This window comes from Kitasatospora sp. NPDC054939 (assembly GCF_053610105.1).
On sequence record NZ_JBSGXP010000030.1, the window covers coordinates 1 to 56382 of the forward strand.

Below are 56382 nucleotides of genomic sequence, written 5' to 3' on the forward strand. Positions count from 1 at the left end.
GCGCTGGGAACGGTCGGTGCGGGCCCCGCGGTGCCCCAAGGATCGGGCAGCCGCCGCGCCCGCGGAACCTCGTAGGTACGAGGGTCAGCAGGCGGGGACCCAGGTGTGCGAGCGCGGGTGCTCCTGCGGGGGGAGGTTGCGGCGCTCGCCGATCCTGACGCAGCCGAGCAGCCCCTGCCGTCCGGCCCCGGCGTAGTAGAGGACGTCCACCGAGAGGGCGCCCTCGGCGCGGGTCTGGCCGTTGTTGCGGACGGAACGGGCCCGCTGCCCGGCCGCCCAGCCGCAGGGGATCGTGTCGTCGGCCCAGTCGGTGTCGCCGTCGACCCACGCGCAGACCTCGCCCTGGCCGTCCTCCTCGCTGAAGAAGCAGACGGCGCCGCGGGCGCAGCGGTCGTAGCCGCGGGCCTCGGCGGTGCCGGCTCGGCCCGGTTCGAACAGGCCGATGCCCCCGATGCCGAGGCCCGCGGCGAACGCGGCGGCGGCGCCGGCGGCGATCAGGGAGCGGCGCCGGCGGCGGAGGGCGGGCAGCAGTTGCCAGGGCGCGCGGCGGCCAGCCGCGGCGGCGCGCACCCGGCGGAGCAGGGCGGCGGCGGTGTGCGGGGCGCGGTCCTCGTGCCGGCGGGCGAGGCAGTCGGCGACGATGCCGCGCCAGGGTTCGGCGAGGTCGGGCGAGAGGCGCAGTCCCTCCTCGCCGCGGGCGTAGCGCAGGGCGGCGTCGCGGCGGGCGGCGGGGGTGCCGCCGGGCAGCGGCAGGGCGCCGGTGAGGACGACGTGGACGAGGACGCCGAAGGCCCAGATGTCGGCGGTGGGGCGGATCTTCATGCCGCGTTCGCCGACCTCGCACCAGAGCAGGTCGGGCGGGGTGTAGTCGGGGGTCGCGAAGGCCGGGGAGTAGGCGTGGGTGCCTTCGAGTTCGGCGGCCATGTTGAAGTCGGCGAGCCGGGCCGTGCCGTCGGGCATGAGCAGGATGTTGCCGGGCTTGAGGTCGCCGTGCACCCAGCCGGCCCGGTGGAGTTGGGCGAGTCCTTCGCAGACCTGGGCGAGCAGGCGGGGGCCGGCCGGGAGGGTCCGGCCGCCGGCGAGCACCGTGTCGAGCGAGCCCTCGGCCTCCTCCAGGACGAGGACGGTGGCGCCGTCGAGTTCGGGGCGCTCCGGGTCGTCCACGGTCAGGACCTCGTACATCCGGATCAGCCTGGGTGCGCGGACCCGGCGCAGCACCTCGGCCTCGCGGTCGGCGAGTTCGCGCAGGTGGCGCAGTTGGCGCGGGGTGCTGGTGCCGGTGGGGAGGACCTTGAGCGCGGCCCGGCTGGGGAGTCCGGCCTCGGGTGCGGCCCGCCGGGCGGCATAGACGCTGCCGAAGGCGCCGCTGCCGAGGGGGCGGTCCACCAGCCAGGGACCGATCCGGTAGCCGGGCGGCACCGGGAGGGTGGCGGGGCGTGCCGTCCGGCCGCTCACCGGGCGGCCCCGGGCGGGACGGTCGGGGAGGCCGGGGCGATGGAGGTGGCCGGGGCGATCGGCGCGGCGAAGGCGGCCGGGGACGCGAGGGCGGTCAGGGCGGTGAGGTCCTCCTCGCGGACCAGGTCGAAGCGCAGGGCGAGGGAGACCAGCGTCTCCTTCTTGCCGACCAGCCGGGGGCCGGTGTCGGCGGTCTCCGGTCCGGGCTTGAGGCGGAGTTTGACCGCCAGGTAGTCGATGTTCCACTGCACGGAGGCCCGGTTGGCGGCGGGCCAGAGCGGGCGCAGCCGTTCGACGAGCTGTTCGACGGTGGGCAGCGGGGCGTGCGGCCGGCCGCGCAGGCGGGGCTCGCAGAGGGCGGTGAGGACGAGGAAGTAGCGCTTGCCGCGGTCCAGCGGGAAGGCGAGGAGGGTGGGTTCGCCGCCCGTCGGCCCGCTGCCGGGGGCGCCGTCCGGGAGGAGGTCCTGGTCGGCGTAGTCGTGGCGGGGGGCCCAGACGTCCAGGCCGATCAGCTCGGAGCCGGCGGGCAGGACGATCCGGGAGAACTCGAACGGGACGGGGGCGCCGAGCCGTCCCGGGGCGATCTTGATGTGTTCGCCGGCGCCCTCGGGGTTCTCCACCACGTAGGTGGAGGAGCGGCTGAGGTTGCTGAGCGTCCAGTAGGTGCCGGTGGCGGTGATCTCCCCGGCGGTGCGTGACACCCCGCTGTGCGGGACGTTGAGCTGACCGTCGCCGCCGGCGGCGCAGCCGCGCCCGAACCGGAGGCTCTGGCCGGGTGCCAGGCGGATCTGCGCGGCCGGGGCCATGGTCGGCCCTGGGACCACGATGATGCTGTACACGCTGCGTTCCTTCCCCCGAGGTGGCAAGGGGGAAGGGTAGCCAGCGGAACGCAACATTCAGGCAACGAATGTCATGCGCCGGACATCCGTTCGGGCACTCCGGCGGGCAGTCCGGTGGACGGCACCCGCCGGACCCGCCGGCCCCGCCGCACTGCCGCCCGGCTACGGCGTCCCGCACTCGCCGCGCCATTCGAAGCGGTCGACCGTCCGCCCGCCGTCCGGCAGGTTGCCGCGCCCCTCGTCCCAGCCGCGGTGCAGGCACAGGCTGCCGCCCTCCCGGAAGTACACCTGGACGTGGTCCCAACCGGGCTGCGGGGTACCGTTGTTGAAGTACGAGCGGCGCAGTCCGCAGCCGGCGTTCGGCTGGTCGACGGCGGAGCGGCAGACCGTGCCGGTGCCGTCGGCACCCGAGTAGAAGCAGACGTCCCCGGGCGGGCAGTCCTGCCAGGCGGGCGGCGCACCCGTGCAGTTGCGGCTGGTGACGGCCGGCCAGTCCTTGTTCGTGCCCGCATACTCGACGCCGTCGAAGTGCACGGGCACCCGGTGCGACTCGTCGGTGAAGTCGCCGGTCGCCGAGTACCGCTGCTCGTAGTGGAGATGGGCCCACCGGGTGGCGGTGCGCCCGATCCGGCCGATCTGCGTGGACGGGAGGACGGCGTCGCCCTTCTTCACGTACGCGGCCGGATCGTCCTGGAGGTGGTAGTAGGCGGTGAACCAGCCGTTGCCGTGGCTGATCTGGAGGGTGTTGCCGGAGCCGTTGTCCCAGTAGGCGGCGGAGACCGTGCCCGCGGCCGAGGCCAGCACCGGGCGGCCGTCGGAGCCGGTGTTGCCCTCCACCATGATGTCCAGCGCGGGGTTGTGGCCGTAGGTGTGCAGCTCCCAGGTCGTCCCGCAGGGGAAGGGCAGCTGGAACGCCGGCTTGCCCGCCGCCCCCGCCGTGACCTGCGCCGTGACCTGCGCCCCCGCCGCCTCCCCCTGGACGGCCGCCGCGGGCCCGTTCGCCAGCAGCAGCACGGCGACGGAGACCAGCACCGCCGCCCTCAACCGCCGCAGCCTCTCCCGGTACCGCATCTGGCGTCCCCCTTCACAGCGTCCTTCGCGGCGTCCTTCACCGCGTCCGCGGACGGCACCCGTCCGGCACCCCGCGGGGGCCATGCTCGCCCGCCCCGCCGACCGGGACCACCTCGCACGTACGAGGGTCGCCCCCCGGCCGCGCCCGGCCGAACCGCGGTGGGGCCTCAGTCCGCGTGCAGCGCCCCGGCGAGCCGGGCGGCGAAGGCCGCGGGGTGGGTGGTCAGGCCGGTGTGCCCGCCGGGGAAGTGCAGCAGCTCGGTGCCGAACCGCCGGGCGAGGAACTCGGCCGGACGGTAGGGCAGTTCGCCCCGCGACTCCTCGCCTCCGGCGAGCACCAGCCGGTCGGACAGCTCCGCCAGCCGCCGCACGTCCGGCCGGTGGGCCATGAACGCCGGGACGATCCGCCCCAGGAAGTACGGCAGGTTCGCCATCGTCCGCTCGGCGCGGGCCGCCGCCTGCGGCGGGAGCTCGATCCGCGACGGGGCGGCAGCGGCGGCGACCGCCGGCTCCCCCGGCCGGCGCAGGCCCGCGGCGAACACCGCCACCGCGGGCAGCAACCCCTCGGCCCGGAGGGTCTCCTGGACGCGCGCGAGCAGTGCCCGGTGCTCGGCGGCATCGGGCAGCACCTCCACCACCGGCGGCTCGTGCGCCACCAGCCGCCGGACCCGCTCGGGGCGGGCGGCCAGCAGGTGCAGCGCGACGATCGCCCCCGAGCTGGAACCGAACACGCGGGCGGGCTCGCCGGGTGACAGCAGTTCCAGCAGCCGGTACGCGTCGTCGGCGTGCTCGGCCACCCGCTGCTCGGCCGCGGGGTCGTCGAGGGTGCTGCCGCTGATCCCGCGCGGGTCGTACGTCGCGACGGTCCAGTGCGCGGCGAGGTCGTCGGCGACGCCGTCGAAGGAGGCCGCACCACCGGCCCCGCCCGGGATCAGCAGCAGGAGCGGACCGCGGCCCCGCACCTCGTAGTGCAGGGTCGCGCCGGCCACCCGCAGGGTGCCGGTGGTGGGTGCGGTCGGGTCGGCCGGGGCGGTCATGCGGGGTCTCCTCCGTGGGATGCGGGCCAGTGCTGCAGAAGGGTGTGCAGGGCGTCCAGGGCACGGTTCCACGACTCCTGCGGCGGGCGGGCGTGCCCGAACCCGCCCGTCGCCTCCAGGGCGACGAACCCGTGGAAGGTGCTGCGCAGCAGGCGGACGGCGTCGGTCAGGTCGGGCTCGGCCAGTCCGTAGCCGCGCAGCATGCCGTAGGTCAGCTCGACCGCCCGGCGCGGTCCCGGTGCCTGCGCGAGGAGTTCGGGGTCGATCTCCAGCCCCGCCTGGGTCGCGGCGTAGCGGCCGGGGTGCCGGTGGGCGTACGTGCGCCAGGCGTTCGCGAAGGCGGTCAGTGCGTCGCGGCCCGCCAGTCCGGCGGTCGCCTCGGCGATCAGGACGGTCTTCTCGTCCGCCGCGAGCAGGGCGATCCGCCCCCGCAGGTCGTCCAGGTTGCGGACGTGCCCGTAGAGGCTGGCGTCCTTCACCCCGAGCCGCCGCGCCACCTGGGACATCGTGATCCGGTCGAAGCCGACCTCGTCCGCCAGTTCGGCCCCGGCGACCGTCACCCGCTCCGCCGTCAGTCCGGCCCGCGCCATGTGCCCTCCACGCTTTCCTAGGGGTTCTAGTTTTAACCTAGGACCCCTAGGATCGGCAAGCGCAATCGGCGGACCGGACCGAGCGGCCGACCCTCCCCCCGTAGGCCGGTGGGCCCGGCAGGGGGCGGGCGCCCACCGGCCGGGCCGTCACATCGGCAGCGAGCAGAGCCGTACCGGACCCGCCGGCCAGGCCGCGCCCTCGTGCAGCGGGAACCACAGGGCGGCCAGTGGCATCGTCACCACGCGACCGCCGGGCTGCTCCACCTCCATCGCGTGCGACACCTCACGCCAGCCGAGCCGGCCGTAGAGCGCGACCAGCGGGGGCCGGCAGAACAGCAGGCCGACGGCCGGGCCCAGGGTGCGGGCGTGGTCGACGGCCGCGCCGACCACCACCCGGGCCAGGCCGAGACCGCGCAGGTCGGGGGCGACGGCCACGCCGCCGACGCCGACCGCCGCGAGGTCCGCGCCGCCGACGGTCAGCCGCAGCGGCAGCAGACCGGTGTGCGCGGCCAGGCGCCCGTCCCGGCGGCGGATGCCGAAATGGATGTCCTTGGGCAGGAAGGTCAGCCCCGTGTACGCGACACCGAAGGGGTCGTCGCCGGCGCCGAGGATCTCGGCGACCTCGGCGGGGGTGTAGTGGTCGAGCCGCTCCACGGCGGGCGGCAGGGAGTCGAAGTGATCACTCATCAGGTCATCATCCCCCGGGCCGTTCGCCCACGGCCGACCGGGTCCGACCGCACCCCGGGCGACGGCTCAGGCGGCTCAGACGGCTCAGACGGACTCCTCCGCCGGATCCGCCGCCCTCCGGCTGCGCGCCCGCGCCAGGGCCCACGCAGCCCCGCCGGTCAGCGCGGCCGTCCCCAGCGCGTACACCGGGAGCCAGCGGGTGGTGGTCGACGCGAGGCAGACGTCGACCGCCCGGGCACTCTGCGCCTGCTGCACGAACACCAGGGCGTCGCCCGCGTCGCCGGCCAGGCCGCCCAGTGCGGCCTGCGCCTGCAGACTCGCGTAGCTGCCCGCCTGCCCGCACTCCTGACGGGTGCCCGGCATCGGGAACAGCCAGTCCCAGCGCTGGAGCGCCGGAGCCAGGGCGAGCGCCACGCAGAGTCCGACCACCAGCGAGTAGGCGGTCAGCCCGGCCGCGTACGAGGCCCGCCGCCCGGGCGAGGGCACCGGCACCCGGCCGAAGGAGAACACCACCGCCAGCAGCGTCGCGCCGAGGTAGGTGGAGAACCACTCCCACGAGCCCTCCGCGAGCGAGAACGCCAGCACAACGCCGAGCGCGGTGCCCAGCACCCCGGGGTCGCTCGCCACGGCCGCGGCACCCCGGACGTCTCGACGGCTTCGCTCGCCCACGCGCTCTCCCCTGCCGGTCTCCGAAGCCCCCAGCCTCCCGCCGCCGCCCGCCCTCCGGCCCGCCACCACACCGGCCCCTGTCCGGAGCCCACCCGCCCGGGCCAGCGGCGCACCGCCCCGCCGTGATCGATCGGCGTCGGAGCCGTGGGCTACTGTGTCCGTCGTCAGGTGAGGTGGCGGGGGGTCATGGGGAACGCGGGGTTGGTGCACCAGGTCCGGATGGCGCGGGCGGGTGCGGGGGATCCGGCGGTGCTGGTGGCGGAGGTGCGTCGCAGTGCGCTGCTGGTGCTGCGCTGGGGCGAGGAGGCGGTGTGGACCTCCGACCACGGCGGGCTGCGCTGGATCCACGCCTTCACCAGCGAGGCCGAACTCGCCGCCTTCGCGCAGGCCAAGGGCCTGCCGCTGGAGGGCCTGCCCTATCTGACGGTGCTGGGCTCGCGGTTGCTGGACGTTGCCGTGCCCGCGCTCGGGGTGCCGGGCGGAATCGCCCTGGACGCGGCCGGGGCGCAGGGCATGCTGTTCCCGCCGATGCGCGGGATCGTCCCGGACGCGCTTGCTCTGGACGGCCCGTCAGGCCCGGCAGGTGCGGTGGGTGCGGTCGCCCGGTAGCGGGTCGGTGCGGTAGCGGGTCGGTGCGGTAGCGGGTCGGTGCACGGAAGACGGTTGGTCGGATACGGGGGGCAGTGGGTGTGGCGGATTTCGAGGTCGACCCTCAGACGCTGAAGCTGGCGGAGAAGGGCATCAACGAGGCCATCGACGAGATGCAGAAGCTCGGCATCGCCGGCCTGGCCGAGAGCGGACGCGGCTTCACCGAACTGGAACTGTCCGGCATGGACGCCGGACACGGCCAGCTCAGCGCCGTGTTCGGCGAGTTCTGCGAACGCTGGTCCTGGGGCGTGCGCTCCCTGGTCCAGCAGGGCTCCGCCGTCGCCGAACGCCTCGGGCTGGCCGCCGGCTTCTACCACGAGCAGGAGCAGTACGTGGACGGCCTGCTCAAGGGCACCGTCTCGGCCGCCATGGGCAACCCCCACCAGAGCGGCGAACAGGCCGCCGGCAAGTCCTGGAACGAGATCTGGGGCGACAACCCCTACACCCAGCTCACCAACCCCGACTTCTCCGCCGCCTCCGCCGCCCAGTCCGGCGAGAACATCAAGAACGCCTGGAAGGACGCCGCCAAGAGCAAGCTCGAACAGCCCCAGGCCGTCACCGGCTTCATCCAGGGCGCCGTCACCGGCCAGACTCCGTGAGCGGCGGCCTGCTCGACCGCGCCCTGAGCGCCGGCGGCAAGTTCATCGACGTCAACGTCCAGGCCGGAGCCGAAATCCTCAAGGGCGGCTCCCGCGCGGCCGGCGGCCTGCTGGAGGAGGTCGGCCTCGACGGCGCAGCCCAGTCCGTGCGCGGCTGGGGCGACGATGTGGCGGACGCCGGCGGCCTACGGGTGGGCGAGGCCAGACTCGGCCAGAGCGACGACGTGCGCCACCTCCTGCACGGCGATCCCAAGCGGATCGCCGAGGTCGCCGCCCACCTGAAGAAGTTCCACGACGCGTTCGAGAAGACCGGCACCGCCCTGTCCCGCCTGGACCACGAGCACTGGAAGGGCCAGGCCGCCGAAGCCTTCCGCGCCACCTTCACCCCCCAGCCCAAGGCCTGGCTCAGCGCCGCCGACGCCTGCGGCAAAGCCGCCGCAGCCCTGGACAACTACGCCCACACCGTCACCTGGTCCCGCGGCCAGGCCGAGGAAGCGGTGAAGATGTGGAAGGCGGCCCAGCAGAAGCTCGACGCCGCCACCGCCCAGTGGCGCCAGGACGCCCTCACCTACAACCTGCGCGCCAAGGCCTACAACGCGATGCCGGCCGACCAGCGCCCGTCAACCCCGCCGGCGCGGCCGGAGGACTTCACCAACCCGGTCGAGGCCGAATTCCAGGCCGCCCAGGACAAACTCGACGCCGCCCGCCGCCAGCGCGACTCCGCCGCCACCACCGCAGCAGCCGCCGTCGGTGCCGCGATGGAGGCCGCCCCCAACAAGCCCAGCCCCACCCAGCAGCTGAAGGCCGACCTCTCCGACGGCCTGAGTGCGGCCCCCGTCGCCCTGCTCCACTTCGAGGGCGGCCTGCTGCAGAGCGGCACCGACCTGCTCAAGCTCGGCCGCAGCCTCAACCCCTACGACCCCTACAACATCTCCCACCCCCACAAGTACGTCGAGACCGTCAACACCACCCTCGCCGGCCTGATCACAGCGGGCGACCACCCCGTCGAGCTCGTCAAGGGCATCGTCGGCAGCGGCTGGGGCAGCGACCCCTCCGAGGCGAGCGGCAAACTCGTCGGCAACATCCTCCTCGGAGCAGGCACCGGGGGCAGCGGCACCACCGCCAAGACCGCCGCCACCGCAGCAGCCCAGAACGCAGCCAAGACCGCCGCCAAGAACACCGCCGAGAACGTCGCCAAGGAGGCCGCCGACCAGGCCGCCAAGGAGGCCTTCGAGAAGCTGGCCAAGGACGCCGCGGCCAGACCGCCGGTCCCCTCGCCGACCAATCCGGCGGGTCTGCCCGAGGGCTGGACCGTCCCCGGCAAGGAGACGGCCGACAACGCCGCCCAGCAGGCGTTCGAGCAGCAGGCCGCCGAACTCGCGGCCAAGGACGCCGCGGTGGCGTCCAAGCTGCAGGATCTGATGGAGCTGGAGTCGCGCGCCACCGGGGCCTGGCCGGACGACCCGCTGAAGGCGGCCGCCGACCGGAACGTCAACCTCTCCGGTCTGCCGTACGAGCCCAAGTGGCGCACCAGCACCGAGGACCTCTACCGCTTCGACAACCGCCCACCGGACCGGATCTTCACCGAGGACGGCGGGCTGAAGCCGCTCAGCTCGGACTTCAACGACCTGGCCGCCTACGCCGGTTCGGGGAGCAAGGACTCGGTGTACGTCGGCACGACGCGCGATCCGAACCTCAAGCTCGGCGCGAACCGGCTCTGGCGCTACGAGGTCGACGCGCCGGGCGGGATCGACGTCAACGCCAGCCTGGGGCGCAAGGAGGCGGGCGGCATCTCGCCGCACGCGGACGAGGCCGAGATCGCCTTCCCCGGCGGGGTCGACGTCCGGCACATCAAGGGCGCCTGGCGGCTGGAGAACGGCAAACCGGTCGAGTTCGTCCCCAACCCGCACTACCGGCCCGGGTAGGACGACCCGTCGCCCGGCCCGCCCGGGCGGAGCCCGACCCGCCGGACCCACGCCCGACCCGCCCGACCGTGCCGAGAGAGGCCCGCCCGATGCCGTTCAGTACCCCGCCCGCCCCGCCCGTGCCCCCGGCGCCCGTGCTCACCGACGCCATGCGTGCCGAGGCGCGCAAGCGGCCCGGCGGGTGGCTGTACTCGATCGACCCGGGCTTCGACCCGGACGGGACGGTCCCGGGGCACGGCGTCATCGGCGCCTGGGAGATCGACCGGACCGGCGAGGTGGTGGGCTTCCGGCCCAACCCCAACTACCGGCCGACCCCGATGGCGCTGGGCTTCCCCCGGCCCGTCAGCGAGCTGGAGAACACCCTGCAGCTGGCCGCCACCGGCTACCGCGGCGATGCGGACCTGGTCGCCGCGCTGCTGGCCGCCGAGGTGCTGGTGCGCGGCGTGCCCGGGCAGCAGCTGCCGACCACCCTGCCCGGGGCGAACGGGCGCCGGGTGCTGGAGGTCTGCACCTCACCGGACCACTTCCCGACGTCCTGGCCGGGGGCGTTCCCGGTGGCCGTCCGGACGCTGGCACTCATCGAGCCCGGGACGGACCTGCGGATCAACCCGGGCAGCCGGGTGACGGTCGCCGTGCCGATCGAGGACCTGCAGCAGGCGCTGGCCGCGGCCGGCCCGACCGGACCGCAGGCCGCGCAGTGACCGCCGAACTGCCCGTGCCGACGCCCGAACAGCTCGCCGCAGCACGGGAGTTCGTGGGCATCCGGGAACGGGAGGGCGCCCGGGAGCTGCCCGACGGCGTACCGGCGGTCTCGACGATCGTCGGCGCCTGGTCGAACCTGATGGTCCGGAACCTGGTGCGCACCCGGTTCGCCCTGCGGCGCGGCGACCGCGCGGAGGCGGCCCTCGGCTGGGCGGTGGTGGTGGAGGGCCTCGCCTGGTGGGCCCGCGATCCCGCGCTCCCCGAGGAGCTGCGGGCAGCAGCCCAGGCCGCCCTGGGGCGTGACGGCACGTCCTGAACACCGGCCCATTGCCGGGCCGCCGGGCGCGCCCGCGGCTACGACGGCGCCGACGCGCTCAGCGCGATCCGCACCAGGCCGTCCGGCAGGGCCAGGACGAAGGCGCCCGGTCCGACCGGCACCAGGGCGCGGACGGGTGCGCCGAGCGCCAGGTCGACCGCGCTGCTGCGGCCGTCCACCGGACCGACCCGGACCGCGCCGTCGGCCCAGGCCACGGCGAGGAAGAGTCCCTCCCCCGTCATCGCCAGCGCCAGCGCGGCGACCGGGCTCGGCCGTTCCGCGACCGGTTCTGGCAGCGGGGGCGTGCCGGGGCACCAGGCCCGGACGCGGCCGTCGGCACCGCCGCTGACGAGGAGGACGGTACCGGCCGGGGCGTCCTCGTCGGCGGGCAGCAGGACCGCGCCCAGTGCGGTCACCGGGCCCTCGTGCAGCTGCTCGGCGGCGTGCTCGCCGGGCCCGAACCAGCGCACCGCGCCGCCTGCCTCGCCGAGGGCGGGGAGGTGGCAGAGGGCGGTCGGCGCGGCGTCCGCGGGGAAGGGGACGCCCTCGCCGGCCAGGGTGTGCAGGCGGCCGGCGGTGTCCAGGGCCAGCACCGTGCCGTCCGGGAAGCAGCTGAGCTGCGCCGGCTCCCCCGGGCAGCCCGCCGGGAACGGGGCACCGCGGTCGCTCCCCGAGGCCGGGTCGAGCACCCGGACGGTGCCGGCGGCGTCGGCGGCCAGCAGGCTGCCCTCGTAGGGGCCCCGGCCGAGCGCCGCGGCGGCGGTCGGCGGCTCGCCCCCGGCCCCCCAGCGCGCCCACGCGGTGCTCCAACCCGCGTCGGCGGGGCCCGCGCCGGGGTTCGCGGTCGAGGGCCCGTCGGTGAGCCGCATCAGCAGCAGGTGTTCGCGCGAGGCCGCCGAGGGCTCGCGGAGCAGCGCAGGTCCGGCGGCCCGCCAGGCGGGGAGCAGCCGGGCGTCGGGGCGGGCGGCGAAGGCCGCGGCGACGGCGCGCTGGTCGGCGCGGGCGACCAGCACGGGGTCGTCCAGCAGCCCGTCCGCGAAGCCCGCCGCGAGAGCCTGGCCGAGCAGCAGGCCGAGCCGGGCCGGGTCGGCGGCCCGCAGGTCGGGGGTGCCGGCGGCGGTCCGGGGGACGGATCCGGCGACCGTCCGGGCGAGTTCCGCCGGGTCGGTGGCGCCGGCGGCGGTGGCGAGGTCGCGCAGCGGTCCCGGGGCCAGCCACCACGTCCCGCCGGCGCCCCCGGTCCAGTCCCTGAGGTCGGTGCCGTCCTCGGGCAGCAGGCTGGTGGTGGCCGCGACGGATTCGGGCCCGGCCAGCAGCGACCACTCCTCGGCGGTCAGGGGCCGGGCGGCGGCGGCGAGAACGGCCAGCGCGGTGCGGGAGTCCTCGGGGAGGCGCCGGTACCAGGCGGCGGCCAGCGCGATGGCGCCGAGCCTGGGCTCCGCGGGCAGCGGGGTGCCGCCGGGGGTCCGGGAGGCGAGCAGGGCCAGGCCCGCGTTGGTGCCGAGGTGTTCGGCGCCGACGGGCGAGTCTCCGCGGCGGCGCTCGTACCAGGCGGTGAACCGGGCCGCGTCGGTCCAGGCGGGGTCGGCGAGGTCCATCACGGCGGCGTCGGCTGCGGCGTTCGGCAGGCCCGCGGCGTTCGACAGGCCCCCGGCGATCGACAGGCCCGGGGCGGTGTCGACGACGGCGCGGACCTGCGGCAGGGCGAGCAGCGGGTCGAGCAGCCGGGCGGCGAGCTCCTCGGGGTGCAGGGCGCGGTCGAGGTCGCGCAGGAAGAGCAGGACGGGGCGCTTCGCCGCGGCGAGGGCGGCGGTCAGGTCCCCGGGGGTGCGGGCGTGCAGGCCGAGCCGGGCGGCCAGGGTCCAGACCGCGAGGTCGACCGTGGCGCCGGCCAACGACACGGCGGCGTCCGGGCGTTGCCGGGCCGGGGCGGCGGGGTGGGCGCAGGCGGTGGCGAGCCAGCCGAGCAGGTGGCTGCGGCCGCTGCCCGGCGGGCCGGTGACCAGGCAGATGCGGGGTGCGCGCGGGTCGTCCAGCAGGCGCAGCAGGGCCGCTCCGGCCGGTCGGCGTCCGGCGCCGAGCGGTGGCAGCCTGCGCGGCTCCGTCGCGTTCTCGTCCATGGCCCCCCGATCCCCTGTTCCCCCTGGTCCGCGCCAGTGTACGGACCGGTGGGCGGGCCGTGGTGAGGGTGGTCGGGGTGCCGGGGCGGGGCCGCCCGGCCGCACGGACCGCACCCCGACTGTGGTCTGATGGTCGGATGATCGACGAACGTCTTGCCGCGGAGCTCCTCACGCCGGTCGCGGAGGTGGTCCGGCAGGCGGCCGCCGCCGAGATCATGCCGCTGTTCCGCGGGCTGGCCGACGACCAGGTCGCGGAGAAGACGGGCCCGCACGACCTGGTGACCGTCGCCGACCGGCGGGCCGAGGCGCACCTCACCGCGGCGCTGACGGCGCTGCTGCCGGGCTCGGTGGTGGTCGGCGAGGAGGCGGTCGACGCGGACCCCACCCGGTACGCGGCGCTGGACGGCGACCGCCCGGTCTGGATCGTCGACCCGATCGACGGGACCAGGACCTTCGTCCGCGGCGGCGAGGGCTTCTCCACCCTGGTCGCGCTCGCCCACCGGGGCGAGCTGCTGGCCTCCTGGACGTACACCCCGGCCCGCGACTCGATGGCGACGGCCGTCCGGGGCGGCGGAGCGCTGCTGGACGGCCGGCCGCTGCGGGCCGGCTCCCCCGCGCCGGGCGAGCCGCTGGAGGTGGCCTGCTCCAATCCGGTCTACAGCGCGGGCGTGCCGAGCCGCGCGCTGCTGGCGCTGCGCACCGACGGGGTCGTCACGCGCTCCTGCGCCGGCTCGGCGGGCCTGGAGTACCTGGCCGTCGCACGCGGGGAGCTCGACGCGACCGCGTTCGCCTGGGAGAGCGCCTGGGACCACGCGGCCGGGCTGCTGCTGGTCGCCGAGGCGGGCGGCGCCCACACCACCCGCACGGGCCGGCCCTTCCGCCTGGCCGGCGGCAACGACCTCCCGTTCACGGCCGCCCGCGACGCGGCCACCGCCGAGCGGGTGCGAACTCTGCTGGCCGGTGGGCGGGCGGCGCCGTCGCGGGGGGCCTGACGACCGCGCCGCCCGCCCGCCGTCACCCGGTGAAGCCGGGGACGACGGTGACGCCCTCGCCGCCCCGGGTGTGCTCCAGGACCAGGCGGGCGACGGCGATGTCCAGCGAACCGAGGCCGAAGGGCGAGTAGACGGCGATCCGGCTCCGGTCGGGCGCGGCCCGGCCGAGCAGGTAGTCGCCGACCGGGCGGATCTCCGCGCGCTCCACCAGGCCCGCGTCGACGGCCAGGCCCAGCGAGGTCCGCTCGCGCAGGGCGTGCGACACCTCGTCCACGACGTGCACGGCGCCCGCCATCGCCTCGGCGGTCAGGTCGCGCAGCGACATGTGGAGCACCACCGCGCCCGGGGTGAACCAGGCCGGGTCGGCGAGGTGCGGCTGCACGGCCGTGGTGGCGAGGAGGACGAGGTCGGCGCCGGCCAGGGCCTCGCGGGCGCTTTCGGCGGTGACCACCTCGCCGGCCCGGTCGGCGAAGGCGGCGGCGAACGCGGCGGCCCGCCCGGGAAGCAGGTCGTGGACCGCAATCGAGTCGAACTTCCATCCGTCGGCGAGCAGTTCGCGCACCGTGGTCTCGGCGATGTAGCCGGTGCCGACCACCGCGAGCCGGCCGGCCGTGCGCTCGCCGCCGGTCAGCGCGCTCGCCCCGACCACCGCGGACAGCGCCGTGCGGTAGCCGCTGATCCGGGCGCCCTCGATGACCGCGGTGGGGAAGCCGGTGCGCAGGTCGTTGAGCACGATCAGCGCGGAGGCCCGGGGCAGGCCGAGGTCGAGGTTGCCGGGGAAGCTGGAGATCCACTTGATGCCCATGGCCGGGCTCTCCCCCGGGACGTACGCGGGCAGGGCGATGATCCGCTCGCGGCGCGCCGGGTCAGGGTCGGGGCGCAGGAAGAGGCTGTCCGGGTTGACCAGCCGCCCCTCGGCCGCGTGGATGTACACCTGCTCGACCACGGCCCGGGACTCCCGGGCGAGGCCGGCGAGCGCGTCGTCCACCACGGCGCGGGGCAGCACGCTCAGCGCGTGGGCGGGGTCCGGCTCGGCGCTCGACGGTTCGGCGTTCGACGGTGCGGCGTTCAACGGTGCTCCTCGGTGACGGCGTGGCGGGCGGGGACGGAGAACGGACGGGGACGGCGGACGGTCGGGTGGCAACGGTGGCGGGCGGCGCCGGACCCCGGGGGCGGGCGGCGCCGGGCCGGCCGGCGGTCACCGGCCGGCCCCGGGGGCGGATCAGCGCAGCAGCGAGAACTTCTTGGTCAGCGGATCGATCAGCTCGCGCGGCCCGAACAGCGCGACCCCGTAGTAGTCGAGCGACTCCTCGGGGGTGGCCTTCATGCGCTCCAGCTGGTCGGCGAAGTCGCCGCCGGTCATCTCCCCGGTGAAGTCGGTGTGCAGCAGCCCGGCCGCGGCGGCCTCCTCGCGCAGCTTGCGCAGCCAGGCGGGCCGGCCCTCCAGGACGACCAGGGACAGTCCGGAGACGGGCGCGTGCCGGCCGCCGTCGCCGTCGGTGTAGGCGAGGAAGGACATGTCGGCGAGCAGCTCGGGCCGTTCGGCGGCGGCCCGGGCGGTGAGCGCCAGGCACATGTGCGAGGCGGCGTTGGCGGCCACACCCGGGGGCAGCTTCGCCTTGAGCGCCACCACGAACTTGCAGCGGGTGTCGACGGCGGTGGGGTCCACGAGGAGGGAGTCGAGCTGGTGCATGACGGTGCGCTTTCTCGATCGGCGGTGCGGTTCGGTGCAGTGCGGCTTCGGTTCGGTGTGACGCGGTTCGGCTTCGGTGTAGTGCAGTTCGGTACGGTTCGGCTTCGGTGCAGTACGGGCGGGACGGACGGTCAGCGGGCCGCCGGGTAGCGGAGGAAGGACTCCACGGCGGCCGGGTTGATCCGGTAGCCGGGCCGCCCCTGGATGACCGTGCTGGGGTCGAAGGTGAACGTGGTGGCCTGCCGGAAGCGCTCCTGGGCGACGCCCCGGAAGCGCCGCACGCTCTGCGCCAGGGCGGCCGAGGTCCGGCCGGTGCGCGCGGACAGTTCGGCCGCGGACAGCAGCGGCACCTCCCGGCCCTCCGTCCGGCAGCGGGTGAACTCCTCGCCCAGGACGTGCAGGATGTCGGTCAGCGGATCCGGCGTCTGCTCGTAGACGGTGATCCCCTCGATCGACAGCAGCCTTCCGTAGAGCGCCACTTCGACGTGGACGGGCTGGTCGGGCAGCTTGGCGAGCGGGCGTTCCAGGATGGGCGCGGGCACCGCATAGCGCGAGCGCAGACCCATGTAGTGGGCGAGGGCGCGGCGGACCGCCTCGTCGGCCGGGGCCGGTTCGTCGGCGCCGGTCTGGAGGCAGTCCACCGCGGCTCTCAGCAGCTCGGGGACCTCGCTGCGCAGTTGCTTGGTGTAGCGGCCGATCCAGTCCACGGTGGCGGCCTTGCCGTGCAGCCGGGCGTGGATGATGGCGGCGTCCAGCAGGGCGATGTCGCCCTGTCGGCCGAGGCCGGAGTGCCCGAGCCGGTCGTGCAGGTCGAGCGCGGCGCCGATGAGGTGCTGCGAGGTGGGGCCGACCGGGCTGGCGCGCAGCATCCGGTGCCAGCCGGCGTACGCGGTGAGTTGGGCGTTCCAGTCGCGGGCCGGGGCGCCGAGGCGGCGGGCGAGCAGCTGGAAGATGTACGGGTAGGGCGAGGCGGGGAAGGACATCCAGCCGAAGGAGAAGAGGTCCAGGGCGGCGACGAAGTCGCGCCGGTCCCGGTACTTGCAGGCGGAGAGCAGCAGTTCACTGGTGCGCAGGTAGCGCTGGAGTATCGTGCGGTCCTGCTCGGTGAGGGCCTTCGGCCAGAGCGTGACGGACTCGACGAAGGTGCTGTAGTCGCCGCTCTGGACGTCGCCGAGTTGGAAGACCGGTTCGCCGTCCTCGGCGACCGGGTACCGCGCGAGCACCTCGGTGATGTACTGGCGCTGCTCCTCGACGGTCGCGGCGGCCTCGTCGTCCTGGCCCAGGGTCAGCTGGACGATCACGATGTCGGTGAACAGCCAGGCGGCGTCGGCGTGGTAGCGGTAGGCGCGGTAGCGGGCGAGGGAGTCCCGGAACAGCGGCTCGGCCAGGTCGGCCCGGTCGTCGGCAGCCGTGTCGAGGGCGTCGCACCAGACGCTGAAGGAGCTCGTGGTGAACGGTTCGATGCCGCCGGCGAAGCCGAGTTCGGCCGCCAGCCGGGCGAGGGCCGCGGGGAACACCGAGGCGGGGTAGGCGGACCACCCCTGGCTGAGGTGGTCCGCGACCTCCACGAGCGTCTGCGGATCGCGGTCGTCCACGGCGCGGTCGAGGAGCCCGATCAGCTCCTTGAACCGCGGCATGATCCGGCCGGTGTGCAGGAAGGAGTTCTCCTCGTAGGTCCGGGCCACGGCGAGCAGCCCGTCGGCGACCGAGCCGTTGCCGTCGAGCCGGCCGCACAAGGCCGCCAGCAGCAGGGTGCGGGCCACCGCGTGTTCGTCCGACTGGACGAGCCCGGGGCCGGAGAGGCGGCTGAGCTCGCCCAGGCCGGGGCGGGGGCCGTTGCCGCCGGCGTAGGCTTCGAGCGATCGGTAGATCTCGGGCAGTACGTGCATCTGGTCTTCCTCATCGGCTGGTTCCGGTCCTCCTGGGGGAGGCCGACCACTGTCTATCCCATACCGGCCGTGCAGTGCGGTCGGCACACGCTCAGCGGTGTCACCGATTCGCCGATGGAGTCGAGCCATTCGTCGTTGTAGATGGTGCTCTGGTACTTCTCCCCGCCGTCGGCGCAGATGCACAGCGGGTCGGTGAGTTCGGGGTGCTCGGCGAGGTGGCGCACGCACGCGGCGACCACGGCGCCGGAGGAGCCGCCGAGGTGGATGCCCGCCTCGCGCAGCACGAGCCGGCAGTAGTACGCCGCCTCCCCGATGTCGGCGTACGCCACGTGGTCGATCATGTGCGGTTCCACGAAGGAGGAGTGGCGACTGGCGCCGATGCCCGACAGGTGCCGGGTGCCGGGTGCGCCGCCGAGGGCCACCGATCCCTTGATGTCGACGGCCACCAGGCTGGTCCGCGGGCTGTGCTCGCGGAAGCACTCGGCGAGGCCGGCGTAGGTGCCGCCGGTGGAGACGGCGGCGAACAGCGCGTCGGGCGGGCTGGCGCCGAACTGGCCGAGGATCTCCGGGCCGGTCATGGTCCGGTGGATCTCCGGGTTGCGCCGGTTCTCGTACTGGTTGGCCCAGACGTACCGGTCGTCGCCGGCCAGGAGCTCCTCGACCCTGGCGAGCCGGGAGAGCAGGTAGCCGCCGACCGGGTCCGGCCGGTCGACCTCGATGACGGTGGCCCCGAGTTCGGCGAGCCGGTCCCGGCACTCGGCCGTGATCATGGGATCGACCACGGCCGAGAAGCCGACGCCCAGGTAGCGCGCCATGCTCGCGAGTGCCACCCCGAGGTTTCCGGACGTCGACTCCAGGAGCTCCACCCCGGGCCGGAGACGGCCCTCCTCGGCCAGCCCGCGCACCAGCCCGTACGCGGTACGGGCCTTGACGGAGCCGGTGAGGTTGTGGCCCTCCAGCTTGAGGTGGATCCTCCGGGGCCGACCGAGGACCTCGACGGTCACGGTCTTGACCGGGGTGAGTCCCAGTAACGTCTGGAAGCGGTCGAGGTGCTGTCGGAAGAGCATGGCAGGGGTACTCCCGGTGCGTTCCATCAGGGGGTCACGGGGACGTCATCACGCGGACTTCTCGACGGTGGCGTACACGACCCAGTTGTCGTGGGTGTGCGGGTAGGGGCGGAAGTCGCCGTGCGGCGGGTCGTCCCAGGAGACGCGGTCGAGTTCGAGGATCGTCCAGTCCGCGAACAGCGCCCGGATGTCCTCCTCCTCGTAGTAGCGGAAGAGCGTGTCCTTGTAGGCGAAGGTGTGCTTGCCGATCTCCTCGCCCTCGCCGTAGGTGCCGTCGGTGGTGGTGAAGGCGTTGGTGACGAAGAGTCCGCCCGGGGCGACGATCCGGCGGGCCTCGGCGACGAGGTCGGTCGGGTCCTGGATCTGCCCGAAGACGTCGAAGCAGGTGACCGCGTCGACCGAGGAGTCGATCAGCGGCAGGCCGGTGGCGTCGGCGCGCAGCAGGAACGAGCGGCGCTCGATGATGCGGCGGGCGTGGGCCAGGCCGGTCGGCGCGATGTCGACGCCGAGGGCGTTGAAGCCGGCCGCGGCGAGCGCCGCGAGGTTGCGCCCGTCGCCGCAGCCGAGGTCGACGACGGTGCCGATCTGCCGCTTGCGCAGCGCCTCGACGGCGGCGGGGATGACCGGGATCGGGTCCTCCTGCCAGAGGGGAGCGCCCTCGTTCTGGTCCTGGTAGGCCTTCTCCCAGCCGTACTGGAGGTCTCCGTACGTCACTGAAGTTGTCATCTTGACTCCTTTAGTTGACTTGCGACTAGCATCCTAGGTGTTCCAATTGACATGGCAAGAGCGATCTCACCATGTGGTCGCGCACGTGCTCCGGAAAGGGTGGAATCCAGCCATGACCGCTGACAGTTCGTCACCACGAGGAACCACAGAGGAGGACAGGTCGCACGTGCTCCGGGCCGCAGGCGGCATAGCCCTGGCGGTCGGCGCCTACGGCCTGTCGTACGGTGCCCTCGCCACCGCGGCGGGGCTCTCCGTCTGGCAGGCCCAGGCCCTGTCCCTGCTGATGTACGGCGGGTCCTCGCAGCTCGCGCTGGTCGGGGTGCTCGCCTCCGGCGGTTCCGGCGCGGCCGCCGGGACCACCGCCGCGCTGCTCGGCGTCCGCAATCTCTTCTACGGCGTCAGCATGGCCAGGATGCTGCGCCCCCGGCGGCGCGAACTGCTGCCGATGGCCCACCTGATGAGCGACGAGAGCGCGGCGATGGCGGCCGGCCGCCGGACCCCGGAGACGGCCCGCTACGCCTACTGGGCGACCGGGGCGGCGGTGTTCCTCTGCTGGAACGCCGCGACCCTGATCGGGGCCCTGGTCGGCTCCGTGCTGGACGATCCGGCCGCGCTCGGCCTGGACGCGGCCTCGTCCGCCGCGTTCCTCGCCCTGGTCGCCCCGCGGCTGCGCGAGCGCAGCAACCGGGCGGTCTTCCTGGCGGCCGGTCTGGTCGCCGTGGGCTGCTCGGTGGTGGCCGGCTCGGGGCTGCCGGTCGTCCTGGCCGGGCTGACCGCGCTCGGGGTGCTGTTCCTGCCCACCTGGCGCAGCCGGGCCGCCGCTCCCGCCCCGCGCCGCGGCCCGGACCCGGTCCACCCGGTGCTCCCGGGCCCGGCCGGAGCCCCCGGGGACCGCCCCGCCCGTCCGACCGAACCGGCCGGGACCCGAACCGGGCGGACCGGGCAGCGGTCCGTCCGTACCGAGAACCGAACCGAGAACCGAGGAGAACACCGGTGAGCTGGACCTGGATCGCCCTCGCGGCCGCGGCCTGCTTCGTGCTGAAGCTGGCCGGCCTGCTGATCCCCGCCCGGGTGCTGGCGGCCCCGGCGGTCGCCCGGGTGTCGGACGCCATTCCGGTGGCGCTGCTGGCGGCGCTGATCGCCACCCAGACCTTCGTCAGCGGCCACCGGCTGGTCCTGGACGCCCGGTTGGCCGGGCTGGTGGTGGCGGCCGTCCTGCTGCGGGTGCGGGCGCCGTTCCTGGTGGTGGTGCTCGGTGCGGCGGCGGCCGCGGCCCTGCTGCGCTGGCTCAACCTGGCCTCCTGACCGGCGCGAGCCGCTCGTTGAGGTCCTCCAGGGTGGAGCCGTTGGAGCGCGGGCCGAGTACCCCGATGTCCACCGCGATGGCCACCAGCGTCGCCGCCACCACGGCGAACAGCGCGTTGGGGCCGTACCGGGAGAGCAGCGGCACCAGAAGGAAGGGCATGGCGGCGGTGGCGATCCGGGACAGCGAGTACGTCCAGCTCACCGCCGCCACCCGGTGCGTGGTCGGGAAGATCTCGACCTGGTACACGTGGTAGGCGTTGGAGAAGACGTTGCTCACCGCCGTGTAGGCGACACCGGCCAGCACGATCGTCGTGTTGTCGGAGGCGTACCCGAAGAGCAGCCCGAAGGAGGCCATCGCCAGCGAGGAGCCGACGATCAGGTACTTGCGCTCCACCCGTTCGATCAGCGGCACCGAGAACAGCGAGCCGAGCGGGTAGCCGGCGAACGAGACCGCGCTGAAGAACAGCGAGTTGACCACCGAGTAGCCCTTGGCGGCGAGCACCAGCGGTGCCATCGTGCCGAAGCCGTAGCCGCCGAAGGCCTGCAGCAGGTGGAAGATCGTCATCATCGTGACGCGTCTTCGGTGTACCGCCCCCAGCGCCGGCCTGGCGCGGCCACTCTCCGGGTCGGTGCGGTCCGGGTCGGTGCGGTCCGGGTCGGCGCAGTCCCGGTCGACGGGGTCCGGGTCGGCCCGGTCGGGGGCGCCGTGTCCGGGGGCCTCCTTCCGCGTCCCGGGTCCGGCGGGCTCCGGCGTCCGCGCGACGGCCGCCGGGACGGCCTCCCCGGCCTCCCGCTCCAGCCGGGCGAGGATCGCGTCCGCCTCGGCCGTCCGCCCCGCCGACTCCAGCCAGCGCGGCGACTCGATGAACAGGCGGCGGCCCGCTAGCACCCCGAAACCGCCCACCGCGCCGATCAGGAACAGCCAGCGCCAGCCGTCCACCCCAGCCGGGCTGAGCGGCACCAGCCAGCGCGCCGTCAGCCCGACCGCGGGCACCCCGAGGAAGGCGATGGTGTACGCCAGCGCCGTCCAGCGGCCCCGCAGCCGGGCCGGCAGCAGGTCGCTGAGGTAGGCGTCGGCGAGCGGCAGCACCGGGCCGATGCCCAGCCCCGCCAGCAGCCGGGTCGCCACCAGCATCGGCATCCCCTGGCTGAGCCCGCCCAGCGCGGAGAACACCGAGTACACGGCGACGGACACCAGCAGGGCCCGGCGGCGGCCCAGCCGGTCGGCGAGCCGGCCCATCGCCAGCACGCCGATGAACATGCCGACGAACACCGAGGCGATGACCGCCGACACCTCGGTGCGGTCGAGGTGGTACTCCTCCCGCATGACGGTGCCGAGCACCCCCGACATGAAGATCTCGAACATGTCGAAGAACAGCGCGACTCCCACGACCAGGACCACGCGGCGGTGCGTGCGGGTCAGCGGGAGGCGGTTCATGCGCTCGGCGATCTCGCTCTGCGCGTCCTGGATCGAGCCTGTCAGGGCCACGGTTGACTCCTCGGGGATCCGGTCTGCGGCACGGCCTTCGCTACTCGGTGCCGGGCGCCCACTTGATCGAGCAGCCGATGCTGGCGCGGTGCGGCTCGGGGACGGGCCGGCCGGCCAGCACCTCGGCGACGGCCGCGCGCAGCAGGGCGCCGTCCACCGGCTCCCCGTTGCCCGGCCGGGAGGCGTCCAGGGCGCCCCGGTAGGCGAGTCGGCGCTGCGCGTCGTAGAGGAAGAAGTCCGGGGTGCAGGCCGCCCGGTAGGACCGGGCCACCGACTGGTCGGCGTCCACCAGGTACGGGAACGTCCAGCCGGTGCGGTCGAGCTGGCCGCGCAGGCCGGCGAGGCCGTCGTCCGGGGCGACGCCGGTGTCGTTGCTGCAGACGGCGACCACGGCCAGCCGCGGGAGGTCCCGGGCGAGTTCCCCGATGCCGGCCTCGATGTGCCGGACGAACGGGCAGTGGTTGGACAGGAAGGCCACCAGCAGTGCGGGGGCGGCCGCGAAGTCGCCGCTGCGGACGGTCTTGCCGTCCACCGACGGCAGCGCGAAGTCGGGTGCGGGCGTGCCGATCGGCACCATGTGGGAGGAGACGGGCATCGGTAGGGCTCTCCTAACCGGCTTCGTTGAGGATCAGCGGGTTGTCCGCGGAGGCGCCCCGGGAGTCGTGGACGAACTCGACGTACATGCCGTCGGGGTCGCGGACGAAGAAGTAGTCGACCAGGGTGCGCCCGCGGGCGATCTCGGTCACCTCGCCGATGCCGGCCGCGACGATCTCCGCGCGGGCCGCGGCGAGGTCCTCCACGGTGAAGGCGATGTGCTTGACGCCCGTGACGGGCAGGTTGTTGCCGGGCGTGAAGGTCGGCGGCTCCTGGCTGCCGTCGCCGGCGTAGTGGAACAGCTCCAGCACCCAGCCCTCGTCGAGCTGCAGGTGCGCGATGGTCAGCGACTTGTCGGCCTTCGTCCACTCGGCGATCAGCCGGAAGCCGAACCAGCCGTAGAAGGACTTGGACGCGTCGAGGTCCCCGACGGTCAGCGCGGTGTGGTGCGGGACGAACCTGGTCATCGGTGGTCTCCGGGGGTGGTCGTCGGCTGGGCGGGGCCGCCGCCGGCCGCCCGGGGGGCGGAGAGGCCGGCGGCGGAGTGGAGGACGTCCAGGAACTCGATGCGCGGCGGGCCCTGGGCGTACCGGCCGTAGCGGGCGCCGAACTCCGCGGTCTGGGCGGTCGCCCGGTGCTCCAGGAACGCCGCCCGGTCGCGGTAGATCTCGTAGAAGACCCGGGCCAGCGGCTCGTCGTCCACGCGGTGCACCGCGTAGCCGACCAGGCCGGGCTCGTGCGCGGCCTCCGAGATCCGCCAGGCGGCGAGGGCGTCGAACCCCTCGACGCCCTCCGGCGTCAGGTCGAAGCGGGCCACGACTGCGTACATGGTCGTCCTCCTCGGTGGCGGGGCGGGTTACGCGGCGGCGGGGCCGGACGCGAGCTGGGGGAACCCGCCCGCGTAGGAGATGCCCCGGGCCAGCTCGTCCTCGTTCGCCCGGACGGCCTCCTCCAGGGCGGCGGTCCAGTCCTCCTTGACGCCCTTCTCCCGGGCGGTGGCGAGGATCTGGCGCAGCGGGTTGATGTGCGCCTCGGACAGGCCGCGCAGGCTGCGGATCTGCTCGTCGGTCACGTCCTGGCCGAACGCCTTGGGCAGCGGGCGGCCGGCCACCCGGAAGTTGAGGATCGTCCGGATGCACTTCTCGCAGCGCCCGCAGTTGCGGTCCTTGTGCTCGCCCTGCCAGCAGACCCGCAGGTTGTCGGCACCCTCCGGCCAGGCCACGGACAGCCCGGCGACCTTGTCGCTGCGGTCCACGCCGCCCGCGTCGTGGTGCACCCGCAGCCGCCCGCCGGAGAGCATCCAGTCGGTCATCGGGTTGGAGCCCCAGGGCAGCAGCAGCGAGCCGTACGGCTCCGAGCTGGCGATCAGGCCGTGCCGGTACCAGCCGCTGAACAGGGTGAGCACCGAGACCATGCCGGTGCCGAAGGCGTCCTCCCAGTCGGCCAGGTCGCTGTGCCACAGCTCGCGGAAGTTGGTGGCCACCGGGATCAGGTCGACGCCGACCGTGGCCAGCAGCGGGGTGCTGCGGCGCTGCAGCGAGTCGTACGCCTCGGTGTCGGCGAGCGGGATGTCGAAGCCGTGCACCATGACCGCGCCGGTCAGGTTGAGGGCGGAGCGGCCGGCCGTCCGGCGGGCGTGCCGCACGGTGGTGAAGGCGCTGTCGACGCCGCCCGAGAAGGTCTGGATCGCCGAGCGGTCGTCGGGGCCCTCGCGGTCGGGCACCTCCCGGTCGGCGGTGACCCGGATCGGGGCGTAGCGGCCGGGCCGCCACTGGGCCCACGCCGCCTGGAACTCCTCCAGGTTGTCCAGCAGGGTGGCGGAGACCGGCCCGGCGGCGTGCAGGTCCTCGCCGCGGCGGATCGAGGCGAACAGGGCGGCGATGACGAACGGGTCCAGGGTGTCGGTCACCCGGTCGGCGAACCGCTCCGGGAAGCGGTACCAGAGGCGGTCGGCGGACGCGCCGTCCTCGCTCGTCACGGTGACGGACAGCTCCACCGTCCCGTCGGTGGTGACGCGCTCGACGTTTCCGAGCCTCATGCGTGAACTCCTTCTCCGTGCGGTGGCGGTGGTGTGCGGGAGGCGCCCGGCTTCGGCGGCTCGATCAGCTCGATGATGTTGCCGTCCGGGTCGCGGAAGTACAGGAAGCCGGTGCCGGCGGCCTCGACGGGCAGGTCGACGACGACCGGGCCCTCGCCCTCGATGGGCAGGCCCAGCCGGCGCAGCTCCTCGGCGGCGGCGGCCAGGTCGGGCACCCGGAAGGCGATGTGGCGCCACCCCTCGGCGTTGGCGGGCGCCTTCGGCGAACCGTCCTCGCCCCGGCGGTACTCGGTCAGTTCGACGACCGTGTCCGCGCCGGGGACCAGCAGGTGCACCGTGGTGGCCTCGGCGCCCGGGACGCCCACGCCGGCCGCGAACCGGGGCGAGCAGAGCTCCAGCCGCTTGAGCGGCTCGGCGCCGAGGACCTCCTGGTAGAAGGCCGACAGGCGTTCGAGGTCCCGGGTGACGACGGCGACGTGCAGCAGGGCTTCGGTGCGGATCGCCATCAGACCGCCACCGCCTCTCCGGTGGTGGCGCCGGCCCGGGCGAGCGTGTCGAAGGCCGGGTCGAGCGCGGGCAGCAGCCCGGTCATCCGGGCCCGCCGGCGCTGTTCGAGGAAGGCCAGGAAGGCCCGGCCGGCGCCGGTGGCCAGGCCCTGGCGGAACGCGTCGACCACCCACTCCTGGAGGATGTCGCTGCGCACCGTGCCGGGCCGGGCCGCCGCCGACGGGGCGGCGCCGGTGCGGCCGGCGATCGCCGCGTGGATCAGCTCCGAGGGCCTCAGGACCTCGTCCAGGTCGACCCGCGACTGCGGCCCCGGGGCGTCGGCGGTGAGCGCGGCGTGCGCCGCCGAGATCATCGCCAGCATGTTGTCGTCCACCGTGAACAGGCTCTTGGCGAGGACGGTCTCGCCCCGGCAGAGGAACACCCCGGCCTTGATGTCGGTGAGCTCCTCGCAGATCGGCGCGTAGGTGGCGTGGACGGAGAGCCGCTCGCGGCAGAGCAGGTCGAGGGTGCGGACGGTCGTCGGGTGCTGGAGGTCGGAGTAGTGGACGAAGGCGGCGCCGCCGGCGGCCCGGCCGACGACCACGCCCTCGCCGAGGCGCATCGGGTACTCGCCGCCGCCCATCGGGTCGAGGTCCTCGGCGTGCTCGACGGAGACCGGTTCGCCGAGCAGGTCCGCGCCGATGTACAGCTGGTGCGGCAGCTCGACCTCGAACACGGTCGGCGAGGTGGTCCCGGAGGCGCCCCGGCCGCGCAGGTTGTCCGCCCGGCGGTCCTTGGAGAAGTTGGTGACGCACAGCGAGGGGTCCAGCTCGTACTGCTCGACGAGTTCGCGGACGGTGCGGTGGACCTTGGAGTGCAGGTAGTTGCGCACCAGGACGACCCGGGAGTCGGCGAGCACCCGGCCGACCTCGGCGCGCAGCTCGGGGGCGACCAGGAACGGCTTCTCGACGACGAACCGGCGGTGGCCGGCCCGCCACCACTCGATCAGCGCGGGGGCCAGACTGCGGCTCGGCAGGCAGAGGTCGACGATGGTGCTCGCGGGCGGGGTCGGGACGGCCTGTTCGCGGTCGCGGGCGATCGGCGCGGACAGCCCGTCCGCCCGCAGCAGCCGTTCGAGTTCGGCGCCGGGGCGACCGGTGCGGTCGACGAACCGGATGCGCCCCAGGTCGAGCCGGCCGGAGCGGGCGAGCCGGGAGTAGGCCCGGTAGTGGAGCGAACCCGCCTTCCCGGCACCGACGATGACGATGTCCATCGGCGCTACCCGGCCTTCACATGCTCGACCGGGCGGTCGTTGTCGGCGGAGCCGACGTGGAAGGCGAGGTAGCGCAGCCGCTCGGCGCCGACCGACTCGATGCGGTGCTTCGAGCCGCGCGGGATGCGGACGCAGTGCTCGGGTTCGAGGCCGTACTCCTGGCCGTTGAGGTGCAGGCGGGCCCGGCCGGCGATGATGAAGTAGAACTCGTCGGTCTCCGGGTGGTGGTGCAGCTGGCCGCCGCGGCCGGGTTCGGCGCTGGCCATCGCGACCCGGACGACCCGCTGGTCGGGGTGGTCGGCCGCGGCGAAGAGCAGCGACCTGACGACGTCACCGCCGTAGACCGGCTGGGTGACCGCCGCGACGTCGATCATGGGATCCATCGGATTCTCCTCGGTTCCGCTCGTCAGATCAGCTCGCAGGACTTCATGATGCTTTCGAGTTCGCCGACCCTCTCCTCGGCCAGCGGGGTGAGCGGCAGGCGCGGGTCGCCGACCTCGAAGTGGGCCAGCGAGAAGGCCTTCTTGAGGGCGATCGGGTTGGTCGCGAAGTAGATCGCGCGGTAGAACTCGGCGAACTTCAGGTACAGGTCGCGGGCGGTCAGGAAGTCGCCGGCGAGGGCGGCGTCCACGATCGACCGGCTCTGCCGGGGCATCACGTTGGCGGCCACCGAGATGTGGCCGTGGCCGCCGAGCAGCAGGGTGGGCAGCGCGGTGAAGTCGTTGCCGCAGAGCACCACGAAGTCGGAGTCCCGGACGAGGTGGAGCATCCGGCGCATCCGGACGATGTCCTGGTTGCCCTCCTTGATGCCCGCGATGTTGGGGTGCTGGGCGAGTTCGGCGACCTGGTCGGGGCTGATGTCGACGGTGGTGCGGCCGGGCAGGTTGTGCATCAGCAGCGGCACCGAGATCGCGTCGGCCAGGGTGCGGTAGTAGGCGACCAGGCCGCGGTCGGTCGGCGGGTCGAGGTAGGGGGTGAAGGCGAGCACCGCGTCGGCCCCCAGCCGCTCGGCCTCCTTGGCGAGTTCGAGCGTGCGGGTGAGGTTCTCGGTGCCCATGTCGGGCAGCACCAGGGCCCGGCCGGCGGCCTGCTCGACGACGATCTCGGTGATCCGGACCTTCTCCCGGTCGGTGAGCGCGGCGGCCTCGCCGGTCACGCCGTTCGGGCACAGCCGGGTGACGCCGTTCTCGATCTGGAAGTCGACCAGGCGCCGCAGGGCCGCCTCGTCGAGCTCCCCGGACGGCCCGAAGGGCGTCAGCAGGGTGGTGTACGCGCCGGTGAAGCGGAGCGTGTCGGTACTGAGCATGGACGCTCTCTCCCAAGGGGTCGTGGTGCAGCGGAGTTGTGGGGGGTGTGCCGGGGCCGGACGGTCGGCTCGGAGCAGGGCGGCGGGCGCCTCAGCGCGCGCTGCCGACCGGCTGCCGGGGGCCGGCCTGCGGGGCCGACAGGTGCCAGAGGCGCTGCGCCATCGCGTGGGCGGCCCGGCCCGGCTCGTCGACGAGGCCGCGCTCCAGCAGCAGGATCTCCAGGGCGGTCAGGACCGGCAGCAGGTCCAGCGGGCCGACCGTGCCGATGTGGCCGATCCGCAGGATGCGGCCCTTCAACTCGCCCTGTCCGGCCGCGATCCGCAGGCGGAACCGCTCGGGCAGCTCCTCCAGCAGGCCGCGGACCCGCGGGTCGTCGGGCAGCCGGGCGACCGACAGGGCGGCGGCCGGGTCGGCGCGCGGGTAGAGCGGCAGGCCCATCGCGACGAGCCCGGCGCGGCAGACCGCGGACGCCTGGGCGTGCCGCTGCCACACCTGTTCCAGGCCCTCCGCCTCGATCAGGTCGAGTCCGGCGGCGACGCCGAGCAGCGCCGCGACCGGCGGGGTGTTGGGCACCGTGCGGTCCAGGCCGCTCTCGCGCAGGTGCCGCAGGTTCCAGTAGGAGTAGCCGAGGTCGGTGCGCAGCCGGCTCCAGGCCTCCGGGCGGACGGCGACGAACGCCGCGCCGGGCGGGCTCATCAGGCCCTTGTGGGAGGCGGTGACCGCGAGGTCGACCCCCCAGGCGTCCTGCTCGAAGGGCTGGACGCCGATGGTCGTCATGGTGTCGGCGACGACGGTCGCGTCGGCCGCCCGGCCGAGGGCCGCCAGCCGTTCGACGTCGTGGCCGACGCCGGTCGAGGTCTCGCAGTGCGTCAGGAACAGGTGGCGCGGCCGGTACCGGGCGAGGTCGCGCTCGACCAGCTCGGGGTCGAAGGTGTGGCCGTCCGGGGCCTCGTGGAGGTGCACCCGGGCGCCGTAGGTCCGGCACAGTTCGGCCCAGCGGCGGCCGTACTTGCCGGCGGCCAGGACCAGGACGGTGTCCCCCGGGGCGACCGTGTTCAGGACGGCGGCCTCCATCGCGCCGCTGCCGGAGGCCGGCAGGAGCAGAACCTCGCCGGCCGTGCGGAACAGCCGCTGCAGGCCGCCCTGAATACGGGCGTACAACTCGCGGAATTCCGCGGACCGGTGGTGCACGAGTGCGGACACGGAGGCCAGCCGCACCCCGACGGGTATCTGTGCGGGCCCCGGGGTGAACATGTCGATTTCCCGCATGAGGAACTCCGGTGGATTCTGCAGGGGCAGGTTTCGTGAGCCGCAATCAGAATGTACGCCGATCGATCGGAAATCAAGGGCGGATTTCCCGGTAATCCAGCCTGAATTCGGGCACGCCGAACACCGGAATGGCACCGGGGGCGCCGTACGGTGAAATGACGCGCAATGTTTCGGGAAAGGGAATCAGTGGTCCCGGTACGCCGCCGCGGCGGCCGTCGCGGAGAGTCTGCGCCGCCATTCGGGGCTCAGCGGGGCGTCCGCGAGGGACTGCCGGGCGAGCGCCACCAGGGCGGCGATCCGGGCCTCGACCGCGGCGTGGGCGGTCGCGCCGGCCCGGCCCCGGTCCGGGGGCGCGGTCTGCCGGACCGTCACCCATCCGGGGCCGCGGGCCTCGCGACGCACCGCGAGGGCGGTCAGCAGGGTGCTCCGGCCGGCCCGGGCGTCCGCACCGGTGGGCTTCCCGGCGGCCGCGGGGTCGCCGAACGCGTCGATGAGGTCGTCCCGGAGCTGGAACGCCTCCCCGAGCGCCTCGCCGTACCGGGCGAAGCAGGGCGCGAGGTCGGTCCGGCCGGCCAGCAGGGCGCCGAGCACCAGCGGGCGGTGGACGGTGTAGCGGCCGGACTTCAGGACGGCGATGCGCCGGGCGAGCTCCGCGTCGGCGAGGGCGGCGGCCGCGGCCGTGACGTCCATCGCCTGGCCGGCGATCAGCTCGGTCTTCAGCTCGAACCACTCCCGGCTGACCCCGGGCGAGAGGTCCGCCATCAGGTGGTCGGCGTACGCCCAGGCCAGGTCGCCCGCGAGGACGGCCATCGACTCGCCGTACCGCCGGGGCTCGCCGTGCCAGCCGCGGGTGCGGTGCAGGTCGGCGTGCCAGGCGTGGGCGCTGCGGGCCGAGCGGCGCAGGGCGGCGTCGTCCATCACGTCGTCGTGCAGCAGGGCGGCGGTGTGGAGCAGTTCGAGGGCCATCGCGGCCCGGACCGGGCGTTCTCCGGGGGTGCCGCCGGCGGCGAGGTAGCCGCTGAGCAGGAAGCGGGGTCTGATCCGTTTGCCGCCGGAGCGGACGAGTTCGGCGACGGCGCGGGCCGGGTCGGCCTCGTGCGGGGTGACGGTCTCCTGGCGGCCCCGTTCGCGGGCGAGGAAGGCGGCGAGCCCCTCCTCGACCCGCTCCAGCAGGGTGCGGAGGTCGGATCCGTCGGCCGGCTCGGCTTGTGCGGGGGCAGGTGACGCAGCCATGGTGCAGTCCTCCTGTGGGGGGTGGATTCAGCCGGTTCGGGCCTCTGTCCGCAGGGCGGACCTGCTGGGTCTGAGCGTCGAGCCCGCGACCGCCCGCGGCGGCCGGGCGGCGGTCGACCGCAGCTGCCACCGGGCGGCGAGGGTGGCGAGGGCGATGCCGATCTCGGTCCAGGCGAAGGACTCGCCGATGCACTTGCGCACGCCGGCGCCGAACGGCAGGTAGGCGTGGCGGGGCACGGCGGCGGCCCGCTCGGGCAGCCAGCGGTCCGGGTCGAAGCGGTGCGGGTCGGCGAAGACCGCCGGGTCGCGGTGGAGGGCGTAGGGGCTGAAGAAGACGTCGGCGCCGGCGGGGATCCGGTGGCCGCCGAGGTCGACGTCGGCGGCGGCGCGGCGGGTGAGCAGCCAGCCGGTCGGGAACATCCGCAGGATCTCCTGGACGAACCGGCCGAGGTACTCCAGTTTCGGCAGGTCCGCGTACTCCACGGGCCGGCCGCCGAGCACCTCGTCGAGCTCCCGGTGGAGGCGGCGCTCGACGTCGGGCCGGGCGGCGAGGACCTGGAAGGACCAGTGCAGGGCGGTGGCCGAGGTCTCGGTGCCGGCCACCATCATGGAGCGGATCTCGTCGTGGATCTGCTGGTCGGACACGCCCTCGCCGGTGGTCTCGTCGCGGGCGGCCAGCAGCAGCGCGAGCATGTCCTCCTGCTCCGGCGGCTGTGCCCGGTAGGCGGCGATCAGGCCGTCGACCACCTGGTTGAGGCGGTCCAGCCGCTCGGCCTCCCGGCGGTTGACCGGCAGCGGCAGCCGGTGCACGAAGCCGATCGGGACGAAGGCCCGCCGGGCGACGCCGGCCACCAGGGCGGGGATGCAGCGGCGGATCTCGGCGGCGGTCGCGGGGGTGACGGCGGAGAAGACGGTGCGGGTGAGCACGTCCATGGTCAGGTCGTGCAGGTCGGGCCCGACGTCGGCGACCGCGCCGGGCCGCCAGCGGGCCGACAGCGCCTCGGCGGAGTCGAGCGCGGCCTCGGCGTACCGGGCCATCCGGCCGTGGTGGAAGGCGGGCTGCAGCAGGCGGCGCTGGCGCAGGTGCAGGTCGCCGTTGGCGGCGGCGAGGCCGTTGCCGAGCAGCTGGGTGGCCTGGTCGAAGAGCGGGCCGCCCTTCTCGAAGGCGGACTGCTGCGTGATCAGCACCTCCTTCAGCAGCTCGCCGGTGCCCACCATGTAGGCGGGGCGGGTGCCGAGCCGGAACCCGGTGACCGGGCCGTAGTCGCGCAGCCGTTCCACGAAGCCGAGCGGGTCGCGAGCCAGGTGGAGGGCATGGCCGAGCAGTGGCAGTCCGCCGGGGTAGGGGCGGACCACTCGGGTGAGGGGCATGGGGGCTCCTGCTCAGGTCCGGGCCGGCAGCGGGCCGGCCGGGGGGTGGGCGGGGCTCAGGTAGACGGGCCGCAGGTCCTGGCTGCTGCGGCCGGCGGCGTAGCGCACGGTCGCCAGGGACCAGTCGTAGGTGACGCGCAGTTGGCGGGCCATGGCGGCGACGTAGCGGCGCAGGTCGGCGTGCTCGGCCGCGGTGCAGCCGAGCCGGGCGGCGTGGGCGTCGAGGGCGGCGGCGCCGGCCAGGAACTCCTCGGAGAGCAGCCGGACCCGCTGCTGGATCTCCCGGACCACCTCGGCCCGGGGGCGGCCGCGGCGGCGCTCCAGGACCAGCACGAGGTTGTGGGTGTCGCCGCGGGCCTCCTCGTGCTCGACCGAGTGGACGTCGTTGCAGTGCGCCAGGAGGTCGATCTGGAGCTCGGCCATCCGGCGCAGGTAGCGGTCGGCGAGGAGGCGTCCGGGCAGTTCGAAGCGGTCGGCCCGTTCGACGGCGTCGAGGTAGACGTACATCGCCATCGTCTCGCGGCGCAGCGCCAGGTAGTCGGCGAGGTCGGGGATCCGGCCCTGCCGGCGGGCCCGGGCCTCGGCGAGGAAGGAGCGGAGGAAGCGCCGCCAGCCGTGGCCGGCCCTGGCCCGCCAGTGCTCCGACATCGGGGCCGCCGACCGGGCCCACAGGTCGGCGGTGGCGGCCTCCAGCGGCCGGAGGGCGGCGGGGAGGGCCGCCGGGTCCGCGGTGCGCCGGCCGCTGCGGGTGACCTCGGTGAGGGCGGCGACGGCGCGGCCGGCGAGGTCCGGGTCGTCGCCTGCCCGGCCGTCGAAGAAGTCGTCGCAGACGGCGGTCCAGGTGATCAGGTCCGTCATGACGTCGAGGTCGGGGCCGCGGGCGTCCGGGGCGAATCCGGTGGCGACGTCGGCGAACCGCAGGTCGAGGAAGTACCGGAGGGCTTTCCCGGTCGGTTCCAGGAGGCCAGATTCGCGGGCCCAGGCGACGCCGCGGCGGGCGGCCTGTTCGTACCGGTCGGGATCGGTGCGGGGGGCCGGGAAGGGTAAGTGGAAGTCGATGTCGGTCGGCATTCCGTCACTTCCGGGCCGCTGCGGGTAATGCACCGACGGGCGGCTGCGGGGGTGACGTGTCGGGGTGTTCGAACACATGGGCGGACATGGGTGTTTGCCTCCGTCACGGGCCGATGGATCCGGGGAGTTGCGCGGGTGCAGACAGGGGAGGGCTCACGAGCTCGGCGCACACCGGCGCGCGCCTGGGGTGCGGCGGCGCAGCTGCGAACCACGGGTTGTCGCCCTCATGTCATCCTGCACACCCCAGATGACAGGATCTACCCATTCGGCTCTTTGTCTCAGAGTCCGGACAAGTATTCGTCTGCGAAGCCCCCGCCCCGGGAGCGGCCGACACGGCTGCGGCCGGCCCCCGCGAGGGGAGCCGGCCGCAGGACGGGCGGGGGTGCGCCGGGATCAGTCCCGGAAGCCCCGGTTGACCGCCGAGACCACGGCCTTCAGCGAGGCCGACACGATGCTGGAGTCGATGCCCACGCCCCAGAAGACCCGGTCGTTCACCGCGCACTCCACGTACGCGGCGGCCCGCGCGTCACCGCCCTGGGCGAGCGCGTGCTCGGCGTAGTCGCGGACCTGGACGTCGATCCCCAGGCCGGCCAGCGCCGTCACGAACGCGTCGATCGGACCGCTGCCGACCGCCTCCAGCCGCCGCTCGGCGCCGTCCAGCCGGACGTCCACGACCAGCGAGTCCTTCTCGTCGACGACGGTGGAGGTCCGGTGCGAGACCAGGTTCAGCCGGCCCCAGGCGGGCACGCCGCGACCGGCCTCCCCCGCCTCCGGCGAGCCCGCCGGCAGGTACTCCCCGGCGAACATCGCCCACAGCTCGGCCGGGGTCACCTCGCCGCCGTCCGCGTCGGTGCGGGCCTGGACCACCCGGGAGAACTCGATCTGCAGCCCGCGCGGCAGGTCCAGCTGGTGCTCGGTGCGCAGCAGGTGCGCCACCCCGCCCTTGCCGGACTGCGAGTTGACCCGGATGACCGCCTCGTAGTTCCGGCCGACGTCCTTCGGGTCGATCGGCAGGTACGGCACCGCCCAGGTGAACGCGTCGACCGGGGTGCCGGCCGCCTGTGCGTCCCGGTGCAGCCGGTCGAAGCCCTTCTTGATCGCGTCCTGGTGCGAGCCGGAGAACGCGGTGTAGACCAGGCTGCCGCCGTAGGGGTGGCGGGGGTGCACCGGGAGCTGGTTGCAGTACTCGACCGAGCTGCGGATGCGGTCGATGTCCGAGAAGTCGATCATCGGGTCGATGCCCTGGCTGAACAGGTTCAGGCCCAGGGTCACCAGGCAGACGTTGCCGGTCCGCTCACCGTTGCCGAACAGGCAGCCCTCGATCCGGTCGGCGCCCGCCAGGTAGCCGAGTTCGGCCGCCGCGACCGCCGTACCGCGGTCGTTGTGCGGGTGCACCGACAGCACCACCGCGTCGCGCCGGTCCAGGTGCCGGCTCATCCACTCGATGGAGTCGGCGTACACGTTCGGCATGGCCATCTCGACGGTGGCCGGCAGGTTCACGATGGCGCGGCGGTCCGGGGTCGGCTGCCACACCGCGGTGACGGCGTTGCAGATGTCGGCGGCGAACTCCAGCTCGGTGCCGCTGTACGACTCCGGCGAGTACTGCAGCCGGACGCCGGTGTCCGGCATCCGCTCGGCCAGGTCCGCGCAGATCCGCGCGCCGTTGACGGCCAGCGCGACGATCTCCGGGCGCTCCATCCCGAACACCACCCGGCGCTGCAGGGTGGACGTGGAGTTGTACAGGTGGACGATCGCCCGGTTCGCCCCGCGCACCGCCTCGAAGGTCCGCTCGATCAGCGGGCCGCGGGCCGGGGTGAGCACCTGGATCGCCACGTCGTCGGGGATCCGGTCCTCCTCGATGATCTGGCGGCAGAAGTCGAAGTCGGTCTGGCTGGCGGACGGGAAGCCGACCTCGATCTCCTTGTAGCCCATGGCCACCAGCAGTTCGAACATCCGCAGCTTGCGGCCGGGTCCCATCGGATCGATCAGCGCCTGGTTGCCGTCCCGCAGGTCCACCGCACACCACTGCGGGGCCCGGGTGACGGACCTGGCGGGCCAGGTGCGGTCCGGCAGGTCGATCGGCCGGAACGGCGCGTACCGCTGGAACGGCATCCCCGAGGGGCGCTGGAGCGGGAAGTCGGGCTGCGTGGCGGGGCCGTGGTGGTCATCGGTCATCGGGTGCATCGAAGGTGTCCTCCCGGACTTGTTCGGTTCTGAGGCCGGTACGGGCCTGCACACCGCGACGAGGAGACCGGCCGTCAGAGGCTCTCGCCGCGGCGGCTAAGGAGGAGGACTCGCGTGGAGGAATCGCGCATAGCGCCCCACCATACAGACTCGCCCGCCACCGCGCCCCCGGTGTCCACCAGGAGGGACAGGAATCGATCAAGCGTTCAATCCGGGCCGGTCAGAGGTGCGCTGACATCCTGTCAGTCCGACGGTTCGTCAGGCCGACCGCGACCGTCACGGCCACCGCGACCACCACGACGGCGTCGCAGACGATCCCGAAGCGCACCCCGTCCGTCAGCGCCGCCGCGAAGCCCTCACCCGCCTCGTCCCGCCCGGCCAGCCCGCCGGTCGCCACCGCGCTGAGGATCGGGATGCCCACCGTGATGCCGATCTGCTGGGCACTGGTGATCAGGCCGCCCGCCAGGCCCTGCTGCTCGTCCGGCAGGCCGGCGCTCGCGTTGACCCCGTACGAGACCACCGCGGACATGTGGCCGACCGAGGCGAACAGCAGGATCGCCAGCGTCAGCCACACCGGCGTCCGCACCCCGACCACGATCAGCCCGAGGGTGCCCGCCGCCTGCACCGACAGCCCCGCGACCAGCGTCGTCCGGGCGCCCAGCCGGCCGATCAGCCGGGACGCGGACATCCCGGTCGCCGCCAGCACCACGCCCTGCGCACCGAAGAACAGGCCGGTCTCGAAGGTCGACAGGCCGACCGCCTGCTGGAGGTAGAGGGTCAGCAGGAAGATCAGCGCGCTCATCATCGCGAAGGTCGTCAGCCCGCCCAGGTTGCCGCAGGCCACCGTGCGCAGCCGCAGCATGGACAGCGACACCAGCGGCTGCGCGGTCCGCTTCTCGATCAGCACGAACGCCGTCAGCAAGGCGGCGGCCAGCAGCAGCGCCACCGCCACCTCGACGGCCGGCGTGGCCGGGTCCGCGGACACCGAGGCGCCGTAGATCAGCGCCAGCAGGCCGCCGGTGACCGTCACCGCACCCGGCACGTCCAGCCGCGGGCGCCGCTCCGGCCGGACGTCCGCCCCCAGCAGGGCGGCCGCGGCCACCGCCGCCAGCGCGCCCGCCGCGGCGAGCATCCCCATCGTGGAACGCCAGCCGAGCAGGTCGGTCATCGTCCCGCCGAGCACCATGCCGACGGTGTAGCCGAGGGACAGCAGGGCGCCGTTGACCGCGAGCGCCCGGTTCCGCTGCGGGCCCTCCGGGAAGATCGTGGTGAGCAGCGACATGCCGACCGGGACGACCACCGCCGCCCCCAGCCCCTGCAGGGCCCGCGCGGCCAGGAAGGACACCTGGTCCCAGCCGAAGGCCGCGAGCAGCGAGGACAGCGTGAACACCGCCAGCCCGGCCAGGAACAGCCAGCGCCGGCCGTACACGTCGGCGGCGCGGCCGAAGAACAGCAGGAAGCCGCCGGAGGGCAGGGCGAAGGCCGTCACGGCCCACTGCAGGTCGCTCTGCCCCATGTCCAGGTCGCGGCCGAGCACCGGCAGGGCCACGTTCAGGATGGAGAAGTCGAGGGCGATGATGAACTGGGCGCCGCAGAGCACGATCAGGACGAGCTTGGCGCGGGCGGTCAGGACCGCCCCCGCCGCGTCGGGCGGGCTCGCCGCGCCCTTGGTGCCGGGTGCCGCCGGGGAGTCGGACGTGGTCGTCATGGCGTCAGTCTGGTTGCACCGGCTCCGGGTTGGGGAGCCAGTGCCTATCCTGGTGGCCGCACCACCAGCTACGCGGACCACCGGGAAGGACTCGACACTGTGGACACCCTCGGACGGGCCCGCCGCAAGGAGCTCCAGGCGTTCCTGACCAGTCGGCGGCAGCGGATCAGCCCCGCCCTGGTCGGCCTGCCGGCCGGCACCGACCGGCGGCGCACCCCCGGACTGCGCCGGGAGGAGGTGGCCGTCCTCGCCGGGGTCAGCCCGTCCTGGTACCAGTGGCTCGAACAGGGCCGGGACATCACGGTCTCCGCGAAGGTGCTCGACGCCGTCTCGGACGTCCTGCGGCTGGACGGCGCCGAACAGCGCCACCTGTACACCCTGGCCGGCCTCAACCCGCCGCCCGGCCCGGTCGGCGCCGCGCCGCAGACGTACTGCGACGAACTGCAGCGCCTGATCGAGTCCTGGGGGCCCAACCCCGCGACGCTGCTGGACGAGAGCTGGAACTACGTCGCGGGCAACGAGGCCGCCCGGCTCGCCCTGCGGGCGGGGACGGCCGACCGGAACTGCCTGGTGGCGTTCTTCCGCGACCCGGCCTACCGCAGCCGCGCGGCCGCCTGGGAGCGGATCGCCCCCACCGTGGTGGCGGGCTTCCGGGCCGCCGCCTGGCGGTACCCGCAGAACCCGGGCTTCCGCGAGGTGGTCGACGAACTCTCCGGCAGCAGCGAGGAGTTCCGCACGCTCTGGGCCCGGCGGGACGTCGCCACCGCGGGCGTCCTGGTGAAGGAGGCCGAGCACCCGGTCGCCGGCACCCTCGCCTTCGAGAGCAGCCAGCTCGTCCTGCCCGCCCGCCCCGACCTCACCGTCGTCCTCTACAACCCGCTCCCCGGCACCGACACCGCCGAGAAGCTCCGCCACCTCACCGGCCGCTGAGCGGGCGCGGCCCCGGCCGGCGGGGTCACGGGGAGCCGGCCCGGTAGCCGCGGAGGCGTTCGGCGCGCACCCCGCGGTGGCCGAAGGCGATCCGGTGCCGGGGGCCGGCGACGAGGGCCGTCCCGCCGGTGAGGGTGATCGCGTCGCTGGGCTCGTGGCTCCAGCCGTCGACCGCCACGTCGTGCAGACCGGTGAGGACGAGGAAGAACTCGACCGCGTTGTGGCCGCGCTCCCGCCAGACCCCGGCCGCGCCCGCCGGGACGGTGCGGGCGGTGAAGCCGAGGGTGGCGGACCGCTCGCGCTCGTCGAAGTGGACGGCGAACAGCTCGAAGTCGGTGAGCGGCGGCGCGGGTGTGCCGAGGACCGCGCGGACCTCGGCCGGGTCGGCGAGCAGACCGGTCCAGTCGCCGCCGGCCGGAGCGTCAGGGGCTGTCATAGAAGGGCTTCACGATCGTCGGGGGCAGGGTGGTGTGGAGGTGCTGGTCGACCCGGCTGACGAACCGGCGCCGGGCGGTGTACGGATCGCCGTCCGCCGAGCGGTAGGCGCTGATGTGACCGACCCGCAGCGAATCGTACGCGGTGAACTCCGCCTCGACGCCCTCGCCGCGGACGGCGACCCGCAGGCCGCCGCCCCCCGGCAGCACCCGGTGCTCGACGTCCACCGGAGCGCCGTCGGGCAGGCCGCGCAGCCGCAGGTCCTCCTCCTTCAGCACGTAGTGGACCTGCACCTCGACCCGGTCGCAGCCGACCTCGCTCCACGCGGCGGGCGGCCGGTCGGCGTACCGGGGCAGGTCGAGCCGGAGCGTCACGGCCGGCCCGTACCGGCTCAGGTGGAACGAGCGCAGCGGTGCGCCGCGCAGCGGCGGGACGGCCGTGTAGTACGTCGTCAGCGGCTCCGGGTCGAGCAGGAGCTGCTCCCAGGGCGGGGTGGTGATGGCGGTGCTCCTCGGGGCCGGCCCGCCCCGCCGCCGGGCGGCGGCGGGGCGGGGCGTGCGGGACGGACAGGGCGGGCGGGACGGACGGGTTGGGCGGTACGGGGTCGGCCCGGATACGGTCAGCCCAGCTCCGGATCGTAGTAGTAGTGGTCCTCGGCGCCCGGGGCCACGCCGTTGCGGTCGTCGTCGTACGGGCGGACGTGGACGTGCGGGGCCTGGTCGCCGACCCCGCCCTGGCCGAAGCTGTGGCCGGTGTAGTGGTCCTGGTAGACGACGAGGTTGCCGTCCCTGGTGAGGTGGACCTCCTCCGGGAAGAACACCGGCTGGTGGTTCTCGTCCAGGTTCTGCTTGCCGCGCTTGTCGGTGGAGGGCGTCAGGCGCTCCTCCAGCGGCTCGGCGCCCTCGGGCACCCCTGCGTCGCTGAGCGCCTTGGCCCTGGCGTCGGCGCGGGAGATGCCCTTGCCCTCCTCGCCGCAGGGCACCGAGGGGCCGAGGCCCAGCGGGTCCGTGACGTCGAGCGGGTTGGCGACGTACGCGTAGTGGTGCGGCGCCGGGGCCAGGCCGAGCGGGTCCGGGGAGAGGTAGCGGCCGGTCGCGGGGTCGTAGTAGCGCTGGTTGTTGTAGTGCAGGCCGGATTCGGCGTCGTATTGCTGGCCCGCGAAGCGCAGCGGGCAGTCGGCCCCGTCTCCGGGGCCTTCGGCCGCCCCGGGCTGCGGTCCGGCGGCGGGCAGCGGCAGGCCCCAGACGGTCGCGCGGTGGCGCCAGGCCACCGCACCGTCGGGGGTGACCAATTCGCTGGGCGTGCCGAGCTGGTCGGTGACGACGGCGTGGAAGCGGCTGCCGTCCGGTCCGGCGGTGGTCTGGCCGACCGGGATGTGCGTGCCGGGCGCGTAGTCCCAGCTGACGGTGGTGTCCGCGGTGTGCTGCTCGGCGAGGCGCGAACCGTCCCAGACGAAGTCGGTCCGCTCGGCGACGCTGCCGTCGGCGGCCAGCCGGGCCTTGGCGATGCGCCGGCCGAGCGGGTCGTAGGCGTAGCGCCAGCGCTCGCCGTCCGGGGTGGTGACGGCGGTGAGGCGGTCCTCGGTGTTCCACTCGTACGTCCAGGTGCGGCGCTGGCCGTTGAGCAGGCGCCGACTGCTGCGGACGGTCCGGCCCTGGGCGTCGTGGGTGTGCACGGTGCGCCCGCAGCGGCGCAGCAGGGTGCCCCGGTACTCGCGCTGCCGGGTGGGGTGGCGCGGCGCGGTGGGATCGGCGTCCTCGTCGGCGGGCGCGGGGCCGCTGACCAGGTTGCCGATGGCGTCGTAGGCGTAGCTCTCCTCGGCGCCGTCGGTCCGCACGCCGGTGACGCGCCGGTTCTCGTCGAGGGTGTAGCGGCGGCTGCCGGTGGCGAGGTCGCGTTCGGCGGCGAGGAAGCCGTCCTCGGTCCAGCCGTAGGCGCGGTGGTGGAGCAGGCCGTGCTCGTCGTGTTCGAGGGACTGCTCGGCCAGCCGGCCGTTCTCGGTCCAGGAGAGGTGGAGCGAGGTCCGGTCGCCGATCCGGCGTTCGATCTCGCGGCCGAAGTCGTCGCGGTGGAAGGCCAGGCGGCCGCCGGTGCCGGTGTGCAGTCCGGTCGCGCGGCTGTCGGGCCCATAGGTCCAGGTGCTGGTGTGGCCGCCGGGGGTGGTGCGGGAGGTGCGGCGGCCGAGGGCGTCGAAGGTGTGCCGGGTGGTGCGGCCGTTGACGCTCTCGGCGAGGATCCGGCCGACCGGGTCGCGTTCGAGGCGGACGTCGGCCCCGGGGTTGGCGATCCGGACGAGGCGTCCGGCGGCGTCGTACGCGCGGGTGGTGACGGTGCCGTCGGAGCCGCGGACCTCGGTGACCAGTCCGGAGCGGTCGCGGCGGAGCGCGGTGCGCTCCCCCGCACCGTTGGTGCGTCCGACGACCCGGTCGCAGCGGTCGTACGCGTAGTGCAGGGTGCGGCCGTCGAAGTCGGTCTCGGAGACCAGCCGTCCGCCGCCGTCGAAGGTGTAGCTCCAGGTGAGGCCCTGGGGGTTGGTGACGGTGGTGAGGCGCAGCTCGGTGTCGTGGGTGAAGCGGGTGACCGCGCCGTCCGGGGCGGTGCGGGAGACCGGGACTCCGAAGGTGCCGTAGGTGTAGCGGGTGGTGCGGCCGAGCGCGTCGGTGCGGCCGAGCAGGCGCCCGGAGGCGTCGTACTCGTGGTGCTCCTCGGTGCCGTCCGGGAAGCGGCGGTGGGTGAGCAGGCCGTCGGGGGTCCACCGGCTGAGGGTGGTGCGGCCGAGCGGGTCGGTGACCCGGACGGGTCGGCCGAAGGCGTTGCGCTCGATGCGGGTGGTGCGGCCGAGTTCGTCGGTGCGGGCGAGGGGCAGGCCGGCCGCGTCGGTCTCCAGGTGGACGCTGTGGCCGAGCGCGTCGGTGGTGCGCACCAGGTGGCCCTGCTCGTCGTACGCCCAGTGGCGGGTGGCGCCGGTCGGGTCGGTGCTGGCGAGGCGGTTGCCGGCCGCGTCGTAGGTGTGGCGCCAGACGGCGCCGTCGGGGCCGGTCACCTCGACGGGCCGGCCGAGCGCGTCGCGCACGGTGGTGGCCCGGGTGCCGTCGGGCAGGACGGCCTCGACCAGGCGGCCGTCCGCGTCGTACCGGCGGCGGACGGTGCCGCCCTCGGGGTCGGTGATCACCTCGGGCCCGTCGGCGGCGGGGTTGTCGCCCCAGCCCTGGTGGGTGGTGGCGCCGAGCGGGTCGGTGGTGGAGAGCAGGCGGTACTGCTCGTCGTAGGTGTAGGTGCTGGTGTGGCCGAGGGAGTCGGTGTACTCGGTGGTCCGCCGCTGCTCGTCGTAGCGGAAGCGGCCGGAGAGGAAGCCGTCGGTGCCGACGGTGTGCAGGACGCGTCCGCGGTGGTCGTAGACGTAGGCGAAGGAGGTGCCGGTGCGGTCGCTCCAGGAGGTGATCCGGCCGTCCTCGTCGTAGTCGAAGCGGTGCGGGACGCCGGTGTGGTCGGTGACCTCGGTGAGCCGGCCGGCCTCGTCGTAGCCGTACGCGGCGATCAGGGTGGAGCCGGTGCCGTCGGCCGGGTCGAGCAGCCGCAGGGCGGTGATCCGGGGCAGGTCGGGATGGACGTCGATGGCGACCCGGTAACCGCCGTAGTGGCGCAGTTCGACGGGGGCGCCGGTGCGCGGGTCGTAGTGGAGTTCGGCGCGGCGGCCGTTGCGGTCCTCCACGGCGCGCAGCGGCAGTTCGGAGGGGTCGCGGACGCTGCCGGGCACGGCGGCGAACTCCAGGGTGCGGCCGGTCGCCGGGTCGGTGATCCGGATCGCCCCGCCGGGGGTGCCGTCCCAGTGCAGCGGGCGGCGGGGGCCGTGCTCGGGCAGCACGGGCTCGCCGGCGCGGGGCACCGGGTAGCTGAGCAGGACGCCGTCGGCCCCGGCGAGGACGACGCCGCGCTCGTCGATCTCCAGGTGCTGGTCGAGGGTGGCGGCCCAGGAGCTGCCGAACCAGCCTCCGCAGGTGTAGGAGGAGAGGTGGGTGCGCTCCAGGCCGAGGGCGAGCGCGCCGGGCAGCATCAGGTCCCGCTGGGTGAGGATCATCTCGCCGGTGGCGACGTCGATCGGCTCGCCGGCCTTGCACTTGCCGCCGTCGGTGCGGCAGGTTCCCTTGGGGTCCTGGTCGGAGCGGTCGCGGCCCTTGGCGCCGGGGCGCAGTCGGCGCAGGGCGCCCGCGCCGGTCTTGGCGGCGGTACCGCTGCCGCCGGTGAGCAGGCCGAGGACGAGGTCGGGCACGGCCTGGCCGGCGGCGCGGGCGGGGTTCTGGGCCCACATGTCCCAGTTGATCGCGGACTTGGCGAACTCCACCGGGTGCTGGACGCCGTAGACCAGCCCGTCGACGGTGCTCGCGAGGGTCAGCGCGGCCTTCTGCGGGTCCAGGAACGGCATGGTGACCGTCTGGGCGAAGGAGGCGAGTTCGGTGGCGCCCTCGTAGACGCCCTGGAGGAAGTCCTTGCCGGCGCCGAGCGCCTTGGAGAAGAAGCCGGGCTCGTCGGGGGCGGCGTCGGCGGCGGCGCGCAGGGCCCGGCCGGCGTTCTGCCCGGCCTCGACGACCCGCTTGCGCTGGGCGTCCAGGGCGGAGACGCAGCCGTTCATGGCGGTGACGCCGGGCGAGGTCTCGGAGGGCCGGGGCGGCAGCGGGTCGTCCTTGCGCTCCACGGCCTTGTTGTAGTCCTCGGCCTTGAGGCTCCAGGTCCGGTGGGCGACGCGCGCCTCGGCGGCGTCCTCCAGGATCGGCTTGACCTTGTTCTGCGCGTCGCGCAGGACCTCGGTGTAGGCGTCCAGGGCCCGGGCCGCCGCGCCGAACTGGGCGGCGGCGTCCTTGAAGGTCTCGGGGAGCTTCTTGGCGGCGCGCCGGAAGCCGATCGCGGCGGCGCCCTTCCACTCGTCCTCGTCGACCGTGGTGACCAGGGTCGAGGCCTGGTCGAAGGAGGTGGCGTACGCCTTGAGCAGGGCGACCAGGCTGTGCAGCTTCTCCGGGTCGCCCGGGATCAGGCCGGTCGCGGTGGCGTCGGCGGGTATCCCGCCCAGGTTGTCGGTGGGGCTCATCCGAAGGCCCAGTCCTCGAAGTTGCGCTGCGTGTCGTCGCCGATGTTCGGCCTGACCTGGTCGGGGGCCACCCGCGGGCCCGGGTTCATCGCCTTGTAGGCGGCCTCGGAGACCCCGCCGGTGGGCAGCGACTCCAGGTTGGTCTGGGAGGGGGTGAAGCCGGTGACGCCGAGTTCCTCGGCCTTCTCGTAGCCGGCCACCGTCTCCTGCAGTTTGGCCACCATCTCGTCGGCGTACTCGGCGAGTTGGCCCATGCCGTAGGACCAGGCGGAGAGGAAGCGGTCGGCGGCGGCGCGGACCTCGTCGTTGCCCGCGTCCTTGAGGTGGTCGGTCAGCTCGCCCTTGCGGTCCTTGACCCGGCGGGCGGCGCCGGCGGAGGCCTCCAGGGTGCCGGAGATCTTGGTCAGGCTGCCGATCTGGACGCCGTACATGCCGTCAGCCACGGTCGGCCTCCGCGGGTCCGGCGGATCCGGCCCGCCAGCCGGCCGGGTCGATGAGCTGCGGGTCGGGGCCGAGCGGGTCGAGCAGCAGCCGGTGGCCGGACGGCAGCAGGTCGAGCAGGTCGTCCCCGCTGGTGGAGGCCCAGTCGCAGGCGCCGGCGTGGCGGACGAGCTGTTCGAGCGAGGAGTGGACCGCGATCAGCGGTCCGCCGTCCGCGTCCACGGCGAGGAAGCCGGGCCGTTCGGGGCGCTGGAACCACAGGGTGGCGGCGCGGAAGGCCCGTTCGGTCTGCTGCTCGGTGGCGCCGCCCGCCCGCTGGGCGGCGATCGCCCCGGGCAGATCGGGTGCCTGCGGAGCTGTCGCCCGCGGAGCTGTCGCCCGCGGATCGGGCTGGTGCGGATCGGGCTGCTGCGGATCGGGCTGCTGCGGATCGGCCGCCCGCGGATCTGCTGTCTGCGGCACCATTCCCCCATGGTTGCGCCGGACACGGTCCGCAGCAGCATAGCGGGAGCGAAACCGGGGGTTCCGCGGGCCGGTGCGGCGCTGTCCGGCGGCCCTCCGGACGCGGCGACGGGCCCGCGGCCGGCGGCCGGGGCCCGTCGCGGTGTTCGCGGGGACGGGTCAGACGGTGGCCGGCGCGGCGGGGGCGGCGGCCTGACGGCGGCTCAGCAGGGTGTCGAGGGCGAAGGCGCCGGGGCCGGTGGCGGCGACCAGGAGGAACGCCCAGCAGTACAGGGCCGAGGAGACGCCGCCGTTCTGGATCGGGAAGAGGGCGCTCTCCTGGTGCACGCTGAAGTAGGCGTACGCCATGGAGCCGGAGCAGACCACGGCGGCGGTGCGGGTGCCCAGGCCGAGCAGCACCAGGCTGCCGCCGACCAGCTGGATGACGGCCGCGTACCAGCCGGGCCAGGTGAGCGCCTCGATCGTGCCGCCGCCCTTGGCGCCGCCCAGGACTCCGAAGAGCGAGGCCGCACCGTGGCAGGCGAAGAGCAGGCCGATCGCGATCCGGGACGCGCCCACGAGGTAGGGGCGGGCGGCGTCGACGGCACTGCTGGGGACGAACGACATGGGGGACTCCAGGGGGACGGGTGCCGCCGGGGAGCGGCGCGGGCTTCAGTGAGGTGAAGTAAGGCTAACCTTCCCTATTTTTAGTTGAAGTCACAATGGCTTTCATGAGTCCTTCACGCGGCCGTGACCATCCGCCGACGGTTCTCCCGCGGACGGTCGGCACGCGAAGCCCGCACCTCGCAGACCGTGGCGGGCCCGACGCACGGGTCGGGCGCCCCCGGCCGGACGGGACGGAGGAACGAGGTGGAACGCAGTGAATTGACGTCGGATCAGGTGCCGGGAGCTACCAGCCGGCGGCGTTCAGATCGGCGGTGGCGCCGGACTCGGCGGCCCGGTAGTCGGCCGCCGTCCGTTCGAGGTTCTCGGCGATCCGCACGTACAACCCGCCGAGCGCGGGGGCACCGCCGACCACCGCCCGGGTGATGCGCTGCCGGACCTCCTCCGCGACCTGCCCGAGCGGGCTGCCCGCCGGCCCCGCCGAGAGGTCCGCGGTGGTGGAGCCCAGGGCCTGGCCGTGGCCGCTCATCTCGTCGGCCCCGGAGCGCAACTTCCTGACACAGGACACCAGTTGCTCCACATCCACGGAATAGCCGCGGCGGGCGTTTCCGGCGCCGCCGCCCACCCCCCGCACCACTCCGCCCGCCGCTCCCCCGGTGGCACCGAAGACCTGCCCGAGGGCCTCGGGCGCGACCACCGCCTCCACCGCCCCGGCCGCGCGGCCGCCGGTCTCGGCGACCCGCTGCACGTGCCTGGTGATGGTGGTCGCAATGGCCGTCCGGTAGGTGACCACGATCTGCGCGCTCTGACCGGTCAGCGCGCTCACCGGGTTGAGTGCGCTGACACCGGCCTCCACCGCGGCCGTGTTCAGCAGTTGGAGGACCTGGACCTTCGCCGACAGGACCAGCGCCGCCACGTTCTCCACGGCGACCGCGGCCTCACCGGCGACCGACACCGCCTGCGTCACACACCCGGCCGCCCGCCCGGCGGTCTCGGTGAACGCCGCGGCGGACTCCCCCCGGTAGCTCTCGCCGAGCGCGGCGACGGCCCCGACGGCCCCCTGCCCGGCGGTGTCCAGGTCGGCGGCGAACCGGGCGAGCCGACGGCCGAAGGCGCTGATGTTGTCCTCGTCGGCCTCCGGCCACTGCAGGCCCATCATCCCGAGGAGCGAGAGCTGCACGTCGTTCGGACTCACCGCCATGGCACTGACCCCCGTATGCAGGAGTGGAGTTGACGCACCGTCGGCTGGCGACCATACCGGTGCGGCAGGCCGCTGCAAAGAGTGCCCGCAGGCCGTGCGTACACGGGCCGGAAAGGGGTGGTCAGCCCTCCGGAAGCCACTCCGGAAGGCGCACGGGAAGCCTCGCTGGAGACTGCCCCGGAGGACCCGCCGGCACGGCACCGGCGGAGGGGCTCAGCACTGCCAGAGGAACAGCGCCCGGCTGCACGGCGGGCAGGTGAAGGCGTAGCCGCGGCCCCCGCTGCCGAAGTTCATGGCGCCGAGGGCGTCCGGCCCCTCCTGGAGCTGGACCTGGAACGCCATCGGGGCGGCGCAGGACGGGCAGTCGGGCGTCTGGTCGTACTGCAGCCAGGACGGGCTGCCGCCGAGCGAGCCCAGCACGTGCTTGCCGGGCCGCCCGGTGCGCGCGGCCCAGGCGGTCCTGGCCCTGTCGTAGACGCTGTCCCACTCGGGGTCGAAGCCCTCGGCGCCCGCGTAGTCGGTGTCGTCCACCTCCCGCCCGGCGGCGTGCACGGTGGACCGGACCAGCACGTCGTCGCGCGCACCGGCCGGCACCTTGGGCCGGCGGATCGGCCACAGCCCTCCCGGCGCGTCGGCCGGGAACAGGAACGCGCGGTTGCCGCCCGCGACGGGGCTCCAGTCCTCGCAGCTCCCAGGCTCGTTCTGGCAGGCGAACAGCGCCAGGACGGTGCCGTCCAGCACGAACTGGGCGAGGAACTGCAGCGGCCCGCCGCACGGGGTGCAGGTGGGCCAGACGGTGCCGCGCGGGGCCAGCGGCACGCCTCCGACGCGGTCCACGCGGGCGCGGGGGGACACCGGACCGGCGTCGGTGAGCAGGATCGTCATGGCCGTGACTGTAGGGGGCGGCTCCGACAGGCCCCGCCCGGAGCCCCGTGGGGGGGTTCCGGGCGGGGCCGGTGCGCGGCTACGAACCCGGCGCCGGGGCGTAGCCGGCCGCCCGCGTGCCGAAGGTGCCGCGGCCCCGGGTACGGCTGCGCAGCGCGGTCGCGTACCCGAACAGGCCGGCCAGCGGCACCACGGCGGTGACCACCGCCGTGCCGCCGCGCGCGGCCGAGCCGGTGACCCGGCCGCGGCGGGCCGCCAGGTCGCCGAGGACGGTGCCGACGGCGTCCTCCGGCACCGTCACGGTGACCTCGGCGACGGGTTCCAGCAGCACCGCGGTCGCAGCCCGCAGGGCCCCGCGCAGGGCCAGCCGGCCCGCGGTCCGGAAGGCGAGCTCCGAGGAGTCCTTGACGTGCGTGGCGCCGTCGGTGAGCGTCACCCGTACGCCCGTCACCGGGTGGCCCGCGAGCGGGCCCTCGGCGAGTGCGTCCCGGCAGCCCGCCTCGACCGCCTGCACGTACTCCCTGGGCACCCGGCCGCCGGTCACCGTCGAGCGGAACGCGAACCGCACCGGGTCCTCGGCCCCGGCGCCGCCGGGTCCGTCCCCGCCCCACGGCTCGACGTCCAGCACGACCTGGGCGAACTGCCCGGCGCCGCCGTCCTGCTTGACGTGCCGGTACACCCAGCCGGTCACCCCCGTGACCAGGGTCTCCCGGTACGCGACCTGCGGGCGCCCGACCGTCGGCTCCAGCCCGTACTGGCGGCGCAGCCGCTCCACCGCCACCTCCAGGTGCAGTTCGCCCATGCCGGAGAGCACGGTCTGCCCGGTCTCCGAATCGGTCCGCACCACCAGCGACGGGTCCTCCTCCGCCAGCCGGGTCAGCGCCACCGCCAGCCGGCCGGTGTCGGCCGAACGGCGGGCTTCCACCGCGACCGAGACCACCGGCTCGGCGACGGCCGGCGGCTCCAGAAGCAGCGGCGCCGCCGGGGCGCACAGCGTGGAGCCGGCCCGGGCCCCCTTCAGTCCGACCACCGCGACGATGTCACCCGCCACGGCCTCGTCGACGTCGGTGTGCCGGTCGGCCCGCACCCGCAGGATGCGCCCGATCCGCTCGGTGCGGCCGGTGGCCGTGTCGAGCACCGTGTCGCCCTTGTGCAGCGTGCCCGCGTACACCCGCAGGAAGGCGTGCCGGCCGGTGGCGGCCGCGTTCAGCTTGAACACCAGCCCTGCGAACGGCGCCCGCGGATCGGCGGCCCGCTCCTGCACCGCGCCGTCGAGGGTGCCGCGCACCGCGGGCACGTCCGCCGGCGAGGGCAGGTACGCGACCACGGCCTCCAGCAGCGGTTCGATGCCGCGGTTGCGGTACGCGGAGCCGCAGAGCACCACGGCCGCCTCACCGCTCGCGGTCAGCTCGCGCAGGGCCCGGACGAGGGTGTCGGCGGCGAGCTCGCCCGCGGTGCAGAACTCCTCCAGCGCCGCCGGATGGAGCCCGGCGACCGTCTCGTCCAGCACCCGGCGGCGCCGGCGGGCCTCCGCGAGCAGGCCGTCCGGCACCGGGCCCTCCTCGACGCCCGCGCCGCCGTCCGGCCAGTGCAGGGCGCGCATCCGCAGCAGGTCGACCACCCCGGTGAAGCCGTCCTCCGTCCCGATCGGCAGTTGGACGGCCAGCGGCGCCGGGTGCAGCCGTTCCCGGATGGAGGCGACCGCGGCGTCCAGGTCGGCGCCGGCCCGGTCCAGCTTGTTGACGAAGGCGATCCGGGCGACGCCGTGCAGGTCGGCCCGGCGCCAGACCGCCTCGCTCTGCGGCTCCACCCCGGCCACGGCGTCGAACACCGCGACCGCGCCGTCCAGTACCCGCAGGGAGCGCTCGACCTCGGCCGCGAAGTCGACGTGGCCCGGGGTGTCGATCAGGTTGATCCGGTGGTCCGCCCAGGTGCAGCTGACCGCGGCGGCGTTGATGGTGATCCCGCGTTCACGCTCCTGCGGGTCGTAGTCGGTGACGGTGGTGCCCTCGTGGACCTCGCCGCGCCTGTGGGTGGCACCGGCCAGGAACAGGATGCGCTCGGTGACGGTCGTCTTGCCGGCGTCCACGTGGGCGAGGACGCCCAGGTTGCGGACGGCGCTCTGCGCGACGGCGGCGGCAGCGGTGGTGGTGGGGCGGGTGGTCGGGTTCTCGGTACGCACGGCCCGTGGCCTCTCGAACGTGGTGAACGGTCGGGTGGGCGCGATGGGGCGAACGGAACGACTCCGGCCCGGCGACCCGCCCGGCAGCACCCCGGCTCGGGGCACAGGGGCGGGGCGGTGGGGCTCGGGGACGGCGTGGCCGTCCGGGAGGGGCGGGACCTCGGGGAGGCCGGCCTCAGGCGTTCGTTCGGCCGATCCGGTGTCGGGCGCGCAGCCGGCACCGGACGGGCCGGGACACCAGGATCACCTCGAACCGCGACGCGGGGACGACGACGGCGATGCGCTCGCGCACGGCCCGTCCCCCCTTCCGAATTCGTCACGGCGGCACCGCCGTTCATCCCCGGCGGGCCTGCTGCACGGAGTCTAGGGAGATCCGCCGCGCCGCCGCATCCGATTAACCGGCGCCGGCCCCGACCGGGCCCCCGACCTGCGCCGCAGGGTCCGACGGCCCGCGGATCGGGACCTTGGGCCCTGGGTGGGCGGCCCCCGGGACGGGAAGGGTGAAGGTGTGGCCGGGCGGCGGCCGGGCCACCCGGAAACGAACCTGGAGGCCCGTATGTCTGTGCCCGTGGTGGTCGGTGTCGACGGCTCCCCCGAGAGCCTCGCGGCCGTGGAATGGGCGGCCGGCGAGGCCGTGCGCCGGAGCGCACCCCTGCGCCTGCTGCACGCCTGGCCGAGCCCGGTGACCGCGCTGTCCGTCCTCGACGCCACCGAGGCCGAGCGGCAGCAGGCCGCGCAGGTGCTGCGCGAGGCCGAGGCCCGGGTGCGGGAGCTGCATCCGGGGGCCGGGCCGGCCGTGCACGCCGACCTGGTCGCCGACGACGCCGTCCGCGCCCTGGTCGCCGGTGCCGGGGAGGCGGGCCTGCTGGTGCTCGGCTCGCGCGGGCTCGGCACGGTGACGGGCTTCCTGGTCGGCTCGGTCGCCCACCGGGTCCTGGCCCGGGCCGACTGCCCGGTGGTGCTGGTCCGGCGCGGCGTCTCGCCCGCGACCGCCGACGGCGAGGTCGTGGTGGGCGTCGACCCGCACGACGGGGCCGAGACGGTGCTCGGCTTCGCCTTCGAGAGCGCCGAACGGCTCGGCCGCCCGCTGCGCGCCGTGTACGCCTGGACCCTCCCGGCGGCCTACCAGTACGCGGGCATCGCGGCCGGGGTCGACCTCGGCAGCGAGCTGTCCGACCACGCCGCGGAGGAGCTGGCCCGCGCGGTGCAGCCGTGGCGCGAGAAGTACCCCGGGGTGACAGTGGTGGAGGAGTCCCTGCTCGGACGCGCGGCGCAGGTCCTCGCCGAACGCGCACCGGGCGCCGAACTGCTGGCGGTCGGCCGCCGGATCCGCCGGTCCCCGCTCGGCGCCCACATCGGCGCGGTCGCCCACGCGGCCCTGCACCACGTGCCGTGCCCGGTCGCCGTGGTGCCGTACCGGAGCGGGCGCGCCGACGAGCGGACCGGGGACTGAACCGGACCGGACCGGGCACCGAACGGGCCCGACCGGGACCAGGACCGGCGCCGCCGCCGAACCGGCAGCGGCGCCCCCGAACAGGAGGTGGGCGATGAGCGACCCGGTGCTGGTGGGTGTCGACGGCTCGGAGGCGAGCCTGGCCGCGGTGGACGTCGCGGTGCGCGAGGCCCGGCTGCGCGGCTGCGGCCTGCAGATCGTGCACGCGTTCATCTGGCCGCTCATGCACGTCTCGCTCGGCCCCGCCAAGAACGGCCCCCAGCAGGGCGGGCTGCGCCACGACGCCGAGCGCACCCTCGACCTGGCGGCGGAGCGCGCCCGCGTCCGGGCACCCGACCTGGACATCGACGCGGCGATCGTCACCGGGGAGCCGCTGACCGTCCTGGCCGGCCGCTCGCGCGGCGCCTGCCTGGCCGTCGTCGGCAGCCGGGGCCTCGGCCGCTTCAGCGGCCTCCTGATCGGCTCGGTCGCCGTGCACCTCGCCGCGCACGCCGACTGCCCCGTCCTGATCGTCCGCGGCCGGCCCGACCCGCAGGGCGACGTGCTGGTGGCCGTGGACGGCTCCGAGGTGGGCGCCGAGGCGGTGGACTTCGCGTTCGCCGAGGCGTCCGCACGCGGGGCCGGACTGACCGCCCTGCACGCCTGCCGCAACCGGGCCGGCACCGACCGGCGCGACCACGAGGAGCTCCTCGTCACCGAGGCGCTGACCGGGCCCCGGGCGACCCACCCCGACGTGCGGGTCCGCACCCTGCTGGCCGAACAGCACACCCGCCAGGCCCTGATCGGGGCCAGCCGCGACGCCCAGCTCCTGGTGGTCGGGGCCCGCGGCCGGGGCGGCTTCGCGGGCATGCTCCTCGGCTCCACCAGCCAGGCCGTCATCCAGCACGCGCACTGCCCGGTCGCCGTCGTCCGCCACCCGGCCGTCCCGGAACCGCCCGAGGCCACCGGGTCCCCCGAAGCACCCGGGTCCCCCGAGGCACCCGGGACACCCCCCGCACCCCAGGCACCCGGGCCGCCGCACTGACCCCGGGGGGCGCCCGAACTGTTCGGATGCGCCCCGTGATGCCGGATATGCCTCCCGTGCCCGCCTCCGCTCTGGAATGCTCGCTTCCGGGTGCGGCATCCGTGGCCGCGCCCGGACACGGCGTCAAGGGTCAACCGGGGTAGGCATTGCAGTACACCATCAGCGCTTCGGCGTTCCTGGCGATCATCATCGTCCTCCGACTCAGGCGGCGGACCGAGGCCCGCAGCCGCCGCGACGAGACACTCACCGCACTCAGCTGCATCGTGTTCGGCGTCCTCATCGCCGGCACCCCCTGGGGCCACGCCATCAGCAACCTCGTCGCCACCGTCGCCGCGGCCACCTGGTGACTCACCGGTGGTCGGCGAGGTCGGTGCGCCGTTCGGCGCGGAGCACCGGCCCGTCCGCGGTCCGGCCGCCCGCCCGGGTGGTCGCCGCCGTGGTCGCCGCCGCGCCCGTCCGGGTGGTCGCCCCTGCGGTCGCCCGCTTGAGGTCGACCGCGAGGGCCGTCCACTGGTCGAGGGTCGTCCGCGAACTGCTGCAGGAGCGGGCGCAGGGCCGCCCGCTCGATCGGGCGGTCGTGGGCGAGCAGCCAGTCGAGGACGAGACGCCGGTTGCCGGTGAACGCCGCGAGCTGCGGGCCCCTCGCGTCCGCGCCCCGGACGAGGGCTGCGACGATGCGCTCCCCCAGCGCCGCCGCGCCCTCCCCCGTCACGATGAACGGGACCTTGAGCACCCCGGAGGCGGCGTCGTAGGTGACATCGTGGCCGAGGGCGACGGGGACGGGTTCGAGGTCGTCCAGGGCCCGGCTCAGGTCGGTGCAGTACGCGTGGATCTGCCGCACCGTCCGCCGGTCGGCGCCGCTCAGTCCGGTGGTCGTGCGCCCGGGGTGCCGCGGGCCGACGATCCCCTTCGCCCGCAGGAGTTCCTCCAGCTGCAGCAGGGCGGCCCGGCCCGGTTCGGCCCGCCACGCCCGCTCCTGCGCGGGCCACCCGCCGTTGGGGGACTCGTCGCGGGCCAGGGCCGCGCTGTCGTCGCTGCGCAGCCGGGCCCGGTGGAGGACGAGCGCCGCCCGGGCGAGCGCGGGCCCGAGGTCGCTGACGTCCGCCGCCGCGCGGAGCACCTCGCGCTGCGCCGGGACGCGGCCGGGCACCCGGTAGCGGCCCGGCCGCTCCTCGATCCGTTCGGCGAGCACGGCGGCGGCCCCGGCGTAGCCGTCGGCGTTGCTCGCGGCCAGGTCGGGCGACAGGTACCCCCAGGCCCAGGAGGCACGGTGGGCGTAGTCCTTGACCGGGTGGATCGCACCCTCGTCGAGGGTGCGGGACAGCTCGCGGACGAGGGCCAGCACGCGGTGGGTGGACGGCTGCGCGGCCGGACCGGCCGGCTCGGGCCCGACCAGCTCGGGCCCGACCTCGATCCGCAGCACGACCGGCTCGGACCCCTGGGTGACGACCGCGCGGGCCCCCGTCGCGGCGGGGAGGTCGGCCCGGACCACGACCAGGTCCGCCAGCTCCTTGAGACGCGCACCCAGCCGCTGGAACCGCCGGTGCAGCACGACGTGGCTCGGGCTGCCGTCGGCCGCACCGGGCAGGGCGCCGGTGGCGAGCAGCGCCTGCGGGGAGGCCTGGGCGACGACGGTGTCGATCCTGGCGCCCAGCTGCTGCAGGGTCTGCTTCTCGGCGGTGGAGAGGGGCTGGCTCACGGCGGTCCTTCGGGGTCGCATTCCGTGCACGGCGGGTGCCGGGGCGGGCGCTTGCACACCCGCGGGCCCGTGCGCCGCCGACGTTCGGCGTCGAGCCGCATCGTGACGGAGGGCGATGGACAACGAATAAACGGCGATGGAATCCGTTCACGTGACTGCTGAATACGCGATAGACAGTTACACTGCTGCCATGAATCTGCGCACACGGCCGTCGACGGCCGAGTTGGTACGGAACTGGCAGCCCGGCTGGGGACTGTGCCGGGGGTTGGCGCCGGCCGAGGAGGTCGCGGACGGCGAGGCGCTGGAGGTCGCCCTCGGGCTGCCGGGGCGCAGCCGGGAGGCGTTCGCGCTGCGGGCGGACGAGGATCCGGCCTCGGTCGCCCGGCTCGCCCACCGCGCCGCGGCCGCGCCGGACTCCGCCTGGCTGACGGTGGTGACCCGGCGGCCGGAGGCGGCCCGGGAGGACCTCGGGGCCGCCGGGCTGGAGCCGGCGGGCGCCGAGGAGACGCTGATGACCGCCGCCCTGGGCGACCTCAGCGGCGCCACGGCACCCGTGCCGGGGCCGTACCGGACGGCCACCCGGGTACGACCGGTGCCGGGCGGCGGCATGCTGGTCGAGTGCCGGATCCTGCACCGCCCCGGGCCGGACGGCACGGACGGCGGGCCCGGCGAGGAGGCGGCGAGCGGGATGGCGGGCGTGCTCGGCGCGAACGCCGTCGCCCACCGGATCCGTACCCACGAGAACCACCGGCGCCGCGGACTGGCGAGCGCGGTGATGGCCGAACTGTGCACCCGGGCCGCGGCCCTGGGCGCGGTGAACGGCCTGCTGATCGCCAGCGCGGACGGCCGCCGGCTCTACACCGCGCTCGGCTGGACCGCCCGGGCGGCCGTCCTGAGCGCCCGCCCGGCCGCCCGTACGACGCTGGTCGCGGTCGGGCCGGCCGTCGGCCAGTGACACGGACGGCCCAGCCCGGCCGGGCCCGGCGCGTGACCGGAACCGCCGGAGTGCCCCGGGCCGTGGAGGATCCGGCCCGGGGCACCGCGGTCACGGGGACGGCTGCCACGCCTCCTTGGTCCCGAGCAGCGTCTTCAGCAGGGCCACCCGCGAATTCCTGGCCAGGGCCAGGAGGTCGTCGCGTCCCGGGAACCGCCTCTTCATCTCCGTGTCGAAGCTCCGGCCGAGCAGTGCCTTGGGCGGAGTCTCCGGATCCACCCGGTGCAACTGCTCGGCCGTGGGCATCCGGCCGAAGACGAGCTCGCCCATCGCCCGGGCGTCGGCGACCGGCAAGCCGTAGAAGCCCGCGACCCGGTCCGTCCACTCCTGCCTGCGGGCATGGGTCTGGGCGAGTTCGAAGAGACGGCCGATCCGCTCGTCGGGGGTCAGGCCGCCGGTTCCCTCCCCGACGACCCGTCCGCCGATCCGGTCGAAGTCGGTGGTGATCGCCAGGCCCGGGTCGAAGACCGACTCCACCGACCCGGTCGCCCGGTTCGCCCGGAGCCGGTCGACCAGGTTCCGGCCCTCGTTGGAGCCCTCGCCGAAGCCGATGCCGTCCTCCAGGTTGCGCAGGTCCAGGTCGGTCAGGACCTTCACGAAGGTGTTGGGCTCGGGAAAGTACACCAGCTCCGGGGCCGCCTCGGCCAACGCCGCCCGCATCGCCAGGTCGAGGTCGCTCGCGGCCCTGAGCAGCCGGCTGTCGGCGTCGTGCGGCTCCGGCGAGGTGTACGCGCCGGTGAGCAGATCGGGGCCGTCGGCGTCCAGGCGGCCGCGCGCGGCGGTGAACAGCGGGCCGTCGGGGGTGCGGAAGGAGAGCGTGTCGGCGTCGCCCGTGTGCAGGTACACGCTCTCCCGGCCCAGGGCCGTCAGTGCATCGACCAGCCCCTCCACCCCGCCCTCCCGCAGGATGCGCTCCCTGATCTGCCCGTACGGGATCGTCGCCTGGTCGATGTCGCCCGGGGTCGTGACGGCCGTGCTGTTCCAGGTGAAGCCGACCACGCGGACGGTGAAGTCCTCGGGACGCCAGGCGGCCCGGAACGCCTCGACGGCGGCGTTGATGCGCCCCGCCGCGTCCGGCCGATCGGCCCACTCGTTGACCCCGATCACCAGCGCCAGGCGGCCGGCCGCCTCGCCGGGCTGCGCGAACGCCTCGTCGCGGTAGCGCCGGGCGATGTCGACGAGCGGGGGCCCGTTCGGGGTGGCCGGGACGAGCGCGACGAAACCCGCGCCACCCGCGTCGCCGGGAGCGAGCGCGTCGGCCGCGCGGAAGCCGCCCACCTGCACCTCCGCGACGGGGCTCAGCTCCACCCGCGCCGCCGGCGGCGGCGGGGACACCGCGTCGGCCGCGCCCGGCAGGTCCGACGCCCCGGCCGGGGACGGTTCGCCGTCCCCGTGGACGGGCGGCGGCTCGGGCGCCGACGGCACCTCCGGATCGGCGCCCCGGCCGGGTTCCGCGGCCTCCACCGGGGCGGGCCGGACCGGCTCGGGCGTGGACCCGTCGCCGACCTGATGATCCGGCCCGCGGGGCACCGCACCGGCCGGAACCTCCTCCAGGCCGGCCATGAAATCACGCAGCTTCGAGAACCCGACGTCCTCCGCGCCCCGCGCGAGAACCGGGTTGGCCGGGTCGGCGTGGACGGCCCCGGGATCGGCCCCGAACAGCCGCTCCAGCAACGGGAGCAGCTCGGGCTCGTTCGCCCGCACCCAGGCGGGCCCGTTGTTGCGAGGGTGCCCGGTGTACGGGTCGGTGCCGTGGTTGGTGCCCAGGTACGCGTTGACGACCTGGGCGAAGTACTCCAGCTCGTCGCGCGAACCGTAGTTGTCCACCCGTCGGCCCGCCAGGTCGCGGCGTGGCCCGTCCGACCACGGCACCGGCGACTCCTCGTCGAAGAGGTGGGGCAGCGCGTCGTCCGCCAGCTTGGCCCGGTAGGCCTCCGTGACGAGCCGCTGGTCCGCCTCCGAGAGCCCGAACCGGTGCAGGGTGTGGGCGAACTCGTGGGTGGTCGTGGAGTACCCGTCCGCGTACGGCTGCGCACCGCGCGGCGGCGCCGCGCCGAGCAGGTTCTCCTCGGTCACCGCGGCCCGGCGGCCACCCGAACCGCGGACGTCGTCCCAGCCGCGGCCTCCACCGGAGGCACCGCCGGCCTGGCGGCCCGCCAGGTCCTCGAAGGGCCGCACGTCGGTCATCCTGACGTCCTTCGGCACGACCACCATCTCGCTGCCGCCCTTGAGCAGGCGGGCCGCCACGTCCGGGTCCTGCAGCATGCGCTCGGCCTGGCGCCTGGCCTCGTGGCGGGCCGCCGCGGGCTCATGGGTGCGCGGATCGACGTCCACCAGCAGGCGGGCCGCGGTCGCGGCGAACTCGCGCGGCGACAGGGCCGAGCGCAGCGCGTCCACGAGGTCGCCGTCCCGGGCGAGCCAACGGCGGTTCGCCGGACGGAGGTTCTCCAGCGCCTGGGCGCGCTCGCGCGGTGTCATCGTGGGCAGCTCGGCCTTCAGGCGGTCCGCGCCGACCGGTTCGACCGCCACATGGCGCTGCCGTCCGTCGAGCCGCTCGACCGTCTGTCTGACCCCGTCGCCCCGCCCCAGCGCGTCCACCTCGGCGTCGCGCTGCCGCCGCAGGTCCGCCAGGCCGCG

General features: G+C 74.9%; 51 protein-coding genes (1 of these 51 only partly in view). 12 read left to right on the top strand and 39 right to left on the bottom strand.

The annotated features are described in order from the left end of the window. Window positions 1-84 precede the first annotated feature (84 nt). From ACWGB8_RS11675 to ACWGB8_RS11705, 7 genes are all read right to left on the bottom strand, one after another. Entirely contained in the window at window positions 85-1455 is a 1371-nt protein-coding gene (locus ACWGB8_RS11675; RefSeq protein ID WP_452212606.1) for a serine/threonine-protein kinase, read from the bottom strand. Continuing rightward, the gene (locus ACWGB8_RS11680) at window positions 1452-2294 is read right to left on the bottom strand and encodes an FHA domain-containing protein (RefSeq protein ID WP_452212608.1); all 843 of its coding nucleotides are present in this window, start codon (window positions 2292-2294) and stop codon (window positions 1452-1454) included. The genes ACWGB8_RS11675 and ACWGB8_RS11680 overlap by 4 nt, the downstream gene beginning before the upstream one ends. A gap of 162 nt (window positions 2295-2456) precedes the next feature. Beyond that, entirely contained in the window at window positions 2457-3365 is a 909-nt protein-coding gene (locus ACWGB8_RS11685) for a peptidoglycan DD-metalloendopeptidase family protein (protein WP_452212610.1), read from the bottom strand. Between the two features lie 167 nt (window positions 3366-3532). Then, window positions 3533-4402 carry an alpha/beta fold hydrolase gene (locus ACWGB8_RS11690; RefSeq protein WP_452212612.1) on the bottom strand — a complete coding sequence of 290 codons (870 nt, stop codon included), beginning with the start codon at window positions 4400-4402 and terminating at the stop codon, window positions 3533-3535. Beyond that, the gene (locus ACWGB8_RS11695; RefSeq protein WP_452212614.1) at window positions 4399-4992 is read right to left on the bottom strand and encodes a TetR/AcrR family transcriptional regulator; all 594 of its coding nucleotides are present in this window, start codon (window positions 4990-4992) and stop codon (window positions 4399-4401) included. The genes ACWGB8_RS11690 and ACWGB8_RS11695 overlap by 4 nt, the downstream gene beginning before the upstream one ends. A gap of 147 nt (window positions 4993-5139) precedes the next feature. Further along, window positions 5140-5679, bottom strand: coding sequence for a GNAT family N-acetyltransferase (locus ACWGB8_RS11700; RefSeq protein WP_452212616.1), 540 nt, complete (start codon window positions 5677-5679; stop codon window positions 5140-5142). Window positions 5680-5763: 84 nt separating this feature from the next. Further along, a complete protein-coding gene (locus ACWGB8_RS11705) occupies window positions 5764-6306 on the bottom strand; it encodes a hypothetical protein (RefSeq protein ID WP_452212618.1) in 543 nt (180 codons plus the stop codon). A 228-nt stretch (window positions 6307-6534) separates the two neighbouring features. Between ACWGB8_RS11705 and ACWGB8_RS11710 the strand changes: the two genes are divergently transcribed. The 5 genes from ACWGB8_RS11710 to ACWGB8_RS11730 all read left to right on the top strand — a co-directional run bounded on the left by ACWGB8_RS11710 (window position 6535) and on the right by ACWGB8_RS11730 (window position 10538). Then, window positions 6535-6957 carry a hypothetical protein gene (locus ACWGB8_RS11710; RefSeq protein ID WP_452212620.1) on the top strand — a complete coding sequence of 141 codons (423 nt, stop codon included), beginning with the start codon at window positions 6535-6537 and terminating at the stop codon, window positions 6955-6957. An 80-nt stretch (window positions 6958-7037) separates the two neighbouring features. Continuing rightward, window positions 7038-7595: a hypothetical protein gene (locus tag ACWGB8_RS11715; RefSeq protein ID WP_452212622.1), complete on the top strand. Its 558-nt coding sequence runs from the start codon at window positions 7038-7040 to the stop codon at window positions 7593-7595. After that, on the top strand, window positions 7592-9520 hold the full coding sequence (locus tag ACWGB8_RS11720) for a putative T7SS-secreted protein (protein WP_452212623.1): 1929 nt from the start codon (window positions 7592-7594) through the stop codon (window positions 9518-9520). Before ACWGB8_RS11715 ends, ACWGB8_RS11720 begins: the two co-directional genes overlap by 4 nt. Window positions 9521-9609: 89 nt before the next feature. Beyond that, a complete protein-coding gene (locus ACWGB8_RS11725) occupies window positions 9610-10221 on the top strand; it encodes a type VII secretion system-associated protein (RefSeq protein WP_452212625.1) in 612 nt (203 codons plus the stop codon). Further along, window positions 10218-10538, top strand: a complete 321-nt coding sequence (locus ACWGB8_RS11730) for a hypothetical protein (RefSeq protein ID WP_452212627.1) — start codon at window positions 10218-10220, stop codon at window positions 10536-10538. Before ACWGB8_RS11725 ends, ACWGB8_RS11730 begins: the two co-directional genes overlap by 4 nt. A gap of 38 nt (window positions 10539-10576) precedes the next feature. Here ACWGB8_RS11730 and ACWGB8_RS11735 read toward each other — a convergent pair whose 3' ends face one another. Beyond that, window positions 10577-12658, bottom strand: a complete 2082-nt coding sequence (locus ACWGB8_RS11735; protein ID WP_452212629.1) for a hypothetical protein — start codon at window positions 12656-12658, stop codon at window positions 10577-10579. Window positions 12659-12795: 137 nt separating this feature from the next. Between ACWGB8_RS11735 and ACWGB8_RS11740 the strand changes: the two genes are divergently transcribed. After that, window positions 12796-13650, top strand: a complete 855-nt coding sequence (locus tag ACWGB8_RS11740) for an inositol monophosphatase family protein (protein ID WP_452212630.1) — start codon at window positions 12796-12798, stop codon at window positions 13648-13650. Between the two features lie 22 nt (window positions 13651-13672). Here ACWGB8_RS11740 and ACWGB8_RS11745 read toward each other — a convergent pair whose 3' ends face one another. The 5 genes from ACWGB8_RS11745 to ACWGB8_RS11765 all read right to left on the bottom strand — a co-directional run bounded on the left by ACWGB8_RS11745 (window position 13673) and on the right by ACWGB8_RS11765 (window position 19025). Beyond that, window positions 13673-14722 (bottom strand): 2,3-diaminopropionate biosynthesis protein SbnB, encoded by a 1050-nt coding sequence (locus ACWGB8_RS11745; protein WP_452212632.1) that lies wholly within the window; start codon window positions 14720-14722, stop codon window positions 13673-13675. A gap of 150 nt (window positions 14723-14872) precedes the next feature. Then, window positions 14873-15343 carry a DUF2000 domain-containing protein gene (locus ACWGB8_RS11750; protein ID WP_452212633.1) on the bottom strand — a complete coding sequence of 157 codons (471 nt, stop codon included), beginning with the start codon at window positions 15341-15343 and terminating at the stop codon, window positions 14873-14875. A 131-nt stretch (window positions 15344-15474) separates the two neighbouring features. After that, on the bottom strand, window positions 15475-17232 hold the full coding sequence (locus tag ACWGB8_RS11755) for a hypothetical protein (protein ID WP_452212635.1): 1758 nt from the start codon (window positions 17230-17232) through the stop codon (window positions 15475-15477). Window positions 17233-17285: 53 nt separating this feature from the next. Next, window positions 17286-18299: a pyridoxal-phosphate dependent enzyme gene (locus tag ACWGB8_RS11760; protein WP_452212637.1), complete on the bottom strand. Its 1014-nt coding sequence runs from the start codon at window positions 18297-18299 to the stop codon at window positions 17286-17288. A 48-nt stretch (window positions 18300-18347) separates the two neighbouring features. Beyond that, window positions 18348-19025 (bottom strand): class I SAM-dependent methyltransferase, encoded by a 678-nt coding sequence (locus ACWGB8_RS11765; protein ID WP_452212639.1) that lies wholly within the window; start codon window positions 19023-19025, stop codon window positions 18348-18350. A gap of 166 nt (window positions 19026-19191) precedes the next feature. Here ACWGB8_RS11765 and ACWGB8_RS11770 point away from each other — a divergent pair, with 166 nt between their 5' ends. After that, window positions 19192-20022 carry an AzlC family ABC transporter permease gene (locus ACWGB8_RS11770; protein ID WP_452212640.1) on the top strand — a complete coding sequence of 277 codons (831 nt, stop codon included), beginning with the start codon at window positions 19192-19194 and terminating at the stop codon, window positions 20020-20022. Further along, complete coding sequence (locus tag ACWGB8_RS11775) at window positions 20019-20330, top strand: AzlD domain-containing protein (RefSeq protein WP_452212642.1); 312 nt, start codon at window positions 20019-20021, stop codon at window positions 20328-20330. Before ACWGB8_RS11770 ends, ACWGB8_RS11775 begins: the two co-directional genes overlap by 4 nt. Here the strand turns inward: ACWGB8_RS11775 and ACWGB8_RS11780 are convergent. From ACWGB8_RS11780 to ACWGB8_RS11850, 15 genes are all read right to left on the bottom strand, one after another. Continuing rightward, the gene (locus ACWGB8_RS11780; RefSeq protein WP_452212644.1) at window positions 20314-21819 is read right to left on the bottom strand and encodes an MFS transporter; all 1506 of its coding nucleotides are present in this window, start codon (window positions 21817-21819) and stop codon (window positions 20314-20316) included. The genes ACWGB8_RS11775 and ACWGB8_RS11780 overlap by 17 nt on opposite strands. A gap of 40 nt (window positions 21820-21859) precedes the next feature. Next, on the bottom strand, window positions 21860-22414 hold the full coding sequence (locus tag ACWGB8_RS11785) for a thioredoxin family protein (protein WP_452212646.1): 555 nt from the start codon (window positions 22412-22414) through the stop codon (window positions 21860-21862). Window positions 22415-22427: 13 nt separating this feature from the next. Next, window positions 22428-22880, bottom strand: a complete 453-nt coding sequence (locus tag ACWGB8_RS11790) for a VOC family protein (RefSeq protein WP_452212648.1) — start codon at window positions 22878-22880, stop codon at window positions 22428-22430. Further along, the gene (locus ACWGB8_RS11795; RefSeq protein WP_452212650.1) at window positions 22877-23242 is read right to left on the bottom strand and encodes a putative quinol monooxygenase; all 366 of its coding nucleotides are present in this window, start codon (window positions 23240-23242) and stop codon (window positions 22877-22879) included. The genes ACWGB8_RS11790 and ACWGB8_RS11795 overlap by 4 nt, the downstream gene beginning before the upstream one ends. A gap of 27 nt (window positions 23243-23269) precedes the next feature. Further along, window positions 23270-24451, bottom strand: a complete 1182-nt coding sequence (locus tag ACWGB8_RS11800) for a hypothetical protein (protein ID WP_452212651.1) — start codon at window positions 24449-24451, stop codon at window positions 23270-23272. Then, window positions 24448-24957, bottom strand: coding sequence for a VOC family protein (locus ACWGB8_RS11805; RefSeq protein ID WP_452212653.1), 510 nt, complete (start codon window positions 24955-24957; stop codon window positions 24448-24450). Before ACWGB8_RS11805 ends, ACWGB8_RS11800 begins: the two co-directional genes overlap by 4 nt. Next, window positions 24957-26210 carry a hypothetical protein gene (locus ACWGB8_RS11810; protein WP_452212655.1) on the bottom strand — a complete coding sequence of 418 codons (1254 nt, stop codon included), beginning with the start codon at window positions 26208-26210 and terminating at the stop codon, window positions 24957-24959. The genes ACWGB8_RS11805 and ACWGB8_RS11810 overlap by 1 nt, the downstream gene beginning before the upstream one ends. 5 nt (window positions 26211-26215) lie before the next feature. Beyond that, the gene (locus ACWGB8_RS11815; protein WP_452212657.1) at window positions 26216-26593 is read right to left on the bottom strand and encodes a cupin domain-containing protein; all 378 of its coding nucleotides are present in this window, start codon (window positions 26591-26593) and stop codon (window positions 26216-26218) included. Window positions 26594-26616: 23 nt separating this feature from the next. After that, window positions 26617-27516, bottom strand: coding sequence for a 4-hydroxy-tetrahydrodipicolinate synthase (dapA, locus tag ACWGB8_RS11820; RefSeq protein WP_452212659.1), 900 nt, complete (start codon window positions 27514-27516; stop codon window positions 26617-26619). A 91-nt stretch (window positions 27517-27607) separates the two neighbouring features. After that, entirely contained in the window at window positions 27608-28786 is a 1179-nt protein-coding gene (locus tag ACWGB8_RS11825; protein ID WP_452212661.1) for a pyridoxal-phosphate-dependent aminotransferase family protein, read from the bottom strand. 183 nt (window positions 28787-28969) lie between these two features. Beyond that, the gene (locus ACWGB8_RS11830; RefSeq protein ID WP_452212663.1) at window positions 28970-30019 is read right to left on the bottom strand and encodes a polyprenyl synthetase family protein; all 1050 of its coding nucleotides are present in this window, start codon (window positions 30017-30019) and stop codon (window positions 28970-28972) included. A gap of 27 nt (window positions 30020-30046) precedes the next feature. After that, window positions 30047-31390, bottom strand: a complete 1344-nt coding sequence (locus tag ACWGB8_RS11835; RefSeq protein WP_452212665.1) for a cytochrome P450 — start codon at window positions 31388-31390, stop codon at window positions 30047-30049. Between the two features lie 12 nt (window positions 31391-31402). After that, window positions 31403-32461: a terpene synthase family protein gene (locus ACWGB8_RS11840; RefSeq protein ID WP_452212667.1), complete on the bottom strand. Its 1059-nt coding sequence runs from the start codon at window positions 32459-32461 to the stop codon at window positions 31403-31405. A 393-nt stretch (window positions 32462-32854) separates the two neighbouring features. Next, window positions 32855-34645 (bottom strand): 2-isopropylmalate synthase, encoded by a 1791-nt coding sequence (gene leuA, locus ACWGB8_RS11845; protein ID WP_452212669.1) that lies wholly within the window; start codon window positions 34643-34645, stop codon window positions 32855-32857. A gap of 220 nt (window positions 34646-34865) precedes the next feature. Further along, complete coding sequence (locus ACWGB8_RS11850) at window positions 34866-36353, bottom strand: MFS transporter (RefSeq protein ID WP_452212671.1); 1488 nt, start codon at window positions 36351-36353, stop codon at window positions 34866-34868. Window positions 36354-36452: 99 nt separating this feature from the next. Here ACWGB8_RS11850 and ACWGB8_RS11855 point away from each other — a divergent pair, with 99 nt between their 5' ends. Further along, the gene (locus tag ACWGB8_RS11855; protein WP_452212673.1) at window positions 36453-37283 is read left to right on the top strand and encodes a helix-turn-helix transcriptional regulator; all 831 of its coding nucleotides are present in this window, start codon (window positions 36453-36455) and stop codon (window positions 37281-37283) included. A 25-nt stretch (window positions 37284-37308) separates the two neighbouring features. Here the strand turns inward: ACWGB8_RS11855 and ACWGB8_RS11860 are convergent, their stop codons facing one another. The 9 genes from ACWGB8_RS11860 to fusA form a co-directional block, all read right to left on the bottom strand. Beyond that, complete coding sequence (locus tag ACWGB8_RS11860) at window positions 37309-37719, bottom strand: Imm50 family immunity protein (protein WP_452212675.1); 411 nt, start codon at window positions 37717-37719, stop codon at window positions 37309-37311. Continuing rightward, window positions 37706-38092 (bottom strand): hypothetical protein, encoded by a 387-nt coding sequence (locus ACWGB8_RS11865; protein ID WP_452212677.1) that lies wholly within the window; start codon window positions 38090-38092, stop codon window positions 37706-37708. Before ACWGB8_RS11865 ends, ACWGB8_RS11860 begins: the two co-directional genes overlap by 14 nt. Window positions 38093-38337: 245 nt before the next feature. Continuing rightward, on the bottom strand, window positions 38338-42801 hold the full coding sequence (locus ACWGB8_RS11870; RefSeq protein ID WP_452212679.1) for a putative T7SS-secreted protein: 4464 nt from the start codon (window positions 42799-42801) through the stop codon (window positions 38338-38340). Continuing rightward, the gene (locus ACWGB8_RS11875) at window positions 42798-43244 is read right to left on the bottom strand and encodes a hypothetical protein (protein WP_452212681.1); all 447 of its coding nucleotides are present in this window, start codon (window positions 43242-43244) and stop codon (window positions 42798-42800) included. The genes ACWGB8_RS11870 and ACWGB8_RS11875 overlap by 4 nt, the downstream gene beginning before the upstream one ends. After that, the gene (locus ACWGB8_RS11880) at window positions 43237-43707 is read right to left on the bottom strand and encodes a hypothetical protein (RefSeq protein WP_452212682.1); all 471 of its coding nucleotides are present in this window, start codon (window positions 43705-43707) and stop codon (window positions 43237-43239) included. Before ACWGB8_RS11880 ends, ACWGB8_RS11875 begins: the two co-directional genes overlap by 8 nt. A 156-nt stretch (window positions 43708-43863) precedes the next feature. Continuing rightward, window positions 43864-44310: a DoxX family protein gene (locus ACWGB8_RS11885; RefSeq protein ID WP_452212684.1), complete on the bottom strand. Its 447-nt coding sequence runs from the start codon at window positions 44308-44310 to the stop codon at window positions 43864-43866. Window positions 44311-44593: 283 nt separating this feature from the next. Continuing rightward, a complete protein-coding gene (locus tag ACWGB8_RS11890; RefSeq protein WP_452212686.1) occupies window positions 44594-45508 on the bottom strand; it encodes a WXG100-like domain-containing protein in 915 nt (304 codons plus the stop codon). 213 nt (window positions 45509-45721) lie between these two features. Then, the gene (locus tag ACWGB8_RS11895) at window positions 45722-46393 is read right to left on the bottom strand and encodes a hypothetical protein (RefSeq protein ID WP_452212688.1); all 672 of its coding nucleotides are present in this window, start codon (window positions 46391-46393) and stop codon (window positions 45722-45724) included. A 79-nt stretch (window positions 46394-46472) separates the two neighbouring features. Beyond that, a complete protein-coding gene (gene fusA, locus ACWGB8_RS11900; RefSeq protein ID WP_452212690.1) occupies window positions 46473-48575 on the bottom strand; it encodes an elongation factor G in 2103 nt (700 codons plus the stop codon). A 556-nt stretch (window positions 48576-49131) separates the two neighbouring features. On the opposite strand from fusA, the gene ACWGB8_RS11905 reads away from it, so the two are divergent. Then, the gene (locus ACWGB8_RS11905; RefSeq protein ID WP_452212692.1) at window positions 49132-50028 is read left to right on the top strand and encodes a universal stress protein; all 897 of its coding nucleotides are present in this window, start codon (window positions 49132-49134) and stop codon (window positions 50026-50028) included. A 94-nt stretch (window positions 50029-50122) separates the two neighbouring features. Beyond that, on the top strand, window positions 50123-51052 hold the full coding sequence (locus ACWGB8_RS11910; protein ID WP_452212694.1) for a universal stress protein: 930 nt from the start codon (window positions 50123-50125) through the stop codon (window positions 51050-51052). Window positions 51053-51182: 130 nt separating this feature from the next. Here the strand turns inward: ACWGB8_RS11910 and ACWGB8_RS11915 are convergent, their stop codons facing one another. Next, on the bottom strand, window positions 51183-52751 hold the full coding sequence (locus ACWGB8_RS11915) for a hypothetical protein (protein ID WP_452212696.1): 1569 nt from the start codon (window positions 52749-52751) through the stop codon (window positions 51183-51185). A gap of 190 nt (window positions 52752-52941) precedes the next feature. On the opposite strand from ACWGB8_RS11915, the gene ACWGB8_RS11920 reads away from it, so the two are divergent. Beyond that, window positions 52942-53706 carry a GNAT family N-acetyltransferase gene (locus tag ACWGB8_RS11920; RefSeq protein ID WP_452212698.1) on the top strand — a complete coding sequence of 255 codons (765 nt, stop codon included), beginning with the start codon at window positions 52942-52944 and terminating at the stop codon, window positions 53704-53706. 90 nt (window positions 53707-53796) lie between these two features. Here the strand turns inward: ACWGB8_RS11920 and ACWGB8_RS11925 are convergent, their stop codons facing one another. After that, window positions 53797-56382, bottom strand: partial view of a WXG100-like domain-containing protein gene (locus tag ACWGB8_RS11925; RefSeq protein ID WP_452212700.1) — the 3' end only. Its footprint extends 3108 nt past the window's final position; 2586 of the gene's 5694 nt are visible here — the last part of the coding sequence; its start codon lies beyond the right edge, outside the window; the stop codon is at window positions 53797-53799.

Bases quoted from the DNA above. Each gene is read 5' to 3' on its own strand.
- ACWGB8_RS11765 (WP_452212639.1), bottom strand. From the start codon at position 19,025: ATGACAACTTCAGTGACGTACGGAGACCTCCAGTACGGCTGGGAGAAG.
- ACWGB8_RS11695 (WP_452212614.1), bottom strand. From the start codon at position 4,992: ATGGCGCGGGCCGGACTGACGGCGGAGCGGGTGACGGTCGCCGGGGCC.
- ACWGB8_RS11685 (WP_452212610.1), bottom strand. From the start codon at position 3,365: ATGCGGTACCGGGAGAGGCTGCGGCGGTTGAGGGCGGCGGTGCTGGTC.
- ACWGB8_RS11760 (WP_452212637.1), bottom strand. From the start codon at position 18,299: ATGCTCTTCCGACAGCACCTCGACCGCTTCCAGACGTTACTGGGACTC.
- ACWGB8_RS11690 (WP_452212612.1), bottom strand. From the start codon at position 4,402: ATGACCGCCCCGGCCGACCCGACCGCACCCACCACCGGCACCCTGCGG.
- ACWGB8_RS11805 (WP_452212653.1), bottom strand. From the start codon at position 24,957: ATGGCGATCCGCACCGAAGCCCTGCTGCACGTCGCCGTCGTCACCCGG.
- ACWGB8_RS11840 (WP_452212667.1), bottom strand. From the start codon at position 32,461: ATGCCGACCGACATCGACTTCCACTTACCCTTCCCGGCCCCCCGCACC.
- ACWGB8_RS11860 (WP_452212675.1), bottom strand. From the start codon at position 37,719: ATGACAGCCCCTGACGCTCCGGCCGGCGGCGACTGGACCGGTCTGCTC.
- ACWGB8_RS11795 (WP_452212650.1), bottom strand. From the start codon at position 23,242: ATGTACGCAGTCGTGGCCCGCTTCGACCTGACGCCGGAGGGCGTCGAG.
- ACWGB8_RS11725 (WP_452212625.1), top strand. From the start codon at position 9,610: ATGCCGTTCAGTACCCCGCCCGCCCCGCCCGTGCCCCCGGCGCCCGTG.
- ACWGB8_RS11785 (WP_452212646.1), bottom strand. From the start codon at position 22,414: ATGCCCGTCTCCTCCCACATGGTGCCGATCGGCACGCCCGCACCCGAC.
- ACWGB8_RS11810 (WP_452212655.1), bottom strand. From the start codon at position 26,210: ATGGACATCGTCATCGTCGGTGCCGGGAAGGCGGGTTCGCTCCACTAC.
- ACWGB8_RS11740 (WP_452212630.1), top strand. From the start codon at position 12,796: ATGATCGACGAACGTCTTGCCGCGGAGCTCCTCACGCCGGTCGCGGAG.
- ACWGB8_RS11700 (WP_452212616.1), bottom strand. From the start codon at position 5,679: ATGAGTGATCACTTCGACTCCCTGCCGCCCGCCGTGGAGCGGCTCGAC.
- ACWGB8_RS11710 (WP_452212620.1), top strand. From the start codon at position 6,535: ATGGGGAACGCGGGGTTGGTGCACCAGGTCCGGATGGCGCGGGCGGGT.
- ACWGB8_RS11880 (WP_452212682.1), bottom strand. From the start codon at position 43,707: ATGGTGCCGCAGACAGCAGATCCGCGGGCGGCCGATCCGCAGCAGCCC.
- ACWGB8_RS11825 (WP_452212661.1), bottom strand. From the start codon at position 28,786: ATGCGGGAAATCGACATGTTCACCCCGGGGCCCGCACAGATACCCGTC.
- ACWGB8_RS11890 (WP_452212686.1), bottom strand. From the start codon at position 45,508: ATGGCGGTGAGTCCGAACGACGTGCAGCTCTCGCTCCTCGGGATGATG.
- leuA (WP_452212669.1), bottom strand. From the start codon at position 34,645: ATGCACCCGATGACCGATGACCACCACGGCCCCGCCACGCAGCCCGAC.
- ACWGB8_RS11850 (WP_452212671.1), bottom strand. From the start codon at position 36,353: ATGACGACCACGTCCGACTCCCCGGCGGCACCCGGCACCAAGGGCGCG.
- ACWGB8_RS11835 (WP_452212665.1), bottom strand. From the start codon at position 31,390: ATGCCCCTCACCCGAGTGGTCCGCCCCTACCCCGGCGGACTGCCACTG.
- ACWGB8_RS11920 (WP_452212698.1), top strand. From the start codon at position 52,942: ATGAATCTGCGCACACGGCCGTCGACGGCCGAGTTGGTACGGAACTGG.
- ACWGB8_RS11800 (WP_452212651.1), bottom strand. From the start codon at position 24,451: ATGAGGCTCGGAAACGTCGAGCGCGTCACCACCGACGGGACGGTGGAG.
- ACWGB8_RS11905 (WP_452212692.1), top strand. From the start codon at position 49,132: ATGTCTGTGCCCGTGGTGGTCGGTGTCGACGGCTCCCCCGAGAGCCTC.
- ACWGB8_RS11885 (WP_452212684.1), bottom strand. From the start codon at position 44,310: ATGTCGTTCGTCCCCAGCAGTGCCGTCGACGCCGCCCGCCCCTACCTC.
- ACWGB8_RS11830 (WP_452212663.1), bottom strand. From the start codon at position 30,019: ATGGCTGCGTCACCTGCCCCCGCACAAGCCGAGCCGGCCGACGGATCC.
- ACWGB8_RS11895 (WP_452212688.1), bottom strand. From the start codon at position 46,393: ATGACGATCCTGCTCACCGACGCCGGTCCGGTGTCCCCCCGCGCCCGC.
- ACWGB8_RS11910 (WP_452212694.1), top strand. From the start codon at position 50,123: ATGAGCGACCCGGTGCTGGTGGGTGTCGACGGCTCGGAGGCGAGCCTG.
- ACWGB8_RS11755 (WP_452212635.1), bottom strand. From the start codon at position 17,232: ATGCACGTACTGCCCGAGATCTACCGATCGCTCGAAGCCTACGCCGGC.
- dapA (WP_452212659.1), bottom strand. From the start codon at position 27,516: ATGCTCAGTACCGACACGCTCCGCTTCACCGGCGCGTACACCACCCTG.
- ACWGB8_RS11815 (WP_452212657.1), bottom strand. From the start codon at position 26,593: ATGGATCCCATGATCGACGTCGCGGCGGTCACCCAGCCGGTCTACGGC.
- ACWGB8_RS11790 (WP_452212648.1), bottom strand. From the start codon at position 22,880: ATGACCAGGTTCGTCCCGCACCACACCGCGCTGACCGTCGGGGACCTC.
- ACWGB8_RS11735 (WP_452212629.1), bottom strand. From the start codon at position 12,658: ATGGACGAGAACGCGACGGAGCCGCGCAGGCTGCCACCGCTCGGCGCC.
- ACWGB8_RS11750 (WP_452212633.1), bottom strand. From the start codon at position 15,343: ATGCACCAGCTCGACTCCCTCCTCGTGGACCCCACCGCCGTCGACACC.
- ACWGB8_RS11870 (WP_452212679.1), bottom strand. From the start codon at position 42,801: ATGAGCCCCACCGACAACCTGGGCGGGATACCCGCCGACGCCACCGCG.